This window comes from Streptomyces sp. NPDC046977, assembly GCF_040644455.1.
GTDB lineage: Bacteria > Actinomycetota > Actinomycetes > Streptomycetales > Streptomycetaceae > Actinacidiphila.
Genome location: NZ_JBEYWO010000038.1, coordinates 1 through 57671, shown reverse-complemented (window position 1 = coordinate 57671; position 57671 = coordinate 1). Strand labels below are relative to the sequence as shown.

Here is a 57671-nt window from a genome sequence, read left to right as displayed (position 1 = left end):
GGACGCCCGTCCCCCGCCCCGCCGCTCAGTCCTCGGCGTTGTGGGCGAACAGCTTCAGGACCGGGACGCCGACCTTGTGGCGGGCCCGCGAGGTCCAGTCGCGGTGGAAGAACTCCTCGACCAGGTGCGGTGCGGTCAGGACGATCACCTCGTCGGCGTGGGTCTGCTCGACGACGGACCTCAGCAGCTCGATCGGGTGACGCTCGACGACCTCGCCGACCGCCTCCTTGCCGTGGTCCCGCAGCGCTTTGAGGCTGTGGTTCAGCGCTCGTTCGGCCGGCAGCAGGGCGTTCTCGCCCTCGGGCCGGTCGTGCTCGTGGACGGCCTTGTCGAGTTCACCGAGGACGACGTCGTCGATGGACCGCAGCAGCCGGTCCTGGTCCCCGCGGGGTTGCATCAGCACGACGAAGGAGACGGGCTCGTCGCCGTGCAGGGTGGTGACCAGCTCCACGTCGGCGGGGACGAGCGGCTGCTCGATCATGAGTACGGTCGTGAACACGGACGCGTCCTTCTTTCTCGCGGCCCCACGGGCCGGTGACGGGAACCATCCTGCCCCGTCCGGCTGTGGAGCACGCGGTGGAGTCCTCCCGCAGGGCAGCAGGCGGGTCGTGCGGGGCGGCGGACCGCCGCCGGTGCGTCATCCGCGCGTGTAGCGCGTGAAAAGGAACCCGTCCTCCTCGAGTATCGACACGGGAGAGAGGCGGACGGGCTCCGCGACACCGGGGCCGTTCATGATCCGCATCGCGTCCCCGGCGGTCAGCAGGGGGGCGACGGTCAGACAGAGCTCGTCGATCACTCCCGCCGCCGCGAACTGCGCGAGCAGCCGCGGGCCGCCCTCGGTGAGCATGCGCCGCAGTCCGAGCGCGGCGAGTTCCCGCTTGGCGCGGGCCGGGTCCACCCCGGCCCCGTCGCCCGCGACGACCACCCGTGCGCCGGCGGCCTGCGCCGCCGCCACCCGGTCGGCGGGGGCACCGGCACCGGTCAGCACCAGGGTCGGCACCAGCGGCGAGGTGAACAGCGGCAACGAGAAGTCCAGGTCCAGCCGGGCGCTCACCACGGCGATCACCGCGGCCGGCGGCTGTCCGGCCGCCGCCCGCTGCGCCACGAACGCCTCGCGGGCACGGGCCGGGCGGTAGCCCTCCTGGCGAACCGTTTCCGCCCCGACCACCACCACATCGGCCAGCGCCCGCAGCACCCCGAAGACCCGTTTGTCGGCCTCCGACGACAGGGGCTGGGACAGCCCGTCGTGCCGCGCCGCGCCGTCCAGCGACGCCACCATGTTCGCCCTCAGCCACGGAAGCCCGTCTGCCCCGGCCGGGTACGCGTACGCCTCGGCGAGCGACTCGGGTGTGTCCAGGTCCCCGCCGCGCGCGGCGGGGGTGTGCGGGTCCTCGGGCAGGGGGAACAGGCGGCGCATGGCAGCAGTCTTCCACGTGCCCCCGACGGCGTGGGCTGGACCACACGGGACCGGGGACCCCGCCGGGAGGCACTAGGCTGGAGAGCTGTGTCCTCGTCCTACACCGCAGCGCCCGAAACCGCCCCGATACCCGGTGGTGAGCCCCCCGTGTCGCTGAGCGGCCGCGAGCCGCGGGTGCCGGCCGACCGGCTGGTGGCCGAGATGGTGCCGCCCCCCAGGTTCGACTCCGTACGGTTCGAGAACTACATCCCGGACCCGGGGCAGCCCAGCCAGGCGGAGGCCGTGCGCGCGCTCGCCTCCTTCGCCGCGGCGACGGGCGCGCCCGCCGGCCCCGCGCCCCGGCGCTGGTTCCGCCGCTCGGCGGCCCCCGCCGCGCCCGCCGGTCCCGGCGGGGTCTACCTCGACGGCGGCTTCGGCGTCGGCAAGACCCATCTGCTGGCCTCGCTCTGGCACGCCACCGACGCGCCGCGCGAGCAGAAGGCCTTCGGCACCTTCGTGGAACTGACCAATCTCGTCGGCGCCCTCGGGTTCCAGCAGGCCGTTCAGGCCCTGAGCGGGCACCGGCTGGTCTGCATCGACGAGTTCGAGCTCGACGACCCCGGCGACACGGTGCTGGTCTCGACGCTGCTCGGCAAGCTCGCGGACGCCGGCGTGCGGCTCGCCGCCACCTCCAACACCCTGCCCGGCAAGCTCGGCGAGGGCCGCTTCGCCGCCGCGGACTTCCTGCGCGAGATCCAGGGCCTGTCCGCCCGGTTCCGCTCGCTGCGCATCGACGGCCAGGACTACCGCCACCGCGGGCTGCCCGAGGCCCCGGCCCCGTTCTCCGAGGACGCGGTCACCGCCGCCGCGGGCCGCACCGCCGGTTCCTCCCTCGACGACTTCGCCACCCTGCTGGCGCACCTCGCCCGGGTCCACCCCAGCCGCTACGGGGCCCTGTGCGACGGCGTGGAGGCGGTCTTCCTGCGCGGCGTCGCACCCGTTGAGGACCAGGCCACCGCGCTGCGCCTGGTCGTCCTGGCCGACCGGCTCTACGACCGCGAGGTCCCGGTCATGGCCTCCGGCCTGCCCTTCGACCGCATCTTCAGCGAGGAGATGCTCGCCGGCGGCTACCGCAAGAAGTACTTCCGGGCGATCTCCCGGCTCACCGCCCTGGCCCGCGACGCCGCACGCCTGGCGGACTGACCGGACCGGGTGAGGGAACGGCGCAGCCGTTCGGGCCGGGGGTGGTTGCCGCCGGCCCGGCGGCGCGAGCCGCGGCTTGCCGGTTCTGTCTGCCGGTATCCGGCGGGTCGGTGTGCCGGTGCGGGGAGTCCTTCGGGCTGCGGGTCCGGCGGGGCGACCGGTTCGGGTGAACTCCGTTGCGCGGAGCGGTGGGGCCGTTCGGACAGGCCCGGCGCCGCGGTCCCGCGACGGGGACCGCGCCTCCCGGCGGAGCGCACCGGGGATGCGGGACGCGTCCGTTGGCGGGCGTCGCGGATCCGTCGGACCATCGGAGAAATCATCCGATGCCAGGGAGGGCGCCGTGCCGCACCACCGACCGGCGGAAACGAAGGCGAAGGGACTGCGCTCGCTGCTGCGGGTCCCCCCGGGCGGGGGTGCCGTGCGGCTGCGCGCGTACGACACCCGCGCCACACCGGGCGGCCCGGCCGGCAAGCGGGAGGCGCGGGAGGCCGTGCCCTGCACCCGGGAGCGCCTGACCGTGCTGCAGGAACGCCTCTTCGCGCAGGCCACCGCGGGGGACCCGCGGTCCGTCCTCGTCGTCCTCCAGGGCACCGACACCTCCGGCAAGGGCGGTGCCGTCCGCCACCTCGCGGGACTGCTGAACCCCGCCGGGTGCCGCATCACCGCCTTCAAGTCGCCCACGGCCGAGGAGAAGGCGCACCCGTTCCTCTGGCGCATCAAGCGCGCCCTCCCGCACGCCGGGCAGATCGGCATCTTCGACCGCTCCCACTACGAGGACGTGCTCGCCGCCCGGGTCCGCGGTCTGGCGCCGCGGGAGGTCTGGGAGGAGCGCTTCGAGACCATCAACTCCTTCGAGGCCTCCCTCGCCGACGACGGAGTCAGCGTCGTCAAGATCTTCCTCCACATCGGCTACGACGAGCAGCGCGCCCGCCTGCTCTCACGTCTCGACAACCCGTGCAAGCACTGGAAGTTCACCCCCGACGACCTCGACGACCGCGCCCTGTGGCCCGCCTTCCAGAAGGCGTACGAGGCGGTGCTGAACCGCTGCTCCACCGAGGCCGCCCCCTGGTACGTCGTGCCCGCGGACCGCAAGTGGTACCGCGACTGGGCGGTGGGCCGGCTGCTGACGGAGCACCTGGAGCTCATCGACCCCGAGTGCCCGCCCGCGACCTTCGACGTGGAGCACGCCCGCAAGCGGCTGCTCGGGGACTGAACGGCGGCCGGCCCCGGCCCGGTCAGGCCGCGGGCCGCCGCTCGCGCAGGACCGCGACGGAGTGGCCCGGCAGCCGCAGCAGCCGGGAACCCGCGGGCAGGGCGCAGGGATGCCATGAGGCGAGTACCTCGTAGCCCTCAGGGCCCCCTTGGCCCGGGGTTCCGGGCCGGGCCGCGTCGTGCAGGGGTACCTCCGCCTCCTCGGGGGAGAGGTTCACCGCGACACGGAACGGGCCGCGTTCCAGGCACAGGGTGTGCTCCGCGGTGACGACCCGCACCGCGTCCAGCGCCGGATCGGTCAGCGCCGGCTCGGCGTGCCGCAGGGCGATCAGTCGGCGGTACCAGGACAGCAGGCCGGCGTGCGGGTCCCCGTGCGGCTCGGCCCAGTCCAGGCAGGAGCGCAGCCGGGTCGCCGGGTCCTGGGGGTCCGGGATGTCCTCGGCGTTCCAGCCGTGCGAGGCGAACTCGCGGCGCCGGCCGCGGGTGATGGCGGCCGCGAGCTCGGGGTCGCTGTGGTCGGTGAAGAACTGCCAGGGCGTGCGGGCGCCCCACTCCTCGCCCATGAAGAGCATCGGGGTGTACGGCGAGGTGAGCACGAGCGCGGCCGCGGCGGCCAGCAGGCCCGGGGGCACGGTGGCGCCGAGCCGGTCGCCGGTGGCCCGGTTGCCGATCTGGTCGTGGGTCTGGGTGTACGCCAGGAAGCGGTGTCCGGGCACGGTCGACCGGTCGACCGGTCGACCGTGCCGGCGGCCGCGGAAGCCGGAGTACGTGCCGTCGTGGAAGAAGACGCCCTTCAGCACCTTGGCCAGGGCCGTGACCGGCGAGACGGCGAAGTCCGCGTAGTATCCGGCGGATTCCCCGGTGACGGCCGCGTGCAGGCTGTGGTGGAAGTCGTCGTTCCACTGGGCGTGCACACCGAGCCCGCCCGCGTCGCGGGGGGTGGTGGTGAGCGGGTCGTTGCGGTCGGACTCGGCGACCAGGAACAGCGGCCGGCCCAGCGACGCCGACAGCGCGTCGACGGCCGTGGACAGCTCCTCCAGCAGGTGCACGGCGCGGGTGTCGACCAGCGCGTGCACGGCGTCGAGCCGCAGCCCGTCGAGGCGGTAGTCGCGCAGCCAGGCCAGGGCGCTGCCGACGAGGAAGTCGCGGACCTCGTCGGAGCCGGGGGCGTCCAGGTTGACGGCGTCGCCCCAGGGGGTGTGGTGGCGGTCGGTGAAGTACGGCCCGAACCGCGGGAGGTAATTGCCGGACGGGCCCAAGTGGTTGTGGACGACGTCCAACACCACCCCGAGTCCGTGGCCGTGCGCGGCGTCCACGAACCGCTTGAGGCCGTCCGGGCCGCCGTAGGGCTCGTGGACCGCCCACAGGGACACGCCCTCGTAGCCCCAGCCGTGCGTGCCGGGGAACGGGCACACCGGCATCAGCTCGATGTGCGTGATCCCCAACCCGGCCAGATACGGCAGGTGTTCGACGGCCGCGTCGAAGGTGCCCGCGGTGGTGAAGGTGCCGACGTGCAGTTCGTACAGGACCGCGCCGGGCAGTGGGCGGCCCGGCCAGTCGTGGGCCCAGCCGAAGACGCCGTGGTCGACGACCGCGCTCGGACCGTCCGGTCCGTCCGGCTGGCGGCGGGAGCGGGGGTCGGGCAACGGCGGGCCCTCGTCGAGCGCGAACGCGTACCGCGCACCGTGCACGGCGGGCACCTCGGCGCACCACCAGCCCGTGCGCACGGGGTCGCGCTCCATGTCGTGGGCCCGTCCGTCGACCCGTACCTCCACCTCACCGGCGTCCGGTGCCCACACGTCGAAGCGCATGGGCACCATGCTGCCCGCCGGCCGGGGGATCACACCAGGTTGACGCGCTCCTGGGTGACCGGATATCCCGCCTTGGCGAAGTGCGCCGCCATCGGCAGATTGGTTCGGTCGGTGGCGGCGGCGATCAGCTCGGCGCCGTGTCCGACCAGGTCGTGCGTGCACTCCACCAGCAGGTCGTACGCGTAGCCGTGGCCGCGCCGCTCCGGCAGGACCCCCACGAAACCGACGCAGTACGCGTTCGGGTTGCGCGCCGGCACCTGGATGCCCACGAGCTCGCCCTCGGGCGTCCACGCCAGCCGCCACCATTCGCGCGGCGACGGGAACCAGTTGAGGACGTCCAGCTCCTCACGGGCCGCGGCGTCGGCGCCGTGCAGCTCGACGGCGCGCCGGGTGTGCGCGTCGAGGCTGCCGGCCCCGATGCGCTTGAGGACGTCCAGGATCACGGCGTCGTCCGGCTCCGGCCGGTACTCCAGCCGTCCGGTGCGCGCGGGAATCCCGCACTCGGGCGTCCACGTGTAGCGGTAGCGCTCGACCAGCGGCTCCATGCCGGAGACGATCGCCGCGTCGATGCGGGTCTGGGCGGCCTCGCGGACCTCCCGCCGCTCCCGCCAGCCCGGCGGCAGCAGCAGTTCGTACTCGGCCTTGAGCGTCGCCGTCCGCAGCAGCCGCACGGCGGCGTCGGCGTCGGTGAAGTCGAACCAGTCCAGCGCCACCGGCTTGTCGTCGGTGGGGGCGCCCCACCAGGCCGCGCGGGCGACGACCGTGCCGCCGCGCAGGGCCACCCAGGTCCAGTCGGGGCGGTACTCGCCGCCCTCGTCGGTCATGGCGTACGTGTGGCCCAGCAGGGACCGGCCGACCAGGCCGTTGTCCTCGGGTACCAGGGAGTGGAACAGATGGGTCTCGCCTGCGACGAGCGGGCGGATCACCAGATCAGTCATGAAAGGAGAAGTCCTCACGGGAGAATGGAGCGCTCCCGGTCAGACGGAGATCGCCCTGCGGACAACGGGGCGGGAGCGCGGTGCGGTGAACAGGTGCATGGCTTCCGCCTCCTTCCTCGGTCCAGGGCGTGCGAGCACCGTAACCGCGCCGACTCCGCGACGTCCACCGTATTTTGGGCCCGGACCGGCGGGGCCGGAGGGCCGGAACGACCGTCAACGGCGCGTCGGCGGCGGGCTTCTGGACACCCCGGGGCATTCGGCCCGACAATCACGCACGTGAGCCACGAGTTCCCGACCTATTCCGCGCCGCCCGCGCCACGGCCCACCGAGGCGGAGCGCGAGCGTGTCATCGAGGTGCTGCGCGGGGGTGCCGTGGACGGCCGGCTCTCGCACGACACCTTCCTGCACCGGGTGGAACTCGCCCTCACGACGGGCCGCTCCGACGAGCTGGACGCCCTCGTCGCCGATCTCCCGGCCGCCGAGGGGCGGATGGCACGGCTGGGGCGGTGGCTGGAGCGCGGCGTCGCGAAGGTCTCCGCCCTGCAGGTCCGCGTCCGCGACGCCTGGCAGGCCGAGAAACTGCCACCGCTGCTCTTCCCCGCGCCCGGGCCGGTCCCGCTGCGCATAGGCCGCGACCTGTCCTGCGGCTTCCGCCTCAGCCACTCCTCCGCCTCCCGCATGCACGCCGAACTGCGTCACGAGCACGGGATCTGGGTGCTGCGCGACCTCGGCTCCATGAACGGGACCTGGGTGAACGGCCGCCGGGTCATGGGCGCGACCGTCGTCCGCCCCGGCGACCGGGTCACCTTCGGCGCCATGCATTTCCGCCTGGCCGGGGCCTGACAGCACGGCACGGAGCGGCACGGAGCGGCACGGACCGCGGGTGTCGGTGTCCGCGGTGCTACCCCTCGATCAGCAGCTCGTAGGGCCCGTAGTCCTCGTGGTCCACGTACGGCAGGAAGTCCGGCACGGTGCGCGCGGCGGTCGTCCGCAGGCGGGCCACCACCTCGTCCGCGGGCGGCGGCGTCAGCCCGAGGGCGGCGACCACCTCCGCCCGCACCCGGTCGAAGTCCGGCATGTCGGCGCGGATCTGCTCCTCCAGCTCGGGCAGCGGGAAGCCGGATGCCGCGTCCCGCCACAGCGGGCACACGACCACCAGCTCGACCGCCTCCTCCAGGCTCGCCCCCACCAGCGCCGCCTGGCCCTCGGAGTCCGCGTAGAGCACCGGCCGGACTGCCGCGCCCTCCTTGCCCACCAGGAAGTACGTGCCTCCCGCGCCGTCCCCGGCTATCGGCCGCAGCGGATCGCCCGAGGGCAGGGTCAGTTCCTCCACCGGCGTGCGCCGGCCGAGGTCGAAGTCGCCCGGCCACGCCAGGTACGCGACCACGGCCGGGTCGTTCTCGATGCGGGCGAGCAGGGTCTGCGATGCGTCCATGGGCAGAACGCTAGCGGCGGGGTCCGACATCCCCGCGCGGCAGGCTCCCGCCCTCAGCTGTCGATGTCGCGCACCAGCAGTCCCACGGGCAGCCGGTCCAGCAGCGTCTCCAGCGGCAGCACGCCCTCGAACCGGCGGTCCGTCAGCACCTCGGTCCACACCCCGTCGGGCAGGACCAGTTCGGTGCCGCGCCAGCCGCCGGCATCGGCCAGGCGCCGCGAGAGCCGGGTGACCACCGTCAGCGAGCGGCCGCCCCGGACGAAGGCGACGCAGTGCGCGCCGGCCGCGCCCCGTGCGTAGAGCGGCTCGTAGCCGGCCTCGGGGCCGGTGAACCACTGGGGCCGGGCCCGGCGCAGCCGCAGCGCGGCAACCGTGACGCGGCGCTTCTCGCTCGGCGGGCCGCCCGCCGTGCCCGGGTCGTAGGGTGCGCGGTTGGCCGGGTCGACCAGCAGCAGCTGCCGTTCCTCGTCGCCCTGGTACACGTCCGGCACGCCGGGCATGGTCAGGTGCGCCAGGTGCGCGCCGAGGGCGTTGACCCGCTCCGGGGCCGCCAGTTCGTCCGCGATGCGCGCGGTGGCGAACGCGGACGGGCCGCCGACCAGCTCCCGTACGAAGTCCGTCAGTTCCTGCTCGTACTCCGGGCGCTGGTCGGTCCACGCGGTGCGCAGGCCCGCCTCCCGCTCGGACTTGAGCATGGTGGCGGCGACCAGGTCCGCCGCGGCCGGGTCGCAGAAGACCGCGGCGTACTGCCACGCCTGGTACTCCACGTGCCGTTCGGGCAGCGGCACCCCGCGGCCGGTCAGGTACGCGCGCAGCTGCTCCGACGTCTCCGTCAGCCACCGCTCCCAGGTGCCGGGCAGCTCCGTGAGGGCGGCCAGGCGGGCGCGGACGTCGGCGCCGCGCTTGGTGTCGTGGGTGGAGCGCACGGTGCCGGTCAGCGGCCAGTCGGAGCGCAGCCGTTCGCAGAAGGCGTGGAACTCCTCGGGCGAGGTGGCGGGCCGGGCGGGGTCGCGGCCCACCTCGTTGAGGCACAGCAGCGGGTAGTAGCGGTAGAAGGCGGTGTCCTCGGCGGACTTGGCGCGCAGCGCGGAGGAGACCTGGGCGAAGCGCACGGCGAAGTCGGCCGCGTCCTCGCCACCGCTCCCGCTGCCGCCGCCGTCCTCGGCGCCCGCCTCCCCGGCGGCCCCGTCGCCGTCGCCGCTCCCGAACCGTCCGAGGGCCAGGTCGCGGATCGTCTCCGCGGCCGGCAGCCCCGTGGCCTCGGCCGCCGCCTCCAGCAGCGCGACGTCCTCCTCGGGCGCCGGCTCGCCGGGCACGACGTACGGACGGTAGCGCGGCAGCCGTACGAGGACCTCCCGGAGCGCCTCGCGCAGCACCCGCTCGTCGCCGCCGGTGGCCCGGACGGCGGCCCGGGTCAGCCGGTCCACCTCGGCGGCCAGGTCGTGGACGACGATCCGGTGCGCGGCGGCCCGCACGGTCGGCTCCCACAGGCCGCCCCGGTCGGCTGCGGCGCCGGTGAACGTGCGGTAGAAGCCGGTGATCTCCTCGGCCCCGGCGGGGTCGGTGAACAGCCCGTCCAGGCGGTCGAGGGCGTCGTAGCCGGTGGTGCCGGCGCAGGCCCAGCCGGCCGGGAGGCGTTCGTCGCCGGTGAGGATCTTCTCCACCACCGTCCAGCGGCCGGCGGAGGCCTCGGCGAGCCGCCGCAGATAGCCGGCCGGGTCGGCGAGCCCGTCGGGGTGGTCGATGCGCAGGCCGTCGGCCACGCCCTCGTCCAGCAGCCGCAGCAGGGTCGCGTGGGTGGCGGCGAAGACCTCGGGGTCCTCGACGCGGACGGCGATGAGCTCGGAGATGGTGAAGAAGCGCCGGTAGTTCAGCTCGGAGCGGGCCTGCCGCCACCACGCCAGCCGGTACCACTGGGCGTCCAGCAGGCGCCGCAGCGGCAGTTCCTCGCTGCCGGCCCGCAGCGGGAACGCGTGGTCGTGGTAGCGCAGGACGCGTTCGCCGGCGTCCCGGTCCCGCTCGACGCGCAGGTCGTCGAGGACGTCCTCCAGGGGCGCGCCGAGCACGGGCAGCAGCAGCCGGTCGCCCTGGGCGGCCCAGTCGATGTCGAACCAGCGCGCGTACGGGGACTGCGGGCCCTCCCGGAGCACCTCCCACAGCGGCCGCGCCAGGTACTCCGGCGCGGGCACCGCCATGTGGTTGGGCACGACGTCCAGCACCAGGCCGAGGCCGTGCGACCGGGCGGTGCGGGCCAGCGACCGCAGACCCTTCTCGCCGCCCAGTTCCTCGCGCACCTGGGTGTGGTCCACGACGTCGTAGCCGTGGGTGGAGCCGGGCACGGCCTGCAGCACGGGGGAGAGGTGGAGGTGGGAGACACCGAGCGCGGCCAGATGGGGGACGACGGCCTCGGCGGCGGCGAAGGGGAAGTCCGGCTGGAGCTGCAGCCGGTAGGTGGCCGTCGGCACGGCGGGGGCGACAGCGGTCGGCGGGGTCGCGGCGCTTTCTGTCATAGCTTTCTGCCTACCCCGCCGACCGGTGTGCCCATCACACCGGGACGCCGGTTACGCCGGGCGTTGCAGCACCACCATGCTCCGGTCGGCCAGCCGCAGCCGGTCGCCCTGGGTCACCTTGCGCCCGGTGCCCGCCGGCACGCCCTCCGGCCGCTGGGTGTCCACGACGACCTGCCACTCCTTGCCGTGGTTGACCGGCACCACGAAGTCCAGCGGCTCGTGCCAGGCGTTGCACATCAGCAGGAACGAGTCGTCGGCGATGCGCTCCCCGCGGTCGCCCGGTTCGGAGATCGCGCTGCCGTTGAGGAAGACCACCAGGGCGTTGGCCTGGGCTTCCTGCCAGTCGTCCTGGGTCATCTCCTCACCCTCAGGGGTGAACCACGCGATGTCCGAGAGCTCGTCGTGCGTGCCCTCCATGGGCCGCCCGTGGAAGAAGCGGCGGCGCCGGAAGACCGGGTGGTCGCGGCGGAGCCACACCATCTGGCGGGTGAACTCGTGCAGCCGCTCGGTCGTGACGTCGCCCTCCTTGGGCCAGGGCACCCAGGCCAGTTCGTTGTCCTGGCAGTAGGCGTTGTTGTTGCCCTGCTGGCTGCGGCCGAACTCGTCGCCGTGGGAGATCATCGGCACACCCTGGGAGAGCATCAGGGTGGCGATGAAATTGCGCATCTGGCGCTCGCGCAGCGCGAGCACGCCCTCGTCGTCGGTGTCGCCCTCGGCGCCGCAGTTCCAGGAGCGGTTGTGGCTCTCGCCGTCCCGGTTGCTCTCGCCGTTGGCCTCGTTGTGCTTCTCGTTGTACGACACCAGGTCGCGCAGGGTGAAGCCGTCGTGGCAGGTGACGAAGTTGATGGAGGCGAGCGGGCGGCGGCCGTCGTCCTGGTAGAGGTCGGAGGAGCCGGTCAGCCGGGAGCCGAACTCGGCGAGCGTGGCGGGTTCGCCGCGCCACAGATCGCGCACCGTGTCGCGGAACTTGCCGTTCCACTCGGTCCACAGCGGCGGGAAGTTGCCCACCTGGTAGCCGCCCTCGCCGACGTCCCACGGCTCGGCGATCAGCTTCACCTGGCTGACCACCGGGTCCTGCTGCACCAGGTCGAAGAACGACGACAGCCGGTCGACCTCGTGGAACTGCCGGGCGAGTGTCGCGGCGAGGTCGAAGCGGAAGCCGTCGACGTGCATCTCGGTGACCCAGTAGCGCAGCGAGTCCATGATCAGCTGGAGCACGTGGGGGCTGCGCATCAGCAGCGAGTTCCCGGTGCCCGTGGTGTCCGTGTAGTAGCGCGGGTCGTCGGCCAGCCGGTAGTAGGAGGCGTTGTCGATGCCCCGGAAGCACAAGGTGGGTCCCAGGTGGCTCCCCTCGGCGGTGTGGTTGTAGACCACGTCGAGGATCACCTCGATGCCCGCCTTGTGCAGCGCCCGCACCGCGGTCTTGAACTCCAGCACCTGCTGCCCGCGGTCGCCCATCGAGGAGTACGCATTGTGCGGGGCGAAGAAGCCGAGTGTGTTGTAGCCCCAGTAATTGTGCAGGCCCTCGTCCACCAGACGGTGGTCGTGGACGAACTGGTGCACCGGCATCAGTTCCAGCGTGGTGACGCCGAGCTCCACCAGGTGCGAGATGACCGCCGGATGGGCGAGCGCCGCATAGGTGCCGCGGATCTCCTCCGGCAGCTCGGGGTGGAGCATCGTCAGGCCGCGCACATGCGCCTCGTAGATGACGGTGCGGTGGTAGTCGATGCGCGGGCTGCGGTCGTCGGTCCAGTCGAAGTACGGGTTCACCACGACGGAGGACATCGTGTGCGGCGCCGAGTCCAGGTCGTTGCGGGACTCGGGCTGGCCGAACCGGTAGCCGTACACCGCCTCGTCCCAGTCGATCGAGCCGCTTATCGCCTTCGCGTACGGGTCCAGGAGCAGCTTGGCCGAGTTGCAGCGGTGGCCCTGGGTCGGCTCGTGGGGCCCGTGGACCCGGAAGCCGTACCGCTGCCCGGGCATGATGCCCGGCACATAGGCGTGGCGGACGAAGGCGTCGGCTTCACGCAGCTCGACGGCGGTCTCCGACCCGTCGTCGTGCAGCAGACACAGCTCGATCCGCTCCGCCGCCTCCGAGAAGACCGCGAAATTGGTGCCGGCGCCGTCGTACGTGGCGCCGAGGGGGTATGCCTGACCCGGCCAGACCTGCATGTCGTCGACTCTTCCACTTCACTGCCGGGCGCCGGTAGGCCGCACCCCCGGTCACAACGTGCCGAAAGGGCATCGTCACGCACCCGCACCCGCGATGGCACGCTATTGCCGAGATCTTCCCCGGTACGAGTGTTCCAATTCCCCTGCCTGCCGCAAGAATCCGCTCGGTGCGGGCAACCTGGGTCGTCTTTGCGTCATCTGAACAGGTGACAGTACGACACAGGAGGGACCTACGTGACAGATCAGGGGGAAAGCCGCTCCACGGGGACAGTGGGAGCGGCCGGACGCGGCGTCAGGCGCGTCTTATGGGGCGCCGGCATCGCGGTCGCCGCCACCGCCGTCATGGTCGGCATGACCCTGCCACGCTCCGCGTCCGCGGGCGAGGGCCACTCCACGACGGCCGGCTCCGCCGCCCCGTCGCAGGGGCCCGGGCAGCAGGACGGCGGCAGCGGCAAAGGCACCGGCGGCGCCCATGACGGCGTGACGGAGATCCAGGCGCCCCAGGGCGGACAGCAGACCGGACGAGGGCCCCTGACCAAGGCCGAGGTCGACCGGGCGAAGTCCATGGCCCTGGGGCGCGACGGTCTGCGCAGCGCGCAGGACGTCGACGGCGGGCGGGGGCCCGAGTACCTCGACACCGACCTCGCGGACCCGGCCGGCACGGACTCGGCCGGGGACCCGGGCGACGGCGCCGCGCCGCCCGGCGAGGACCGCCGGGTCGAGGTGCTGTTCTACGACTACGGGCACGACCGGCTCGTGAAGAAGACCGTCAACCTCACCACCGGCACCGTCGAGCACACCGACACCGCCACCGGCATGCAGCCGCCTCCCTCGGCCGACGAGACCGCCGAGGCGGCCGCGCTGCTCATCAAGGACCCGCTCGGCGCGGGACTGCGGACCGACTTCGCAGCGGCGACCCGGGGGACCGCACTCGCCTCGCCCGGCCAGCTGCGGCTGCGCGGCATCTCCTTCAACACCGCGGAGCAGTCCGCACCGGCCGCTTTGGGCAAGTGCGGCCGGCACCGGTGCGTACGCCTGTTCACGCAGGTGAAGGACGGGCCGTGGATCGACACGACCAGGTTCGTCGTCGACCTCAGCGACCGCACCGTCGGCCGGATCCACTAAGAGCGGAGACCCAGCAACCATGCGCACCTCCCCCGTGCGCCGGGCCCTCGGTACGGCCTCGGCGCTCCTGCTCCTGCCCGCACTCGTCGCGGCGACGACCCCTGGCACGGCCACCGCGGCGGCCCCCCGGGCCGACCGGGCGGCCGCCGGCTGCGGCACGGCCACCGCCATCACCAAGAAGCTGCCGGGCGGCACCACCTGGACCATGTGCTGGCGCATCAGCGGCACCAAGGGACTGGTCCTGGAGAAGATCGCCTACCAGCCGCGCAGGGAACCGCATCCGATCACGGTGCTGAACTCCGCGGCACTCGCCCAGGTCAACGTGCCCTACGACTCCGGCCTGACCGAGTACAACGACCTGTCGGACATCGGCTTCGGCAACACCGCCGTCGACATCGGCCCCGAGGAGTGCCCCGGCGGCACCATCTCCTCCGCGTACGTCCCGCAGCAGGAACGCACCGTCAAGGCGCTGTGCACCACCACCGCGCCGCGCGGCTACGCCTACCGCAGCGACATCTTCGACGAACGGGGCACCGCAAAGAAATACACCGAGCAGGGCAGCGACCTGGTGGTGTTCTCCGTCTCGCAGCTCGGCTGGTACGAGTACGTCACCCAGTGGAACTTCTCCGACGACGGCACCGTCACCGCCAAGGTCGGCGCCACCGGCGACCTGTCCCCCTCGGACTACAGCGGCGAGGGCACCGGCTGGCCCATCGGCAAGGGCGGCCACGACCACGCCACCAGCCACTACCACTCCGTCTTCTGGCGGCTGGACTTCGCCCCCGACGGCTCGACCCGCTCCACGGTCGAGCAGTACGACACCAAGAAGGCCGGACGCGGCAGCGGCTCCGCCGTCCTGAGGACCACCAGGACCCCGGTCGCCAAGGAACTCGCCGCCACCTCGGCGCTGCGCCGCTGGTGGCGCGTGGTCTCCACGGCCGGCAGGAACGCCGACGGGCACCCGCGCTCCTGGGAACTGGTCCAGCAGCACTCCGACCACTACGACGCGCACCCCTACACCTCCAAGGACGTGTACGTCACCCAGTACCGCGCCTGCGAGCAACTGGCCAGCGGCAACAGCGACCCGGCCTGCAACGGCCGGGGCACCTCGGTGGACACATGGACGAACGGCGAGACCCTCACGCACCCGGTGATGTGGGTCAACGTCGGCTTCCACCACATCCCGCGCGACGAGGACCAGACGCCCATGCCGATCCACTGGCAGGGCTTCCAGCTCGTCCCCCGGGACGTCACCGCCATGAGCCCGCTCACGCCGGACGACCTCACCGGTCACAACGGCCAGGCGCACTAGGGGCATTGGCCGGTGAAGCGAGTAAGCATGTGGTGAAGTAGCGTCGTTACGGCTGCACCGCCCCCCGCCCCGCAGTACCCTTCCTTGATCGTGTACGGGGGCGGGAAGGCGGGTGCAGTCGTGATGTCGGGAGGTCTGGTGCTCCCTGGTGGTGGTGATCAGGGGGACCAGGGCGGCATCGGCGAGGGGAACGGCACCGGAACCGCGTCCCTGGCACTGCCGCTGGAGATCGGAGCGGAACTGGACTGGGGCGCCGACGAGTGGGCCGAGGTGCGCACCCGCGCCCGCCGCGCCGGGCGCGCCTATGTGTGGCTGAATCTGGTCGAGCAGCGGCTCCGGGCCGTGGTGAACGCCGTCCTGCGCCCCATCTACGAGCCCGTCCACGGCGAGGAGTGGGTGGTCGCCGCCGCGGGCCCCGCCGGCCACGAATGGGTCCAGCGCGCCGCCGCCGTGCGCGAGGTCAGCCGCCGCAAGGGCTTCCTGCTCGACCCCGCCGACGACAACATCCTCAGCTTCCTGACCCTGCCGCAACTGCGCGAGCTGGTCGTCCAGCACTGGCCGTGCTTCGAGCCCTACCTCGACGACCGCCGGGAACTCGAACTCGCCCTGGACGAGCTGGAGGTGGCCCGGCACGTCGTCTCGCGCAACCGCGCGCTGTCCCGGACCGTCCTGGACCAGGCCGAACGGGCCGCCGCCCGGCTGCTCGACGTGCTCGGCTCCGGCCCCGGCTACCCGTCCGCCGACCGGCTGCCGGTGGACGCCGTCGAGGAACTGGTCGCCGACCGCTACGCCGATGTCGTCGGGGTCTACCCGGACCGGGTCCGCCTTCAGCGCCAGCTGCCGGCCGAGGACCTGTTCGGGGCCGCCCGGCGGCTGGACGCCGTCGGCATCGGCCTGAACCTGCTCGTGCAGAACTACTCCGGCAAGCGGCTGGTGCGGCTGGCGGAGTCCGGCTGCCGCATGCGGCTGCTCTTCCTGAACCCGGCCAGCAGCTCGGTCCGCCGGCGCGAGCGCGAACTCGGCCTCGGCCGGGGGGAGCTGAGCCGCTCCGTCGAGATGAACATCATGCACATGCGCCGGGTCCGGGCCCGGCTGCGCGACCCCGGCGCCTTCGAGATCCGGGTCTTCGACGAGACCCCCCGCTTCACCGCCTACCTGGTGGACGGCGACACCGCGAACGGCGTCGCGGTGGTCCAGTCGTACCTGCGCAAGGCCCGGGGCATGGAGTCCCCGGTGATCATCCTGCGCGGTGGCCCCCGCGACCTCGTGCAGACCAAGGACGGCGAGGCGGCCGAGGTGGAACAGGGACTCTTCGGCATCTACCGCGAGGAGTTCGAGGGCGTGTGGGGGGACTCCCGGCCGGTCTCCTGAGGCCCCGCTCCCGACGCCCGGCGGCGGGACTGTCAGTGGCGCACGGGATGATGGCACAGCACACGGGGGAACCGCGGGAAGGACGTACGCCAATGGCCATGGGATGGCACCGGGAACTGCTGGTCGGCTTCGACCTGGAGACGACGGGCACGGACCCGCTCGGATCGAGGATCGTCACGGCGGCCGTCACCGAGGTCAGGGACGGGGAGCCGATACGCCACCTGGGCTGGCTCGTCGACCCCGGCGTCCCCATCCCCGCCGAGGCCACCGCCGTCCACGGCATCAGCAGCGAGCACGCCGCCGCGCAGGGCCGGCCGGCGGCCGAGGCGGTGGACGAGATCGCCGACGCCCTCGTCGCGCACTGGGCGGCCGGTGTGCCCGTCGTCGTCTACAACGCGCCCTTCGATCTCAGTCTGCTCGCGGCGGAGCTGCGCAGGCACCAGCTGCCCTCCCTGGAGGAACGGCTGGGCGGCGAGGTCGGCCCCGTCGTCGACCCGCTGGTCATGGACCGCACGCTCGACCGCTACCGCAAGGGCAAGCGGAATCTGGAGGCCGCCTGCCGCGAGTACGGCGTCACCCTCGACGACGCGCACGAGGCGAGCGCGGACGCGCTGGCGGCCGTCCGGGTCGCCTGCGCCATCGCCGAGCGCTATCCGACGGCCGCGAGCGGCCTGCGCGAACTGCACCGGTCCCAGATCGGCTGGTACGCCGACTGGGCCGAGGGTTACCAGCGCTGGCTGGTCCGCCAGGGCGGCGCACCCGAGGTCGAGATCGACACGCGCTGGCCGTTGCGCGAGCCTGCCTGACGGAGCATCGGGTGCCCGGCGTCGGCTAGAAGGCGTGCCAGCGCACTGCCGGGTCGTCGTCGCGCAGGGACGCGACGCGGCGCTCGAACTCGGCCAGAGCCGCCGGGTTGCCGGGCGCGTGCTGGGCGACCCAGGCGCAGCTGGCGGTCTCACGGGCGCCGCGCAGCACGGCGCAGCCCTCCCAGGTGCGGACGTCCCAGCCGTAGGCGGCGGTGAAGGCGTCGTAGGCGGCCGGGTCGAGGCCGTAGCGGTCCCGGCTGAGCGCCATGACGACCAGGTCGTGCTCGCGCAGATCGCTGGAGACGGTCTCCAGGTCGACCAGCACCGGCCCCCGCGGGCCGACGTGGACATTGCGGGGCAGCGCGTCGCCGTGGATCGGGCCCGGCGCGATGTGCGGCGTCAGGGCGGCGGCCGCGGCGGCGAACCCGTCGCGCCGCTCGCGCAGATATGCGGCGTCGGCCGGGTCGATCGCCGTGCCCGCGAGGCGCAGCCAGCGCTCCACCCCGTCCAGCAGATCGCGGCGGGGCAGGGCGAAGTCCGGTTCCGGCAGGGCGTGCACGAGCCGCAGCAGTGCGGCCAGGTCGGCGGGCTCCGCGGGGCGCACGCTGTCCGGCAGCCGCTCCCAGTACGTCACCGGGTGGCCGTCCACGAGCCGGGCCTCCGGGTCCGCCGCGCGCACCGCGGGCACCCCGTGGGCGGCGAGCCAGGTCGCCGTCCGCAGTTCGCGGGCGGCCCGCTCCAGCAGTTCGGGACCGCGGCCGACCTTCGCGACGGCGGCGCCGCCCGCGAGTTCGAAGACCGCGTTCTCGCCGAGCGCGATCAGCCTCGCCTCATGGTGCCCGTCCGCCGCGAGCACCGCCCGCGCGAGCTCTTCGGTGAACGCCATACGGCAATGATCGCAGATCAGTACCCTGGGCCGGTGGACGAGGCCACAGTGATGACGTTCTGTGAGGCGCTGCCGGAGCTGCGGCGCACCGCGCTCGCCGACCCCGACGAGGCGGCCGAGGTCGAGGCGGTGGCGGAGGCCGTCCGCGAGGGCCGCGGCGATCCCGTCGTCGTGGGCGACCTGGCCACACGGCTCGGTGTCCGCCTGGACGGAGGGCGCGGCGACAGCGGGTCGTACGTCACCGTGCCGGGGCTCGCCGGCGGGGGCGGCGGCATCGTCCGCTACCGCTGCCCGCGCGGGACGTGCTCGCGGAGCGAGGACCCCACGGCGTCCGTCTCCGCACCGCGCTGCGCGGTCTGGGGCGCCGAACTCCGACGCGTGCGGTACTAGCGGTGTCCGGCCTGCTGGACGCGATCGGCGGCAAGCTCGCCGAGCGCTGGGTCGCCCTGCTCGCCCTGCCCGGCATCCTCTTCCTCGGCACCGCCTGGGCCGCCCATGTGCTGGGCGCCGGACGGCCGTTCGACGCCGCGCGGCTGCTGCGGGAGGTGGAACGCCTGGCCGGCTGGACCGACGGCCACGGCGCGGCCGGGGTCCTCCTCGTGCTGGTCGCCCTGCTGCTGCTCGCCGTCGTCCCCGGGCTCGTCGTGCAACTGCTCGCGCACGGCGTCCGGCTGCTGTGGCTCGGGCCGTGGCCGGGCGGCACCGGCGAGCGCCTGGTCCGCCGGCGGCGTGTCCGGCGTGCCCGTGCCGACGAGCGGGTCGCGGAGCACATCCGGCGCTACGAGGCCGGCGGCGACCCGGCCGAACTCGCCGCCGCCCACGCGGCGGAGGCCCGCCGGGACGGCATCTCCTTGGTGCCGCCGGCCCGGCCGACCCGCATGGGGGACCGCATCCACGCCCTGGAGCACCGCGTCGGGGAGTACTACGGCGTGCCCTTCGTGACGCTGTGGCCGAGGCTGTGGCTCGCCGCGCCCGAGCCGGACCGCGCGGAGATCCGCGCGGCCGCCGCCTCCTTCGACGCGGCGGCCCGGCTGTCCGCGTGGGGCCAGCTCTACGTCCTGCTCGCGGCGGCGACCTGGTGGTGGCCCGCGCTGATCGCCGGAGCGGTCGTCATGGCCGCGGCGTGGCGGACCGGGCGCGAGCGCCTCTTCGTCCTGGCCGACCTGGCCGACGCGCTCGTCGACCTCCGCATGCGGTCCGTCGCCCGCGCGGCCGGCCTCCCCGTACCGCCGGGACCGGTGGCGCCGGTGACCTGGGAGGAACTCGACCTGCTGCTGCGCCGCCGGCGGTGACGGCGCGTTACGCGTGCCGGTTCGGGCCTCACCGGCCGATGTGGACGAAGCCGGCCCAGGCCTCGGGCGAGCGGGCGTACCGGGTGCGCAGCGCGCGGGTGAGGTGGCTGAGCGCGCGGCCGGTGTCGAGGGAGGCGACGGCACCCGCGACGGGCGCCCGCAGCGCCGCGTAGAGGCGGCCGGCCAGCACGGCGGAGGCGGCGTCGGCGGCCTCCCAGAGGGCGCCGACGACCTGGGGGTATCCCGCGACCTGGAAGGCGGAGGCCAGATGGACCGCCTCGTCGGGCAGCGGGCCGGAATGGGCGGTGTGGCAGGCCAGGAGCACCGCGAGCTCGGCGTAGCGCAGCTCCTGCCGGGAGACGTCGCCGACGCTGAGCGTCCCGCCGTGCAGCGCGAGGTGGCTGGCGGAGGGGTCGGCAGCGTCGCTGACGCCGTGGCAGGCGAAGTGCACCCAGCGCGCGGTGCGCAGTGCCTCCAGCACCCGTCCGGGCGTCGCGGACTCGCCCTCCAGGGCCCGTACGCCGCCCAGGGCGTCGGAGATCGCGGCGATCTCGTGACCGGAGGCGCCCGCCGAACCTCCCCGCCCGGTCGGCCGGCCGACCGCGAGCAGCCGGCCCCCTGTACGGCCCGAAGGGGCCCGGCGGGCGTGCCGCAGGGCGCGCAGCGTGGGGGTGTACGAGGACGCGACGCGGTCGAGGACGGTACGGCGCTCCGCGAGCTCGTGCTTGCGCTGCAACCCGGCCGCGTGCAGCGGCAGATACGCGAGCGGACCGGAGGCGGACCACCACAGCCGCGGCAGGTCCGCCGCGGGCGCGTCCGGTGGCAGCGGCCGTGTGCGGCCGAGCGCGCGCAGCACCGGCTCGGCGGTCGTGTGCCAGAGCCACGCGAGAGTGTCCAGGACGGTCTCGCGCGCGCGTTCCCGCTCCGCGCGGGGCGCGTCATGGCGCAGGTTCACCGCGGCCAGGAACTTCTGCGCCCGCAGGGCCAGCTGACCTTCCGTCAGATCGCGGAGCGGTACGGCGGTGATCCCCTCCGGTGTGACGACGAGCGCGTCGCAGCGCAACCGGTCGACATTGACCACGACGACCGGGCCCTCCGCGGCGACGGCCCGCATCTCCTCCTCGCTCGGCGGCAGCAGGAAGCGCTCGAATCCCGGACGGGCACGCACCCGCATCAGCAGCGCCTCCCACTGGGCCGCCGCGACGTGCCGTTCCAGGTATCCAGGGGTCCCGGTGCCCGCCGGGTCCACGGTGTTCGCCGGGTCCGGCTCGTCGGGCGTCTCGGACCGCCGCAGCCGCGCCGCGAGCGTGCGGAACTCCGCGGCCAGCGCCGGGTGCGCCGCGGCGAGGGCGCCGAGGTCGGCGCGGCCCTCCAGGTCCTGGTTCATCAGGACCGCGCGGCCCTGTTCCAGCAGGGCGAGCCCCTGCGCGGGACGCCCCGCGGCGACGGCCGCCGCGCAGCCCGTACGGCTGAGACTGGTGCCGGTCAGCGGGTCCGGGCGTCCCGCGGCGCCCGGTTCGGCGGCGCCGTCCGCGGCCAGGTGGGCGACCGGGTAGCGGCCGCCCAGCAGCGCCCGGTCGAGCAGGGTCCTGCGGTCGTCCCGGCCCAGCGCGCGCGAGGCCATCAGGGGCAGCACCTCCAAGGCGCGTTCCGCCGCGTCGGCGGCGTCGCCCCAGGCTTGGCGCTCCAGAGCGTCGCCCATCGCGATCCGCGCCGACTCGAAGCGCACCGCCGGCACTTCACCGCCGAACACCTCCACGAGCCCGGCCTCCGCCGCCCGCGCCTGCTCGGCGTCGCCGCGCACGGTCGCGTCGGTGAAGTCCGCCCACTGGCTGTAGGACGTCACCACGCCGCCCAGCAGGTCCGCCAGGCCCGGGGTCTCCCGGATCTGCCGGTCGGCCCGTGCGATCAGCCGCCGCGACTCGGCGGCCCGGGCGGGATCCTGCGTCAGGCCCGCGAGGTTGGTCAGCGCGTTGGCGTACTCGACCTCGCCGGCGAGGCGGGCCGGGCTGTCCTCGGGCAGCCGGTCGAGCGCGGCGCGCAGATCCTCGCAGCAGACGCGCAGCGCGGCCGCGTCCATCGAGATCAGGGCACGCAGGTGCTGCCAGGGCGCGGCGGCCAGGACGAGGTCGGTGTGGGCGCGGGACCCGTACGGCACTTCGCCGAGGAGGCGGTCCCCGAGGGCCGCGGCCTCCTCGATGACGGCGGGGTCCTGGTCCGTCGACCACCGCATGGCGATGACGGCCATCAGCACGCCCGCGGCCTGGGCGCGTTCGGGGCTGCCGGGCGCCGCCTCGTCCACGATCGCCCGCAGTTTCCGTTCGGCGTCGGCCACGAAGGCCGGGTCGAAGGCCGTCCCCGTGCCGGGGCCCTGTGCCAGCGCCTCCACCAGGGGGGCGAGTTCGGGCGGTACGGGAACCGCGAAGGGCGGGGCCGCGGCCGGCTGCCGGGGGCCCGGTCCCGCGTCCGGTCCGGGCGGGTCCGGCGGAGCGTCGGTGCGTGCGCCGGGCGGCGGCAGCGGTGTCCGCACCTGCATCGGCGGCAGCGCGGGCGCGACCCGCATCATCGTCGGGAGGAACTTCGCCGCCACCGCGCCCACCGAGCGGGGGAACAGCCTGATCGCGGAGTGCAGTTGGCCCACCCGGGCCGCCTTGTCCGCGACGTGCGGCAGCAGCGGGTGCCCCGGCGGCAGCCGCCGCAGGACCTCCCCGAGCATCCGCCCGGCCGCCTCGGCGTCGGCCGCTTCCCACGCCACGACGGCGCGGGCGGCGAGCAGCGAGGCCATGTTGATCTCGTAGGCCGCGTTGTCGTCCGGCAGGCCCTCGGCGCGGTAGGCCTCCAGATGCTCCATGGCCTCGTCGACGGTCGCCCGTTCCGGCGCCCACGGCAGGGAGCACATCAGGGCGACGGCCAGGGCGAAGTGCACGGTGCGGACCTCGTGCCGGTCGCGCACACCGCCCTCGGCCGTCTGCCCCCGCATCGCGGCCAGGGCCAGCCGGCCGCCCCGCACGGCCACGTCCACGGCGGCCCGGTCCCGCGGACGGGCCCGCACCCAGGCGACGCCCGCGAGCACCGCGACCCGGCCCGCGTCGGCGGCGTCGACATGCTCCGGCGACGCCGCCTCGAACGCGGCACGGGCCCGCGGCCAGAGCGCGGGCAACTCGTCGGTGGCGCCGCACTCGTACCGGATCAGCGCCGCGTGCGCGAGTCCGGCCAGCAGCCCCGGGCGGCTGAGGTCGTCCGCCGGCAGCGTCGCGAGCAGCGCGTCCACCCGCGCCTCGATCGGGTCCGCCGGAGCGAACGGCCGCTGCGCCGGCCGGCCCGGAAAGCGGGCGGCGACCGCCACCAGGTCGCCGGGAGCACGGTGCTGGGCCTGCGCGGCAAGGTGGTGGCGTACCTCGGCGGCCGTCCGGAAGTCCCCGTACATCGCCAAAGTACGCTGGGCCAGCTGCAGATGGAGCACCAGCCGCGCGCGCTGCGGGTGGTCCGGGGGCGCGGTGTCCAGCGCCAGCACGGTCAGCGCGAGCGCGGCGGCGGCCGCGGCCCGGCGCTCACCGCCCCAGGCGGCGCGCAGCAGTTCACCGGCCGCCCGCAGCAGGCTGCCGGGGGTCGTCCCGGCACCGGCGACGATGCGGTCGGTGCGCGGCGGCGCGGACACCCCGAAGCGCGTCAGCATCCGGTCCACCGCCGCGCGCGCGTCGCTCATGCACCGTCCCCCCGGTCCGCCGCATGTGCGTGGGCGTCACACACGTCCCCGGGACGATACCGCTCCGCGCGTGCGCGCGGTGACCGACCGATCACGCCCGGATGCGGCTGCTGCCGCGTGCGCGGGCTTTGCGTTGCTGACGTGCCCCGTTGCCTGGGGCGTGAGCCGGTCGACGCCCGTGCGCCGTCGGGTCCATGGGGCCGGCCCGCCGGGATGTCAGCGGGCGGCACGTCGACGACCGGGTTCCGCGAGGTGCGTGGTCAGGCTCGGGTGCGCGTGACCTCGACCTGGGAGACCAGGACCCCGATCATGTCGTGCGTGCTCGCGGGTCGGCCCGCCGGGACGCCGGCGGCGGCGTCACTGGGCGTGGCCCGGGAGGGAGGCCGAGGTGTCCCGGCCGGCCTTCGTGCGGCGTCCGGCGGTGGAACTCGGCGATCTGACGGGGACTCCGGGACCGGGGTCAGGTGGCTGTACACGCATTCGGGGGCCGCGTGGTGTGCGGTCAGGCCCGAGTGGGGCGAACGCTGCCGGGCGCATCGTTGGCTGGGCGTAGGCGCCCCGGGGATGTGAGCTGGTCGACGCCGGCGGGCTGTCGGTTCCGTGGGGCCGGCCCGCTGGGCGTCAACGCCGGGGTCGGGACCGCGTGGTCAGCACGGGTGCGGGTGACGGCCTCGCGGGCGAACGCCGCTGGGTTGCCGTGGCGCAGGTCTGGTGTTGTCGACAGGCATCTGTGCCTTGGGTCGTGGGCAAGTCGCCGCCTGTGTGCTGTCGGGCCTCGTGGGGTTGGGCTTGCCGGGATGTGCGGGGAGGGCGTCGATGCCGATGTCGGGCGGCCGGGGCCGCGTGGTGTGTGGGTCAGGCGCGGGTGCGGGCGACGGCCTCGCGGGCGACCGCGGTCGGGCCGCCGCGCGCGTATGTCGCGCGTTGGCGGCGGGCGCCGGTGCTCTGGGTCGTGAGCAGGGCGACGCCTGTGCCCTCTCGGGCCTCGTGGGGCTGGGTTGCCGGGATGCCTGGGGGAGTGCGGCGCTGTCCGTGCCAGGTGGGCGACTGCGGTCGGGCCGCCCAGTGTGCGGGGTTTGTGTCGCCCCGGGGCGTGGGCAAGTCGCCGCCCGTGGGCCCTGGCCGCCACGGGGAGCACGCCCACGCCGGGATCGGGCGCCGTGAGGCGCCTGCTCCGGCGGGGGTGCGGGTGCCCTGGATCATGAGCAGGGCCACGCCCGTGCCCTCTCGGGCCTCGTGGGGCTGGGATGCCTGGGAGAGCGTGTCGATGTCGGCGGCGCCGTCCTGCCCAGGTGGGCGACTGCGGTCGGGCCGCCCATGTGCGGGGTTTGTGTTGCCCCGGGGCGTGGGCACGTCGCCGCCCGTGGGTCTTGGCCGGCACGGGGAGCACGCCTACGCCGGGATCGGGCGCCGTGGGGCGCCTGCTCAGGCGCGGGTGCGGGTGACGGCCTCGCGGGCGACCGCCGCTGGGCTGCCGCGGCGCGGGTCTGGTGTTGCCGACAGGCATTTGTGCCTTGGCGGTGAGCACGTCGCAGCCCGTGCGCCGTCGGGTGCCGGGATGCCCGGTAGAGCGTGTCGATGTCGGCGGCGCCGTCCTGCCCAGGTGGGCGACTGCGGTCGGGCCGCCCATGTGCGGGGTTTGTGTTGCCCCGGGGCGTGGGCACGTCGCCGCCCGTGGGTCTTGGCCGGCACGGGGAGCACGCCTACGCCGGGATCGGGCGCCGTGGGGCGCCTGTTCAGGCGCGGGTCCTGGTGACGGCCTCGCGGACGACCGCCGCCGGGCCGCCCCGCGCGTACGTCTCGCGTTGCCGTCGGGCACCCGTGCCCTGGGTCGTGAGCCGGTCGACGCCGGCGCGGACGGCGTACAGGTCGCCGGAGTCCTTGAGCGCGCCCTCGACGTGGGAGACCAGGGCCTCGACCACGTCGTGCGCGCCGGCGGGGCGGTGCGTGCGGGGGTGGAGCAGGGCGCCGTCGAGGCCCGAGCGGCTGGCCCGCCAGGACGCCAGGCGGAGCACGTCGAGGCCGGGGTCGGGGGCCGGGCGGCCGTCCGCCCATTCGCGGGCCGCGGTCTCCACCAGGCCCCGCACCAGCGCGGCCAGCACCACGGCGTCCTGGTAGTCCACGCACACGTCGCAGATCCGGACCTCCACCGTCGGGAACTTCGCCGACAGGCGGACGTCGAAATAGACCATGCCCTGGTCGAGCAGGATGCCGGTGGCCAGCAGCCGGGACACCGCCCGGTGGTACTCCGCGGCCGACCCGAAGCCCGCGGTCGGGCCGGCCGTCGGCCAGCGGCCGAAGACCTGGTAGCGGTAGCTGGAGTAGCCCGTGTCGGTGCCCTGCCACAGCGGAGAGTTCGCGCTCAGCGCCAGCAGCGGCGGCAGCCAGGGCCGGATGCGGTCGATGACCGCGACGCCCTCCTCGTCCGAGGCGACGCCCACGTGGACGTGGCAACCGCAGGTCAGCGTCTCCTGGAGGGTGAGGCCGAAGCTCTGCGCCATCCTGCGGTAGCGCCCCTGCGGGGTCAGGCTCGGGGAGACCGGCAGGGGCGAGGTGCCGAGCGCGGCGATGTCCACGCCCTGCCCGGCGGCGAGCCGCGCCGCCCGGCGGCGCCACGTGCGCAGTTCCCCCCGCAGCTGGTCCAGCGTCACGCACGGTGACGTGTTGAGTTCGAGCTGCTGCTGCTGGAGTTCCACCACGAGTTCGCGGGCCCACGGCCCGCCCCCGTCCAGCACGGCGTCGGCGACGGCCCGCGGCTCTGCGGTCCGCGCGTCCACCAGGAGGAGTTCTTCCTCGACCCCGACGGTGCGTGCCACGAGTGACGGATACCCGCTGAGGGCGCCCGGTACCCGTGCCGGTCGTTCAGACCCCGTCGAGCAAGAGGTCCGTGGCCCGCCGGCACAGGTCCGCCGAGGCCTCCCCGTCGGTGGACGTCACGCTGCAGAACAGCCGCCCGCCGAAGCCGATCACGATGACGAGCGGGGCACCGGACAGGCTCGTGTGCGCGGCGCCGTGCACCGCGTACAGCCGCAGCGGCCCGTACTCCTCGGGGATGGGCAGCCTGGCGTTGCTGACGGAGACGTCGAAGCGGGGCCCGCGCTCCTCGCCGCGGCGCAGCAGCGCGCCGATCGCGCGGTGCGGGACGGCGGAGGTCAGCCGGAAGACGCGGACGAGGGGCCGCAGCGCGTCCGGGGTGAGCCGGGCGTGGATGTCGGTCCGCGCCTCCCTGGCCGCCGTCCACAGGTCGTCCCCGCCGTCCGCGGAGATCACGAAACTGGCGGCGTACAGGCCGACCGCCTCGCCCGGCGGAGGATCCAGCACCCGGCGCAGGTCGGCCGCCACCGCGATGCGGGCGGGGCGGCCCGGGGTCGCCGCCCGCGCGAACGCGGCGCACAGCGCGGACTGCAGCGTCGTCCCCTCGGAACGGCACCGCTTGAGCAGCAGCGCGGTCTCCTCCCGGTCCAGCGTCCACGGGTGGAACACCAGCGGCCCGCCGCGCGGGCGCGGCACGGGCACGGGCCCGCCCAGCGCGCGGGCGGTCCTCAGCAGGTCGGCGGGCCTGGTCCGCGGGCCGGGGACGAGCTGGTCGGCGGGCGGGGCCAGGACGGGGTCGGTGCCGGCGACCGGGGCGGCGGCCAGCCGCGTGAGCAGGTCGCGCACGACCACGCCCGCGGAGACCGCGTCGGCGACGAGGTGGTGGAAGACGGCGACCAGGTCGAACGCCTCACCGGCGTCCACCAGCACGAAGCGCGCCAGCGGCCCGGTGGACGTGTCGAACGGGCGCTGGAGCTCCTCCTCCACCACACGGGACCAGTCGCCGGGCCCCCCGTTCCCCGTCGCCCGCACCACACGCACCGGCGGGTCCCCGGTGCCCACGGTCGTCAGCCGTGCCTGCCACCACCCGGGGTCCGCCACGCGCACCCCGAGCAGCGGATGCCGCTCCCGCGCGAAGGCGACGGCCTCGCGCACGCGCGCGGCGGTCGTCCGGCCGGTCACCCGGGCCACGGCGGCGATGTTGACCGGGAGGCGTTCGCCCGCCGCCCAGACGACGCGTTCGTACGGAGACAGCCGACGGCGCATGGCGGTCCCCCCTTCCTCGGGGTGTGCGTGCGGAGAACGGATCAGCCCGTCAGTGAGGCGCGCAGCCCCTCGGCGAGCGGGGTGGCGGGGCCGAAGGGCAGCGTGTCGCTCGGGGCGCAGGTCCAGGCGGGGTGGCGGGCCTCGGCCACCTTGTCGGGGTTGAGCATCGACGAGCGGCCGGCCAGGCGCGCGGCGGCCGCGGCCAGCGGCGCGGGGACGTGGACGACGCGCGGGGCGCGGCGGCGCAGTACGGCGGCGACGGCGGCGCCGATGTCGTCCCAGCGGTGCTCGGTGCCGTCGCAGACGTGATGGGTGCCGGGGGCCGTCGCCGGGTCCGCCGCGGCGATCAGCGCGCGGCACAGGTCGTCGACGTGGATGAGGCAGTAGTGCCGCGGTCCGGGCCGTCCGACCGCGGGGAGCAGTCCGGTGCGCACCGCGCCCACCAGCCGGGGCAGGAACTCCCGGTCGCCGGGGCCGTAGACGATGGGCGGCCGGACGGTGACGGCGGGCACCCGGCCGGCCGCCTCGCGCAGCGCCAGTTCGCCGCCGAGCTTGCTGCGCCCGTACAGGGAGACGGGCGAGGGGAGTTGCTCGGCGCGGCGCCGTCGGCCGGGGCCGGACGCCGCCAGCGAGGAGCAGTAGACCAGCCGCGGCGGCACGGGGAGCGCGGCGACGGCGTCGCGCAGCCGCCGCGTGCCGTCGGTGTTGACGGCGGTGTAGGCGCGCGGGTCGGCGGACTTGGTGACCCCGGCGAGGTGGATGACCCGGTCGACGTCGCGCAGCGCGTCGTCGAGCCCCTCGCCGGTGCGCAGGTCGCCGGGGGCGAGCCGGGCGCCGGGCACGCGGCGGCCGTCGCGCACCAGGGCGGTGACCTGCTCGCCGCGTTCGGCGAGATGGCGGACGAGGTGACCGCCGACGAATCCGGTCGCGCCGGTGACCAGGTATCTCATCGGGGGCCGCCGTCGCGCACGTACAGCCGGTGGGTGCGGAAGTGGACGCCGCCCATGGCCTGCGCGTGCCGGTTGGAGCCGCGGTTGTCCTCCAGGATCCAGGACAGGTCGGTCTCGGTGTAGCCGAGCCGGTGCGCCGCGCGCTGCGCGTCCGCGAGCAGGACCGCCACCAGCCCGCGGCTGCGGTGCTCCTTGCGCACGCCCGAAGTCCCGCCGCGTACGCGGGTGATGCGGCCCATGCCGCGGGTGACGCGCAGCAGCCCCACTGGCAGCCCCCAGGTGGTGAGCCGGCCGCGTGCGGCGCGCAGCGCCTGGTTGACGTCGGGCAGCCACATCGTGAAGGCGGCGGGTTCGCCGTCCACCTCGGCGATCCGCACAAGTTCGGGCTTGAGCAGGGGCTTCAGCCGGTCGGCCATGTGCCGGAACTCACGGTCCGTCAGTGGGACGGACGCGTAGTTCTCGGCCCAGGCGTCGTTGTAGATGTCCTTGATGACGGCCATCTCCTCGTCCCAGCGGTCCGGGTCGAGGGGCCGCACCCGGACCGCGGGGTCGGACAGGGTGCGCTCGGCGACCCGGCGGATGCCGGCCGGCGGTTCGCCGTCGGCCGGCATCGGCACCAGCCACGACAGCAGGTCCTTGGCCTTGCCGAAGCCGCAGTCGGTCAGCAGCCGGGCGTAGTAGGGCGGGTTGTACGGGATGCCGACGCTGGGCGGCCCGTCGAAGCCGTCCACCAGCACTCCGCACTCGTCGTTCACCGAGAAGCTCAGCGGGCCGAGCATCCGGGACAGTCCGCGCTCGCCCAGCCAGGCGGCGGCCGCGTCGAACAGCGCGGCGGCGGCCTCGGTGTCGTCGGCGCACTCGAAGAGGCCGAAGTGGCCGCAGGTGAAGTCGTGCCGTTCCTGGTAGCGCGGTTCGGAGATCACCGCGATTCTGCCGACGACGGTCCGGCCGCGCCGGGCGAGCAGCAGCCGGATCTCGGCGGTGTCGAAGGTGGGGTTGCGGCGCGGGTCGAGGAAGGCGCGCATCTCCCGCTCCAGGGGGGCGACCCAGTGCGGGTCGTCGCGGTGGAGCGTGTACGGCAGGCGGATGAAGGCGGTGGTGTCCGCCCGGCCGTCGACGGGGGAGACGCGCACGGGTGCGCCGGTGGCGGCGTGCGGGGCGGCGGCGGGGGCGCTCATCGGGTGGCCGCCTGACGGGGGAGCGCGGGCAGCAGGCCGACGCGGCGGCCGGCCGCCTCGAAGGCGTCGAGGATCCGGCCGAGATGGCTGTCGGAGTGCGTGGCCTGCACGGTCACCCGGATGACGCAGCGTCCCTCCGGCACGGCGGGGGCGCCGACGGCGTTGGTGAACACGCCCTCGTCGAACAGCGCCTGCCACATCCGGGCGCAGTCGGCGGCGTCGCCGATCAGCACGGGCACGACGGGTGTGACGGAGTTCCCGGTGTCGTAGCCGAGGTCGCGGAGCCCCGCGCGGAGCCGGTCGGCGAGCGAGAGGACGCGCAGCCGGCGCCAGGGTTCGGCCTCGGCGATGTCGAACGCGGCCAGTCCCGCGGCCAGTGCGGACGGCGGCATGGAGGCGGAGAACAGCACGGAACGGGCGCTGTAGCGCAGGTAGTCGACGACGTGGGCGGGTCCGGCGAGGAAACCGCCCGTGGAGCCGAAGCACTTCGACAGCGTCCCGGTGAACAGGTCCACCCGGTCCAGCAGTCCGTAGTGCTCGGCGACACCGCGGCCGCCGGTGCCGAGCAGCCCGATGTCGTGGGCGCCGTCGACGATCAGCCGGGCGCGGTGCCGTGCGGCGAGCGCGGTGAGTTCGGGCAGCCGGCACAGGTCGCCGTCCATGGAGAACATGCCGTCCGTGACGAGGACCTTGCCCGCGGACGGGTCGGCGGCGGTGGCCTGTTCCAGCAGGGTGTCCAGGTGCCCGGTGTCGGAGTGCGGGTACAGGACGCGGCGGGCGGCGCCGAGCCGGATGCCGTCGACGAGCGAGGCGTGGTTGGCCATGTCGCTGAAGACGATGTCGCCCTTGCCGAGGAGGGCGGCGACGGCGAGGTTGGCCTGGAAACCGGTGGTGACGACGGCGGCCGCCTCGGTGCCGAGGAAGTCGGCGACGCGGCGCTCGAGTTCGCCGTGCAGCGGCAGGGTGCCGTTGAGGGTGCGGGCCCCGGAGCAGGAGGCGCCGTAGCGGGTCAGTGCCTGCGCGGCGGCCGCGGTGACCCGCGGGTCGGTGGACAGGCCCAGGTAGTCGTTGCAGCCGGCCATGACCACCGGGCGGCCCTCGACCAGGGCCTCGCCGTCGGCGGAGGCGTGCATCGGCCGGTAGAAGGGCCGGATACCGGTCGTCTCCATGGCCCGGACGAATGTGGACGAGGACAGGTCCTTGTCGAACACGTCGGTGGCGTCCTGGATGTCGGTCACCTGTCTTCTCCCGGGGTGCCGGCGCCGTCAGGACGGGGAGGAACGGGTCCCCCGGTCGGGGGCGTGAAGCGGCGGAGTTCTCTGCGCATCTGTTCTGACCTGCGCTCTCTTTCGTTGTCAGTGAGGGCGGCTGCGCCTGCACCGCGCGCGGAGCCGTGTCCCTGGGGGACGGGAACTCCGCCCGTGCGGTGCCGGTCCGGGCCGGTGCCGGCCCGGGCGGTGCCGATCGTGCAGGCGCCGGCGGACCGCTGGTCCCCAGCCCGCGTGAGCCGGGAATCCCGGCCCTTCAGGGCGGGGAGGAGGCCAACGGCTCCATCTCCGTTGCCGAGTGGACGGGAAGGCGGGCGATGTCGGCCATGCTCGGTCCGCGATGGCGCTCCGGCGGTGCCGCGGCCCGCGCTCCCGGCAGCGCGCGGGCGAAACACCGTGCGAAGGCGACCGCCTGAGTACGGGCCAGGTGGGACCCGAGGCAGTAGTGCAGGCCGGTGCCGAAGGCGAGCAGCCGCCGCGGGGGCCGGTCGGGGTCGAAGGCGTGCGGGTCGGGGAAGTGCAGCGGATCGCGGTGGGCGGCGCCGATGAGGGCGTGGACGACCTGCCCGGCGGGCAGGTCGCGGCCGGCGAGTCCGGTGCCGGCGGCGGCGACCCGGGTCACGACGCGCCCGGGCGGGTCCCAGCGCAGGACCTCGTCGGTGAGCCGTTCGGCGAATCCGGGGTCCTGGCGGATCCTTTCGGCAAGCAGCGGCCGGGTCGTCAGGGCCAGGGCCACCGAGGCCAGCAGGGCCGCCGTGGTCGGCACCCCCGCGGAGAACAGCGTGAGCAGCAGGTAGCGGGCCCCGTGCGGGTCCTCGGCCGCCCACCGGGACAGCAGGTCGCCCGCGGGGCGCCGGAGGCGTTCGGCCAGGACGCGGTCGTAGCAGGCGAGCAATGCCACAGCCGCGGCATCGGCGCGCCGCACCACGCTGGGGGGCGCGGCCAGTTCCTCCACGCGCACCATGGCGGCGCTCTCGGCGGCCAGCCAGGCCCGGTCGACCTCGGGCGGCAGCCCGGTCAGCCCCGCGAGCACCGCGGTGGGCAGCGGGCGGCACACCTCGGCGACCACGTCGGCGCTGCCGTCGCGCCGCACGGCCGCGGCGAACCGGCCGACGTACCGGGCGACGAGGGGTTCCACGAGGTGCTCCGCGGCCTCGCGCATCGCGCGGGGGGCCAGCGCGGTGTTCAGCGGGCGGCGACGCGCGGTGTGCTCGGGCGGGTCCTGCTGCAGCGGCGTCTCGCACAGCCCCACCGTGCCGGGGCTGCTCCGCCAACCGGGGCGGTGGGTGTCGCGCCAGCCGGCGCCGAGGGTGCGCCAGACCCGGTCGGCGAGCACCTGCCGGCAGTCCTCGTGGCCGGTGACCAGGAGGGCGCCCCAGGATGTCGGCACGAGCGGGCCGGCCTCGGCCAACGCGTCGTAGGCGCGGGCGAGTTCGTCCGGGTCCACCGCCTTGCGCCACCGCCGTACGAGACCCGCCGCGGAGCGCGCGTCAAGGGTGGTGAGGGGCGGGGGCGGGGTCAGCTGGGTCATGGAGGGGGTGGGGACTCCGGCATCGGGGGCGGGGGTGGGCGGGGCGCGCCGACGAGGACACCCCGGAAGGCGGGGCGATGGGCACGTGCCCAGCAGAGTGCTCCGCCGGACGGGTCCGGAGCCAGTCGAGTCGCCACATTTCACCCACCCGTGAACGTAATTGGCGCCGGTGCGGGACGTTCCGCTACGGTCGCCCGTTCACTTGCAACCCCCTCTGCGGTACTTCCACGCGGCCCACGTTTGTAGAACACGTACTGTTCACATTTTCATCACTTGTGAACGCCTCCGACGTCATGCACCCCCCATTGAATCTGCCGGGAACTACGCCCGTAGATGGCGTAATCGAGGGAGGGGCGCAGCAATGTCAACCGCAACGGCGGGAGTGGAGCCGGTCAGACCGGAGCCGGAGAGCGCTCCGCCGCGCCCGAAGGACTCGGCCCGCGGGACCGGTGACCGCGTCTTCCGCTGGCAGCTGACGGCGGCCGGCACGACCGTGCTCGCGATCATGGCCGCGGTCGGCCTCTTCCTGCTGCTGAGGGCCGGGTCGGCGCTCAAGGCGACCGGCCTGTCGTTCCTCACCACGGCCGCATGGCAGCCCGACGTCCACCACTTCGGCATCGCGGCGGTCCTCACCGGAACGCTGCTGATCGCCGTCGTGGCCGTGTTCTTCTCCCTGCCGCTGGCCCTCGGCACCGCGCTGTTCATCTCCGATGTCGCGCCGCGCCGGATGCGCCGCACGCTGATCGCGATGGTCGACCTGATGGCCGCCGTGCCGTCCGTGGTCTACGGCCTGTGGGGCCTGTTCTTCCTTCAGGGTCATGTCATCGGCGTGTCGCGCTGGCTGTCCGACTGGTTCGGCTGGATCCCGTTCCTGCACGTGGACGGCGTGCAGCCGGGCGAACCGCTCGCCTCCAGCAGCGTCTACACCGCCTCGTCCTTCGTGGCGGGGCTCGTGGTCGCGCTGATGGTGGCGCCGATCCAGTGCTCCGTGATGCGCGAGGTCTTCGCCCAGGCCCCGGCGGGTGAACGGGAGGGCGCGTACGCGCTCGGCGCGACGCGCTGGGGCGTGATCCGCACCGTCGTCCTGCCGTACGGGCGGGGCGGCATCATCGGCGGCACCATGCTCGGACTCGGCCGGGCGCTCGGCGAGACCATCGCGGTCTACCTGATCATCTCGCCGGTCTTCACCATTCAGCCACACGTTCTCCAGACCGGTGCCAACTCGGTCTCGTCGCTGATCGCACTCCACTACGGCGACGCCTCCGACTTCGGCATGTCCGCGCTGATGGCGGCAGGCCTGGCGCTGTTCCTGCTCACGCTGGTGGTCAACTTCACCGCCTCCTCCGTCGTGGCCCGTTCCCGTTCCGGCTCGCAGAGCGAGGCATGACATGACCGTCGTCGAAGAGACCCCCGCGGCCGCCGTGAAGGATGCCGCGACCGCGACCGCGACCGCGACCGCCACCGCCGCTGCCGCCGGTGCGGCCCCGGCCGGCGCCGCCGCGCCCGAACTCCCCGACCGGCCGCGCCGGATCGGCGGCGCCGATCGCAACGCGGTGCTGGCGCTCACCGGCGCCGCCGCGTCCGGCCTGTGCCTGGCGGTCCTGCTGTTCGGTGAACTCGCCCCGCTGTCCGGCGCGCTCGGCTTCACCGTGACCGCCTACCTGGCCTTCCTCGCCGCGTACGCCATCCTGACCGGCCTGGAGCACGACGGCCCCGCGATCCGCGACCGGGTGATGACGGTCGTGCTGTGGTCGGCCGCCACCGTGCTGTTCTCCGCGCTCGTCCTCGTCGTCGGCTTCACGCTGTGGCGCGGCCGCACGGCCCTGCCGCACGGCAACTTCTTCACCCAGGACATGCAGGCCGCGGGCCCCCTGGACCCGCTGAGCGCGGGCGGCATCGCACACGCCATGCTCGGCACCCTGATCATGATCAGCATCGCGCTGGCCATCACCGTGCCGCTCGGTCTGGCCTGCGCGGTCTACCTCAACCAGGTCCCCGGGCGCTTCTCCCGCTTCGTGCGCACCATCGTCGAGGCCATGACGGCGCTCCCGTCCATCGTGGCCGGCCTGATGGTCTACGCGACCTGGATCCTCGGCCTCGGCATGCAGAAGTCCGGCCTGGCGGCGGCCTTCGCCATCAGCGTGATGATGCTGCCGATCGTGATCCGCGCCTCCGACGTCGTGCTGCGACTGGTCCCCGGCACCCTGACCGAGGCCTCCGAGGCGCTGGGCGCGCCGCGCTGGCGCACCGTGTGGCACGTGGTGCTGCCCACCGCGCGGTCCGGACTCGCCACCGCCGTCATCCTCGGCACCGCCCGCGGTGTCGGCGAGACCTCGCCGGTGCTGCTCACCGCGGGCTTCACCGCGGCACTCAACACCGACCCGCTGCAGGGCCCGATGATCTCCCTGCCGCTGGCCGTCTTCAACTTCGTCAAGTCCCCGGAACCCACCATGATCGCCCGAGGTTTCGGCGCGGCCGCCGTGCTGATGGCCCTGGTCCTGGTGCTCTTCGCGATCGCCCGCGTACTGGGCGGCCGGGGACCGGGTCAGCAGACCAAGCGCCAGGCGCGCCGCACGGAGCGTGCCTCCCGCCGCGACGTCGAGCGCTTTGACCAGCTCCACGCCCCCGCCCTTTCCGTGCTCGGTGCAGCCACCGCCACCGCTTCTGGAGACAACGACTGATGCGCAATCCCCTCACCGGACGGCACACGGCCGTCCGGGCCAGATGGCGTGCCCTGAGCGCGCTGGCCGCGCTGTTCGGCGTGCTGGCCGCCGTGGTCGTGCCGGCCGCGCAGCCCGCCGTCGCCGACGCCGGCTACACCCCGATCGCCGGTGCCGGTTCCACCTGGGCCGAGAACGCGGTCGACGAGTGGCGCCGCGGTGTCAACCAGTACGGCATGCGGGTCAGCTACTCCGGTACGGGCAGCTCCGACGGCCGCCGCCAGTTCCTCAACGGCCAGGTCGACTTCGCGGTCTCCGACATCCCGTTCCAGACCAGGCCCACCGACGGCTCCGCGGCCGAGAACCCGGCCAAGGGCACGTACGCGTACATGCCGATCGTGGCCGGCGGCACCGTCTTCATGTACCACCTCACGATCAACGGCAAGCGGGTCGACAACCTGCGGCTGTCCGGCGACGTGGTCACCAGGATCTTCACCCGCGCCGTCAGTTACTGGGACGACAAGGCGATCGCCGCCGACAACCCGGGCGTGAAGCTGCCGCACCGCGCGATCATCCCGGTCGTGCGCTCCGACGGCTCCGGCTCCACCGCGCAGTTCACGATGTGGATGGCCGACCAGCACAAGTCGCTGTGGCAGGCCTACTGCGGCAAGGTCGGACGCTCCGGCGCCTGCGGCCAGACCTCGTACTTCCCGACCCTCCCCGGCATGATCGCCCAGTCCGGCGACCTCGGGGTGGCGGGCTACGTCGCCCAGGGCTACGGCGAGGGCGCGATCGGCTACGTCAACTACTCGTACGCGCTGAACGCGCACTTCCCGGTCGCGAAGGTCCTCAACCACGCGGGCTACTACACCGAGCCCACGGCGCAGAACGTCGCCGTGTCGCTGCTCAAGGCGCGGATCAACACCGACAAGGGCTCCGCCGACTACCTCACCCAGCAGCTCGAGGGCGTCTACAACGACAGCGACCGGCGCAACTACCCGCTGTCCAGCTACTCGTACATGATCCTGCCGCTCAAGGAGCAGGGCACCTTCACCAAGGCCAAGGGCCGGACGCTGGGCGCCTTCTCGTACTACTTCATGTGCCAGGGCCAGCAGCAGGCGCCCGAGCTCGGCTACTCGCCGCTCCCGATCAACCTGGTGCAGGCAGGCTTCGACCAGATCCGCCGCATCCCCGGCGTGAAGACCCAGTCCGTCAACATCAAGGGCTGCAACAACCCGACCTTCAGCGCGGACGGCCACAACCGCCTCGCCGAGACGGCCCCGTTCCCGAAGGCCTGTGACAAGAAGGGCGCACCGCCCTGCACCACGGGCAGCGGCGGCGCCAAGGGCGGCAGCACCTCCACCTCGTCCACCGGCGGCTCGGGCAGCTCCGGCGGTGCCACCGCGGGCGGTTCCACCGGCGGCACGGGAACCGGCGGCGCCACGGGCGGCACCGGCGGCACCCCCTCCGTCGACCCCGACACCGGCCAGAACGTCGCCGCCGACGGCGGTGCCACGGGCACCGGCACCTCCGGCGGCGCCACCGGCACGGTCGCGCTGGCGCAGCCGGTCACTGTCGCGGCCCAGAGCGGCTGGGGCGGCGCCCAGACGCTGATGCTGCTGGCCGTGATCACCCTGCTCGGCCTGGTGCTGCTCCCCGCCGCCGTCTCCCAGATCCTGCGAAGGAGAACCCGATGAAGCGCGGGAACACCCGGGGGAGCCGCGCACGGCGGCTCCTGGCGCGCCTCGCCGCCGGTGCGGCCGTCGGCGCCCTGCTGGGCGGCCTGGTCGCACAGGCCGCGCAGCCGGCCGTCGCCGCGGACCCCGGGAAGAACTCCGCCGTCAGCGCCAAGGGGCGCGGCGAGTTCAAGGACATGACGTTCACGGTCAGCCAGACCGAGCACCTCACCAGCCAGGCCGTCACGGTCTCCTGGAAGGGCGGCACGCCGACCACCTTCGCCGGCACGCAGTTCAACACCGACTTCGTGCAGATCATGCAGTGCTGGGGCGACGACGACGGCACCGTCCCCGGCAATCCCGGCCCGCCGCGTACCCAGTGCCAGTACGGCGCCTCGCCGACCACCGGCCGCGGCGCCTGGCCGGGCAACGACATCGACGACAGCCGCAAGGTCTTCTACAGCGCCGACCCCACCAACTACGGCCAGGACAGCCAGTACGGGGCGGACAACCCCAACGCCCCCGGCGAGGTGCCCTTCAAGGCGGTCGACGGCACGCTGGTCACCAGCAATCTGCAGAACAACAGGCTGTACAACTACAACACCACGAACGAGATCGACTTCGCCCGCACCAGCGCGGACGGCTCCGGCAAGGAGTTCTTCGAGGTCCAGACCGCCTACGAGGCCCCGCACCTGGGCTGCGGGGTGCCCGTGACCAGGGACGGGCGGAGCGTGCCGCGGTCCTGCTGGCTCGTCATCGTCCCGCAGGGCCACCTCGACCTGGACGGCAAGCCGTACGCCGACCACACCCAGGTCAACGCCGGTTCCCCGGTCTCCTCCACCAACTGGAAGAACCGCGTCGCCATCAAGCTCGACTTCAACAAGGTGGGCACCACCTGTCCGCTGGGCTCCGACGAGCGGCCCACCAGCGGCAGCGAGCTGGCGGCCGACGCCATCACCAGCTGGCAGACCGCGCTCTGCCCCTCCGGCACCGTGTACGGCTACACCGAACTCGGTGAGCCCGACGCCCGCGCCCGCCTGGAGAACAACGGCGCGGCCGGCCTGGTCTTCACCACCCGCGGGCTGAACGCCACCGACGACGCGTCGTACGCGCCCGTGGCGCTCTCCGGCGTGGTCATCGGCTTCACCATCGAACGCCGTGCCCGGGCCGGCGCTCCCGAATCGGTGCGCAGACTCACCGGCACCAAGGTGCAGTCCATCGACCTCACCCCGCGCCTGGTGGCGAAGCTGCTCACCGAGTCCTACGGGAACTCGCCCTGGGGGGCGGTCACTTCATCGACCGCCGCGAAGGGGTACCAGTGGGCCGCGAAGAACCCGCCCGGTCTGGTCAGCGACCCGGAGTTCCTCAAGTACAACCCGGAGTTCGCGTACCTGTCGGTCTCCGAGACCCCGGCCACCGACACGGACCTGATGACCGCCATCGGTCACTCCGACTCCGCCCGCTCGGTGTGGAAGTGGATCGACGCGGACCGGGACGCACGGCGCTTCCTCGCGGGCATCCCCGATGAGTGGGGCATGACCGTCAACCCCGGCTACAGCACCAACGCGGACCTCAACACCACGGGCACCTTCGACCCGAACCGCGACGACTACCCGAAGAGCGACCCCTGGTGCGCGGTGCCGCCGGGCGCCGAGACCGATCAGAAGCAGTGCATGACCGACTTCCACCCCTATGTGGACGACATGCACGCCGGCGCCCTGCACGCCCGCCGCGCCGACACCCTGTGGAAGTCCACCTGGGACGCGCTGTCCAGTCCGCCCGCCTACAAGAGCCCCGGCCCGCAGACCGTCGGCTCGCGTTTCGTGCTGACCATCACCGACGCCGCGTCGGCCGAGCGGTACAGCCTGCAGACCGCGCACCTCCTGAACGCGGCGGGGAAGTTCGCCGCTCCGACGGCCCAGGCGCTGACCGCGGCCGCCGCGAGTGCGTCCGGTACCCCCGTCCGCGAGGTCGACCCGGCCGCGGCCAGGGCGAAGGACGCCTACCCGCTGACCCAGCTCGTCCACGCCGCCGTGCGCCCGGCATCGCTCGACGCCGCCGCCCGCCGGGACTACGCCGGACTGCTGCGGTACGCCGCCGGCTCCGGGCAGGCCACGGGCACCGGTCCCGGTGAACTGCCGCCCGGCTACGCGCCGCTGACCCCCGCCCTGCGCCGCCAGGCCGACAAGGCCGCCGACGCGCTCGCCGCCTTCGAACCCGCCCACTCGGCGGGTGGCGGCAACCACGGGTCGGGCGACATCGACGGTGGCTCGGGCACGGCCGCGGGCGACCCGCCCGGCCTGACCGGCGGCGCCGGAGACCCGTCCGCCCCGCCGTCGGCGAGCCCCGTGGCGAGCGCCGAGCCGTCCTTCGACGGAGGCGACGCGGTCCAGGTCACCGCGAACGGCACCACCCCGGCGGACCCGGCCAACACCTTGCGCTGGGCCGTCCCGGTGGGAGCCGCGCTCGGCGCCGTCGCCGCGGTGGGCGCCCCCTTCACGGGCGGGGTCAAGCCCCGGCTGCCGCTGCGCGTCCCGCTCCCCGGCGGCCGGGCCTTCACGCTGCTGCCGGAAGAGGCGGTCCTGAGGGAGAGGTTCGAGCGGCTGCGGCGCCGCGTGGGCCTGTGACCCGCACCGGCGGCTGAGCCGCCCCCACGAACGGCCGTCCGCCCCGAAAGGCAGTCGGGGCGGACGGCTGGCACCACCCTGCCAGATTTCTGGCAACCACCGGTTTCACCGTTCATGAGCAGGAGACCTTTCATGCGCTCTACGCGCCTTACGGCGGTGGCCCTCGTGTCCGCCGTCGTCGCCGGCGGCCTGGCCCTCGCGAGCCCGGCCCAGGCCGACCCCGACCTCGGTGCCTTCCGCAAGCTGGTCGGCGTCGGCTCCGACACCACGCAGGACGTGATGAACGCCCTGGCCGGTGACGTCGTCAACGGCAAGAGCTACGCGGGCTCGGCGGTTTCCGCCGGCAGCGTCCGCGTCGCGTCGTACGACGCGATCGACCCGCACACCGGCTCGGTCACCTCCACGGTCGTCACGCGTTCGGGCGGCGCCCCGTTCTGGCGCCCCAACGGCTCGGGTGCGGGCCGCAGCGCGCTGAGCGCCTCGCTCAGCGGCAACAAGTTCAACTCGCCCAACAGCGGTTCCTTCACCATCAAGGGCCAGGTGGACTTCGCCCGTTCGTCGGGTGGCCCCAGCGCCAGCGGTACCGCCCTGACCTACATCCCGATGGCCCGGGACGCGGTGGGCGTCGCCGTCCGCGGCGCGGCGCTGCAGAACCTGACCGTCGACCAGCTGCACGACATCTACAACGGCACACTGGACGAGGTGGACGGCCGGCCCGTCACCCCGTTCATCCCGCAGACCGGCTCGGGCACCCGGAAGTTCTTCCTCGCCGCGATCGGCCTCAACGACGGCGACCTGGCGAAGACGGTCACGACCGTTCAGGAGAACCAGGCCAACGACGCCCTCAAGGCGGACGGCGCGCTGGTGCCGTTCTCCGTGGCGAGCTGGATCGCCCAGAACAACGGCATCGCGCCCGACCACAGCAAGGACGCGGTCGCCGCCGGCGCCTACATGGCCAACATCCAGCTGCCGGGCGACACGGACGGCACCACCTCGCCGGTGACGAAGGTCAACGGCAAGCTCGCCCCGGTCGCGGGCTACTACGAGAACGCGACCTTCGGCCGCGACGTGTACAACGTCGTGCCGACCCGCGCGATCGACCCGACCAGCGTCTTCTTCGACAAGGCGCTGTACGACATCTTCGTCACCAGCGGCAGCCACGTCGCCGCTCTGGCGTCGGACAAGTCCGAGGACGTCATCGACGACTTCGGCTTCCTGAACGAGTCCTACAACGGCTCGATCAGCCTGGCCAGGCACGCCAAGCAGGGCGGCCTCGAGGACGGCACGACCGCCGCCGTCCCGGCGGCCCCGGCGCTCAAGGCCGCCGTCAGCAACGGCAGCCTGAAGCTCAGCTGGACGGCCTCCTCCACCGGCGCCGCGGCGACCGACTACCGCGTCCTGATCACCCGCGCCGACGGCTCGGTCGTGGTCAACAAGGACCTGCCGGCGACGACCACTTCGTACACCGCGAGCGGACTGACCGCCGGCACGTACTCCGCCAAGGTCGTGGCGAACAACCTCGTCGGTGCGGGCGACAAGCCGGCCACCTGGACCGGTGCGGTCAAGTACTCGAGCAAGACCACCGCCACGGTCGCCACGACCGCCTACGGCCACACGCCGAAGGTCGCGGTCGCCGTCGTCGGCGGCGGCTCGGTCAAGCCGACCGGCAAGGTCACGGTCAAGGAGGGCACCACCACCCGCGGTACCGCCACCCTGGACAGCCACGGCAAGGCCACGGTCTCGCTCTCCAGCCACCTGTCGGTCGGCAGCCACACCCTGACGGTGGTCTACGGCGGCAACAGCGGCCTGAACACCTCCGGCGTCACGGTGAAGCTGTCCGTCACCAAGGCCGCCTCCTGGGTGGCCGCCTCGCACCCCACCTCGGTCAGCCACACCAAGCAGGCCAAGGTCTCGGTCAACGTGACCTCTTCCGGCACCACCCCGACCGGCAAGGTGCAGATCGTCGACGGCGCCAAGGTGCTGGCCACGGGCACCCTGAGCAACGGCAAGGTGACCGTCACCCTGCCGAAGCTCAGCAAGGGCACGCACAAGCTCCACGCGCACTACCTGGGCTCCTCGACGGTGAACGCCGGCAACGGCTCCACCTTCACCATCAAGTCCACCTGATCCACCTGCCGGGGAGGCCGCGTCCGCGCGGCCTCCCCGGCGCCCCCCGACCGCATCCGCAGGAGGCAGACCGCCGTGACGGTCGTCGCACCGAACCCGCCCCGTATCCGTGAACGGGGCGCCACCGTAACGCTGTCCCTCGCACGGATACCCACCGCACAGCACCTCGCCCGGGGAGCGCTGCTGACCCTGGCCGCGCTGCTCCTCGGGCTGACCGCGCAGCTGCTGGTCGTGAGCCACCTGGAGTACCGGGCCGCGCAGCACGGGGCGTTCGACGCGCTGCGAGCGAACCTGGCGCTGGGCACCGCGCCCGTCGCGCAGACCGGCCAGGACGGCAAACTGCTCGCCCCGGGGACCCCGCTGGCCCTCATCGACATCCCGTCCCTGGACGTGCGCGAGGTGGTCCTGGAGGGGACCGACTCCCACGTGCTCGCCGACGGCCCCGGCCACCGCCGCGACACCCCGATGCCCGGGCAGGCCGGCACGAGCGTGGTGCTGGGCCGCGCCGCCGCGTACTCGGGTCCCTTCGGGCACCTGGCGCGGCTGCGGGCCGGCGACCCGCTCACGGTCACCACCGGTCAGGGCAAGGTCTCCTACCGCGTCATCGACGTCCGCCGGGCCGGCGACCCCGCGCCCGCACCGCCCGCCGCCGGCAAGGGCCGGCTCGTGCTGGTGACCGCCACCGGCCCGTCCTATCTGCCGGCCGGTGTACTGCGTGTCGACGCCGAGCAGGTGTCCGCCACCGCCGAGAGCCCGGCCGCCGTCATCCAGCCCGGCACCCTGCCCGGCTCCGAGCAGCCGATGGCCGCCGGCACGGGCGTGCCGTGGCCGCTGGTGATGTGGCTCCAGGCGCTCGCCCTCGTCTCCATCGCCGCGGTGTGGGCCTGGCACCGCTGGGGCCGCCACCAGACCTGGATCGTCTTCCTGCCGGTGGTGGCCGTCGTCGGCCTGAAGGTCGCCGGTCAGGTCACCCAGCTGCTCCCGAACCTGCTGTAGAGGAAACCCACCATGACCGACATCGCCGCGTCCGCGGGGCCCGTCCCCGCCTCCGACGCCTCCGCTGCTCCCGTGGAGCTCGTGAAGACCGCCGCGCCCGCCGAGGGCGCCGGGGTGACCGACACCGCCGTCCTGCCGGCTGTGACCGCAGTGACCGCAGTGAACGGAGTGACCGGCGCGGCCGGCGCCGCCCCGGCCCCGGCCGAGCTGGAGGCGCGGGCCGTCTCCGCCTGGTTCGGCGACCACAAGGTGCTGGAGCGGGTCTCGCTGACCATGCCCGCCGGCGAGGTCACCGCCCTCATCGGCCCGTCCGGCTGCGGCAAGTCGACCTTCCTGCGCACCCTCAACCGGATGCACGAGATGATCCCGTCCGCCGCCCTGTCCGGCGAGGTGCTCTTCGAGGGCGAGGACATCTACTCGCCCGGCCGCCGCCTCACCGACGCCCGCCGCCGGATCGGCATGGTCTTCCAGAAGCCGAACCCGTTCCCGGCGATGTCGATCTACGACAACGTCGTGGCGGGCCTGAAGCTCACCGGCTCCCGCGCCACCCGCCGGGAGAAGGACGAGCTGGTGGAGGAGTGCCTGAGCCGCGCCGGCCTGTGGAAGGAGGTCCGGGACCGGCTGCGCAAGCCCGGTGGCGCCCTGTCCGGCGGTCAGCAGCAGCGTCTGTGCATCGCCCGCTCGCTGGCGGTGCGGCCGCGCGTGCTGCTGATGGACGAGCCGTGCTCCGCCCTGGACCCGACCTCGACCCGGCGCGTCGAGGAGACGATCATGGAGCTGTCCGGCGAGGTGACCGTCGTCATCGTCACGCACAACATGCAGCAGGCCGCGCGTGTCTCCGCACAGTGCGCGTTCTTCCTCGCCGAGCAGGGCACGCCCGGCCGGATCGTCGAGCACGGTGCCACCGAGGAGATCTTCGGCAACCCCTCCGACCAGCGCACGGCCGATTACGTGGCGGGCCGCTTCGGGTGATCCCCGCCACGCTGCCGCCGCGGAATAGGGGGGTGGGTGGACTCGTTGGCAGGGGTGGTTGAATAATCAACCAACTGGATCGAAGCGACGGAGGAGGACGAGGCCGGTGCAGTTCGGGATTTTCTCAGTGGGTGACGTCACCGCCGACCCCACCACGGGCAGGACGCCGAGCGAGCACGAGCGGATCAAGGCGATGACCGCGATCGCGCTCAAGGCCGAGGAGGTGGGGCTGGACGTCTTCGCGACCGGCGAGCACCACAACCCGCCCTTCGTGCCCTCGTCGCCGACGACGATGCTGGGCTGGATCGCGGCCCGCACCGAACGGCTCATCCTGTCCACCGCCACCACGCTGATCACCACGAACGACCCGGTGAAGATCGCCGAGGACTTCGCGATGCTCCAGCACCTGGCGGGCGGCCGCGTCGACGTGATGATGGGCCGCGGCAACACCGGACCGGTCTACCCCTGGTTCGGCCAGGACATCCGGCAGGGCATCCCGCTCGCGGTCGAGCACTACGCGCTGCTGCACCGGCTGTGGCGCGAGGACGTGGTGGACTGGGAGGGCCGCCTGCGCACCCCGCTGCAGGGCTTCACCTCCACGCCGCGGCCGCTGGACGGCGTCCCGCCGTTCGTCTGGCACGGCTCCATCCGCTCGCCGGAGATCGCCGAGCAGGCCGCGTACTACGGTGACGGCTTCTTCCACAACAACATCTTCTGGCCCTCCACCCACACCAAGCGGATGGTGGAGCTGTACCGGACGCGGTTCGCGCACTACGGGCACGGCACGCCGGAGCAGGCGATCGTCGGGCTCGGCGGCCAGGTGTTCATGCGGAAGAACTCGCAGGACGCCGTGCGCGAGTTCCGCCCGTACTTCGACAACGCCCCGGTGTACGGCCACGGCCCGTCACTGGAGGAGTTCACCGAGCAGACCCCGCTGACCGTCGGCTCGCCCCAGCAGGTCATCGAGAAGACGCTGTCCTTCCGCGAGTACGCGGGCGACTACCAGCGCCAGCTGTTCCTGATGGACCACGCGGGACTGCCGCTGAAGACGGTCCTGGAGCAGCTCGACATGCTCGGCGAGCAGGTCGTGCCGGTCCTGCGCGAGGAGTTCGCCAAGGGCCGCCCGGCCGGTGTGCCGGACGCGCCCGACCACGCCTCGCTGGTCGCCCGGCGTGACGCGCAGTCCACTGCGGCCGCCACCGTGGCCGAGAAGGAGACGGAGGACGTCCGATGAACCGTGAACCGGTCAGGCTCGTGGTGGTCTCCGCCGGGCTGAGCGTCCCGTCGTCCACCCGGCTGCTCGGCGACCGGCTCGCCGAGGCCGTGCGGCTGTCCGCCGCCGACGCCGGCCGCCCGGTCGAGGTACGCGTGGTCGAACTGCGCGACCTGGCCGTGGACATCGCCAACAACCTCGTCACCGGCTTCGCCGGGCGCGCGCTGGCCGAGGCGATCACCGCGGTCACCGAGGCCGACGGGCTGATCGCCGTCACGCCGGTGTTCAGCGCCTCGTACAGCGGGCTGTTCAAGTCCTTCTTCGACGTGATCGACAACGACGCGCTCGCCGGCAAGCCCGTGCTGATCGCCGCCACCGGCGGCACCGCGCGGCACTCGCTGTCCTTGGAACACGCCCTGCGCCCGCTCTTCGCCTATCTGCGCGCGGTGGTCGTGCCGACCGCCGTCTACGCCGCCTCCGAGGACTGGGGCGGCAGCGGCGACCCGCTGACCGACACCCTGCCGACCCGGATCGCGCGCGCCGCGGGCGAGCTGACCGGGCTGCTGGCGGCGCGGCCGCCCGCGCCCCGTTCCGCGGCCGATACGGTCGTCCCGTTCGAACAGCAACTGGCCGCCCTGCGGCCCGAGTAGGAAGAAGGGCCGCACCATGGCAGCACGTGTCGCGGACAACCCGGCCATGTCACGCTTCGAGCTTTTCGACGCGGTGGACGAGAGCGGTGAGGAGGAGCTCGCCGGCTTCGCCGAGTACCACCTGTACGGCAACGAGATGGCGTTCATCCACACCGAGGTGGACCCCCGCTTCGGCGGCCGGGGCCTGGGCGGGGTGCTCGCCCGCGCCGGGCTGGACGCGGCCCGCGACCGGGAGCTGCGGGTCCTGCCGTTCTGCCCCTTCATCCGGGGCTGGATCGGCAAGCACCCGGAGTACGTGGAGCTGGTGCCCGAGGGGCAGCGCGCGCGCTTCGGCTTCTGAGCCGCGGTCCCGGGCGGGGAGCCGGGCGGGCAGGGGAGGGAAGGAATGAAGCGGGTTGGTTGAATGTTAAATCAGCCAACGGAGGTCCGGCCCCGGACCCCGCACCGTTCCAACGAGCGAGGAGCGTCCCATGCCCGCCGTGACCGTGGAGAACACGCTGCTCCTGCCCCGCGTCGCCGAACCCGACCCGGCGGCCGCCGAGCAGCGCCCCGTACGCACCGTCACCACCGCCCCGCGCGGTTACGAGGGCGAGGGCTTCCCCGTGCACCGGGCCTTCGCCGAGGTCTCCCCGCGCATCCTCGACCCGTTCGTCCACATGGACCAGATGGGCGAGGTGGAGTACGCACCGGGCGAGCCCAGGGGCACCGCCTGGCACCCGCACCGGGGCTTCGAGACCGTCACGTACATGATCGACGGCCGCATGGAGCACCAGGACTCGCACGGCGGCGGGGGCACCATCACCGACGGCGCCACGCAGTGGATGACGGCCGGCAGCGGCATCCTCCACATCGAGACGCCGCCGGAGGAACTGGTCGTCTCCGGCGGGCTGTTCCACGGCATTCAGCTGTGGGTCAACCTGCCGCGCGCCCACAAGTGGAACCCGCCGCGCTACCAGAGCATCGAGGGACCCGAGGCCGCGCTGCTGTCGTCCCCGGACGGCGGCGCGCTGGTCCGCGTCATCGCCGGCGACGTCGCCGGGCACCACGGACCGGGCAGCACCTTCACCCCGATCACCCTGGTGCACGCGACCCTGAGCCCCGGGGCCCGGCTGGTCCTGCCCTGGCGGCGCGACTTCAACGCCCTGGCGTACGCGCTGTCGGGGCGCGGCACGGCCGGCGCCGAGCGGCGCCCGCTGGACGCGCACCAGCTCGCGGTCTTCGGGGCGGGCGACACCCTGACGCTGGAGGCCGCCGCCCATCCGGACAGCCGCACGCCCGACCTGGACGTGCTGCTCCTCGGAGGCCGTCCGATCCGCGAACCGGTCGCGCACTTCGGGCCGTTCGTGATGAACACCAAGGCCGAGGTCCTGCAGGCGATCGAGGACTTCAACAAGGGCCGGCTCGGCTTCGAGCAGGCACCCCGTATGCCGCACACCGCACCCGGAGAGGAGCTCACGTGAACCCCGTTCGTTTCGAGACCTTCAAGTCCCCCGAGCCCTTCAAGTCCTTCGAGTCCTTCGCGGATGCCGAGGAGACCACGGCGGAGCGCTGGGAGCGCGCCGGGCTCTTCTTCGAGGCCAAGGAGTACACGGAGGCCGCCCGCCTGCTGACGGACGTGGTCGAGGAGGTCCCGGAGCAGGTCGCCCCCCGCCTGCTGCTGGCCCGGGCCTACTACCACTCGGCCCAGCTCGGCCGCGCCGAGCAGCAGTTGCGGGCGGTGATCGAGCGCGACCCCGTCGAGCACTACGCGCACCTGATGCTGGGCCGCACCCTCCAGCGGCAGGGGCGCGGCGACGAGGCGACCCCCTGGCTGCGGCTGGCCGCGGCCTTCTCCGGGGAACTGCCGCCGGAGGACTGACGCCGTCCCGGCAACGCCGCGCCACCGCATGAAGGCCGGGCAAAATGCCCGGCCCCGGCGGTGGCGCGGCACCTACGTTCCCCCGGACATCGGTCGGCAACGGGGGAAACCATGTCGCGGAGGCGGGAGGCGGGGCGGCCGCACCGGCCGGGCCGGGGACGACCTGACCGCGCCCGGCGGGGGCGGGGCGTTCGGCAGTCCGGGGGTCTTCAGGACCCTCCGGATGCGCCACGGGGACCCCCGGCGCGCGCCCGTCAGGGCGGGAGGGTAGACCAGCAGTCATGGATACCACGCACGAACAGCGCAGGCCGGTGGTGGTCACGGAGAGCGGCTCCGTGCGCGGGGTGGTCGAGGAGGGCGGGGTGACCGCCTTCCGCGGGATCCCGTACGCGGCGTCGCCGGTGGGCGACCTGCGGTTCGGCGCGCCGCGCCCGCACCCGGGCTGGAACGGCGTGCGGGACGCGGCACGCTCCGGACCCGACGCCCCGCAGCGGCGCAGCAGGATGGAAGTGGCCCTGGGCCCGCACGAACCCCGGGGCGACGAGGCCGGCTGCCTCAATCTCAACGTCTGGGTGCCCGACGGCGCCCTGGACGCCGGCGCGCCGCCCCGCCCGGTGCTGTTCTGGATCCACGGCGGCGGCTTCACCAGCGGCGGGGGCGGCTGGGACCTCTACGACGGCGGCCGGCTGGCGGCGCTCGGCGGGATCGTGGTCGTCACCGTCAACTACCGCCTCGGCCCGCTGGGTTATCTGCACCTGCCGGACATCGGGGCCGACAACCTCGGCAGCCAGGACCAGGCCGCCGCGCTGCGCTGGGTGCGGGACTCCGTCGCGGCCTTCGGCGGCGACCCCGGCCGGATCACCGTCGGCGGCCAGTCCGCCGGCGCGTACTCCGCGCTCGGCCTCGCGCTCGACCCGGGGACGCGCGGGCTGGTCCGGGGGGTGATCGGCGAGAGCGGCCCGTGGGCGCTGGAGCCGCAGGACCCCGCGGAGGCCGCCGACGCCGCCGCGCACTACCTGCGCCTGGCCGGGGTGGCCGCGGCGGCCGAGCTGCGCGCGCTGCCCGTCGAGCGCCTGCTGGAGGCGTACGCGCGGCTCGTGGTGGAACGCGCCCGGCCGGGCAGCACCGCTCCGCCGACCTACCCGGTGCGCGGCGGGGCGCTCGCGGCGACGGGATGGCGGGAGGCGGTCGCAGGCGGCGCCCTGCGCGGCACGAACGTCCTGCTGGGGCGTACGCAGGACGAGATGACGGCCTTCCTGGCCATCACGTCCTTCGACGCGCCCCTCGACCTCGTCGCGGATCAGGTCTTCGGCGCGGGCATCGCCGAGATCGCCGGGCAGTGCGCCCGCGACGGGTCCCCCGCGTACGTGTACCGCTTCACCCGGCGGACGCCCGGGGACGGCAACGTCGAGGGCATCCCTCTGGGCGCCATGCACTGTGCGGAACTGCCCTTCCTCTTCAACAACTTCGACAGTTTCCGGGACGCGCCCACGCTGGGGCGGGTGAACGCGGCCGACCTCGACCTCGGACGCGCCTTCGCGGGTGCCCTCGCCGCTTTCACGGCGACGGGCAGCCCCAACGGGCCGGGGCTGGAGCCGTGGGGGCCGTGGCTGCCCTCTTCGGCCGGAGAGGGACCGGAGCCGGAGGTCAAGCGGTTCGGGCTCGCTCCCCGATAACCCTTTCGGGGGATCGCACAGATATTCGAACACGGGATACGCTGCTCTGCATGTCGACCTCACACGACGAGCCAGCGCTCTTCTCCGACCCCGACCTCGCGGCTCCCGCCCCGGTCCGGGGACCCGCGCCCTCCCTCGACCCGTTCCACGCCCCCGCCCCCGCCGGTCCCGCGGCCGGCCGGGCGACGGGGGAGGGGCGGGAGCCCATACGCCCGCGCGCCGCGGTGTCCGGCTGACGGGCCGTCCGCGGTTCAGGCGCCGGCGCTCCTGGCGTGCTCATCGGGCCGGCCCGGCCCCCGCTGTTGCGGGGACCGGGCCGGGAGCGCCGGTCGCGGGCTTCGGGCTCAGCGGGCCACGCCGGAGGGTTCCACGGGGACCGGCACGCCCTCCGGGCGGGCCGGCGGCGGGGCGATCGCCGTCTCGTCGTGGGTCATGTCGGGCAGCCAGTCGAGCCACGAGGGGAGGTACCAGTTGCGCTCGCCCAGCAGCGCCATCACGGCGGGGAGCAGGATGCCGCGGATGACGGTGGCGTCGATCAGCACCGCGAAGGCCAGGCCCACGCCCATCTGCTTCATGCTCTGCATGGACAGCGTTCCGAAGATCGCGAACACCGCGACCATGATGAGCGCCGCACTGGTCACCACGCCCGCCGTGGTGGTGATGCCGTGCCGGATCGCCTCCTGGGTGCTCAGACCGCGCATACGGGCCTCGCGGATCCGGGAGACCACGAACACGTGGTAGTCCATGCTCAGCCCGAAGAGGATCACGAACAGGAACAGCGGCAGCCAGGCCACGATCGCGCCGACCCCCTCGGCGCCCACCAGGCCCGCGCCCCAGCCGTGCTGGAAGACCACGGTGAGGATGCCGTAGGCGGCGCCCACCGAGAGCAGGTTGAGCACGATCGAGGTCAGGGCGATGGTCAGCGACCGGAAGGAGAGCAGCATCAGGAGGAAGGCGAAGACGACGACGAAGGCGAACACCGGGGGCACGGCGGCCCCGATCTTGTCGGTGAAGTCCATCGACGCGGCCGTCGACCCGGCCATGGGCGCGGTGACTCCGGCGACCTTGCCGAGGGTGTCGGGACGGACCTGGTCCCGCAGGATCCGCAGTGATGCCTCCGCCCGGGTCTCGTCCGTGCCGCCGGTCAGCGGCACCTTGAGGACGGCGACGTTCTCCTTCGGGTGCGTCTCGGTCTCCACCGGGCCGGGGCTGGCGCCCTTGGCCACCGCCTCATGGCTGAAGGCGTCGATGGCCCGGCGCACCTCGGGCGCGGAGATGTCGGAGGCCTTGACGACGACCTGCGCCGGCTCGGGACCGCCGGGGAACGCCGTGGAGATGTCCTCGTAGGCGCGGACGACCGGCAGCTTGTCGCCGAGTTCCTGGCTGAGTGTCAGGTTGGAGGTGTTCAGGCCCACCGCCGGCAGCGCGATGGCGATCAGCGCTCCGCCGGCGATCGCGGCGGACACACCGGGGCGGCGCAGGACACCGCCGAGCACGGTGCCCCAGAAGCGGGACTCGCCGCTGCGGGCCCGGCCGCGCCGCCGCAGGAAGGGCACCCGGCCCTTCTCGACCCGCTCGCCCAGCAGGGACAGCAGCGCCGGGAGCACCGTGACCGAACCGAACATCGCCACGGCCACCACCATCATCGTGGCCAGGCCCATCGCCTTGAAGTCGCCGATACCGGTGAAGAGGAGGCCCGCCATCGCCACGATCACCGTCACGCCGGAGACCAGGATCGCCCGTCCGCTGGTCGCGGCCGCGATGCGCAGCGCGGTCTGCGGATCGTGCCCGGCCTCCCGCTCCTCCCGTTCACGGCGCAGGTAGAACAGGCAGTAGTCGACGCCGACGGCCAGACCGACCAGCAGCATCACGGAGTTGGCGGTGTCGCTCATGTGCACCGCGTGGCTCACGACCGCGACCAGGCCGGTCGTCGCCAGGAAGGCCGTCATGGCGAGCGCGACCGGCAGCAGTGCGGCCACCAGGGCGCCGAAGGCGATCAGCAGGATGCCGAGCGCGACGGGGAGGGCCGAGTACTCGGCCCGCTGGAAGTCGCTGCCGAAGGCGTCGTCGAACACCTTCTGCGAGCTGGCCTCGCCGAACTGCTCGACGGTGAAGTCCGCGTGCCGGTCCTGGACGCCGTGCACGGCGTCGACCACCGGCTGCACGCGGTCGGGCGCGGTGTCCGGGTCGCCGCGCATGTCGAACTTCACCAGGGCCGAACGGCCGTCCTCGGAGACGGCCTTGATGTCGTACGGCGACTGGACGGCGGTGACCTCGCCGGTGCCCTTCACGGCCGTGATGACGTCGTCGACAGTGGCCCGGAAGGCCGGGTCGGTCGCCTTCACGGCCGCCGCCCCCGATGCCGCTCGGACGAGCACCATCTCGCCGGCCGGTCCGTTGCTGAGGCCGGCGTCGTCCAGGATCCGTACGGCCTGGCCGAATTCCCCCGGGACCTCCTCGCTGTCCGTCACGTCGACCCGGCCGGCCATCGAGCCGATGGTCAGCGCGAGGACGACGAAGAGCAGCCAGCCGCCCACCGCCGTCCACCGGTGCCGGGCGCTCCAGCCGCCCATGGCGGCGGCGATCCCTTGCTTGCCGTGTGCCGTACTCGCGGTACGGACGCGGCCGTGTGCGCTTGCCACGGTGTCGAACCCCCTCGGAGCCGGGCCGTGGCACCTCACCACCGCCTCGACCACGACGTTATGGGCCCCAGGACCGACGCCCCATCCGGCTGACCGGTGACTCCGCGGCGGGTTTCTCCTCCCCGGGACGTGGGGTAAACCCCCGCCCTCACGTGCCAGTGGCCCCTACACGCACCGCCTGTCCACGGGCCTTCCGGCACGTGGTGGCGGTGGGGGTCACCCCCGGTCGCCCCCCGCCCGGCGGGCCCGGGTCACTGGCGGTAGCCGGCGAGGAAGCGGCCGATGCGGCTGATCGCCGCGTCGAGGTCGTCGGCGCGGGGGAGGGTGAGGATGCGGAAGTGGTCGGGGCGCGGCCAGCTGAAGCCGGTGCCCTGGACCACCTGGATCTTCTCGCGCAGCAGCAGGTCCAGCACGAACTTCTCGTCGTCGTGGATGCGGTGCACCTTCGGGTCCAGACGCGGGAAGGCGTAGAGGGCGCCCTTGGGCTTCACGCACGAGACGCCGGGGATCTCGTTGAGTTTCTCCCACGCCCGGTCGCGCTGCTCGTGCAGCCGTCCGCCGGGCAGTACCAGGTCCTTGATGCTCTGCCGACCGCCGAGGGCGGCCTGGATCGCCTGCTGGGCGGGCACGTTGGGGCACAGCCGCATGGAGGCCAGCATCGTCAGGCCCTCCAGATAACTTTTGGCGTGCTGCCGCGGTCCGGTGACGACCAGCCAGCCCGAGCGGAAGCCGGCGACGCGGTAGGCCTTGGACAGCCCGCTGAAGGTCAGGCAGAGCACGTCGGGGGCGAGCTGTGCGGCCGTGTGGTGCACGGCGTCGTCGTAGAGGATCTTGTCGTAGACCTCGTCGGCGAAGACGACCAGGTGGTGCCGGCGGGCCAGGTCGAGCATGCCTTCCAGCAGCTCGCGCGGATACACCGCGCCCGTGGGGTTGTTGGGGTTGATGATCACCAGCGCCCGGGTGCGGCCGGTGATCTTCGAGGCGATGTCGTCGAGGTCGGGGAACCAGTCGGCGGACTCGTCGCAGACGTAGTGCACGGCCTTCCCGCCCGCGAGATTGGTCACGGCCGTCCACAGCGGGAAGTCGGGTGCCGGGATCAGCACCTCGTCGCCGTCGTCCACCAGGGCCTGCACGGCCATCTGCACCAGTTCGGAGACGCCGTTGCCGAGGAAGACGTCGTCCACGCCCACCTCGGCGAGGCCGCGCTCCTGGTAGTGCTGGGCGACCGCGCGGCGTGCCGAGAGGATGCCGCGGGAGTCGCTGTAGCCGTGCGAGGTGGGGAGGGTGCGGATGATGTCCTGGAGCAGTTCCTCGGGGGCCTCGAAGCCGAACAGCGCCGGGTTGCCGGTGTTGAGCCGCAGGACGCTGTGCCCGGCCTCCTCCAGTGCGTTGGCGTGCTCGATGACCGGACCGCGGATCTCGTAGCAGACCTCGGCCAGCTTGCTCGACTGCTTGTACTCCATGCGACGGCCTCCCGGTCCGGTCCCGCACCCCGCTGTATCAGGCACAGGCTACTGCTTGGTTTTACCAAGTGCGAGCTTGGAAAGTCCAACTCTTTGTCTACACTGGGACCATGCCGCGCCGAAGTTACGACCAGTACTGCGCCGTCGCCCGTGCCCTCGACACGGTCGGCGAGCGCTGGACGCTCCTGATCGTCCGTGAGCTGCTCGCGGGCCCCCGCCGGTACACCGATCTCCACGCCGACCTGCCCGGCGTGAGCACCGACGTCCTCGCCTCCCGCCTGAAGGAGATGGAGCGCGACGGCCTGGCCACCCGCCGCCGCCTGCCGCCCCCCGGCGCCGCGTACGTCTACGAACTCACCCCGCGCGGCCGGGACCTGCTGACCGTGCTCGGCGCGCTCGCCGGCTGGGGCGCCGCCGACCTGGGCGAGCCCCGCCCCACCGACGCCGTCCGCGCGCACTGGGCCGCCGTCCCCCTGATGCGCCGGCTGGCCGCGCTCCCCGGACTGCCCGGCGGAGTGGTCGAGGTCCGCCTCGACGAGGGCGCCTTCCACATCGAACTCGGCGGCCTCACCCCGTCGTACGCGGACGGACCCGCCAAGAGCCCCGACGCCGTCCTCGCCCTGCCGGCCGGCGCCCGCGCCCTGCCCGACGCGCTGGGGGACGGAGCCGCCGAGGTGACCGGGGAGGGCCCCCTCGCGGAGGCCCTGCGCGGGGCCGGGGCCTGAGACCCCGGGGTACCGTGCTCCCATGGGACGCCGCAGTGTGGAACTCGGCCGGGTCCAGGAGACCCTGCTCATACCGCTGTTCGCCCGCGCGGCCGAGACGGCCCGGCGGCGGCCGCTGACGCGCGACCCGAAGGCCGTGGAGCTGGTGGAGTCCTTGGACTACGACTTCTCGCGGATCGGAGGCGGCTTGAGGCTCCTCGGGGCGGTGTTCCGCGGCGTCATCCTCGACGCCTGGGTCCGCGAGTTCCTGGACGCCCACCCCGCGGGGACGGTCGTCGAGCTCGGCTGCGGCCTCGGCACCCGGTACGAGCGGCTGGACAACGGCACCGCCACCTGGGTCGAACTCGACCTGCCCGACGTCATCACGCTCCGCCGCGAGCTGCTGGAGGAGAGCGGACGGCGGCGCATGGTGGCCGGCTCCGTCACCGAACCCGGCTGGACCGCCGCCGTCGGGGCCGCCCCCGGCCCGTACCTCTTCGTCTCCGAGGCCGTGCTCGTCTACCTCACCGAGGCGGCGGTCAGGACCGCGATCGGGCTGCTCACGAAACATTTCCCGGGCTCCGTCCTGCTCATGGACACCGTCCCCGCTGCCGTCGCCCGCCGTGAGCGTGCCGTCAATGTCGCCTGGAGCTGCGAGGACCCGCGGGAACTCGCCGACTGGGGACTGCGGTTGCGCGACTCGCGCGCCCTGTGGGAGCTGCCGCCGGAGGCCCGCGCCCGCCTCACCCCGGGACGCCGGGTGCTCACCGGTCTCCTCAACCGCGCTTCCGGAAAGGGCGGTTCACGCTTCAGCCGGTTCGACATCGGCTGAGCGAAGACCCTTGGCCCCCGTCGCGGTGCCCCGGTACCGTCGGCGCCGGGGGTGGGGGGATGACGTCGACGGCTGGGCGGCCGGCAGTGGTGGCGTACGCCACGCGACCGGTCGCGCTGGTGGCCCTGGTGCTCGCGGCGGTCCTGACCGCGCTGTCGGGGCGGTACGGCTTCCACCGCGACGAGCTGTACTTCCTGGTCGCAGGCGATCACCCCGCCTGGGGGTATGTGGACCAGCCCCCGCTGACCCCGCTCGTCGCACGGCTGTCGACGTCCGTCTTCGGCGACAGCCCGGCCGGGCTGCGCGTCGCGGCGACCGCCGCGTGCGCCGCGACCGTCTTCCTGGCCGCCGCGCTCTGCCGCGAAATGGGCGGGAGCCGCAGGGCGCAGGTGCTCGCCGCCGTCTTCACGGGCGTCTCCGGATTCGTCCTGGCCGTCGGCCACATGGTCTCCACGGCCACCTTCGACGTGCTCGCCTGGCTCGGGGTCTGCTGGTTCGTGCTCCGGCTGCTGCGCACCGGGGACGGCCGGTGGTGGCTCGGGGTCGGCGCGGCCGTCGGCGTGGGCCTGGAGAACAAGTACCTGGTGGTGCTGCTCGTCCTCGCCCTGCTCGGCGGACTGCTGCTCACGGGTCCGCGCCGGGTGCTGCGCGGCTGGTGGCCGGTCGCCGGCGCCGTACTCGCGCTCGCGCTGGCCCTGCCCAACCTGTGGTGGCAGGCCCGTAACGGCTGGCCGCAGCTCACCGTCGCGGGCGGTATCAGCGCCGACGACGGCACGGAGAACCGCCTGCTGTTCGTGCCCGAGCAACTCCTCTACCTCTCCCCGGTGTTCGTCCCCGTCTGGATCTCCGGCGGCCTGCGGCTGTGGCGCGATCCGGAGCTGCGCTGGGCCCGCTCCTTCGCCCCGGCCTACCTGATTCTGTGCGTCCTGGTGCTCGCGAGCGGCGGCAAGCCCTACTACGCGCTTCCGCTGCTGGTCGTCCTGCTCGCCGCGGGCTGCGAGCGCTACGCCGCGAAACCGCGGGACACGGTCCTGCCGGTCGCGTTGACGGCCGTGCTGACCGCGCTGCTGTCGCTGCCCGTACTGCCCGCGGGAGCGGTCTCCGTCGTGAACGCCGTCAACGCAGAGCAGGGCGAGCAGATCGGCTGGCCCCGCCTTGCGGACGCCACCGCCGAGGCGTGGGCCCGCATCCCCGAGGCGGACCGCGGCCGCGCCGTCCTCCTCGCCCAGAACTACGGCGAGGCAGGCGCCCTCGCCCACTACGGCCCCGCGCGCGGCCTGCCCGCCCCGTACTCCGGCCACATGAGCTTCTACGCCTGGGGCCCGCCCCCGGACTCCGCCGACGGCCCCGTCCTGCTGGTCCGCCGGCGCGACGCCGACGGCATCGAAGCCCACTTCACGGGCTGCCGCCAGGTCGGCACGGTCGACAACGGCCACGGCGTCGACAACGAGGAACAGCAGGCCGCCATCGTCCTCTGCGACGGCCCCGCCGCCCCCTGGTCGACCCTCTGGCCGTCGCTGCGGCACTTCTACTGAGCCCCGGGGCGGCCAAAAAGGTGTGACCTGAAACGTCGCGCACCGTGCCTCAATACGGCCGTTCCCATGTCCCGGCCGCTTCTTCACGATCGCCGGTGGCCCGGATCGCCCCCCACCGGCACGCCGCATACCCGCGGAGCGCAATAGAATTTCGGTGCCGAATTCCGAAAGGTATTGGCGCGGATATCCATCGGGAAATCGTGAAGGTTGGCCCGGCCGGATCCTCATTGTCCGCGGATCGTAACTGCTCATCAGTGGTGCTGTCACGACGCTATTTCTGGCTGGCGTTGTGCCGGAACGCATTGTCAAAGTGGAGGCCGTAGCGGGGAAAAGCCCCGGCACGAAAAGGAAAGCAGGCAAGGCATGAAGGTCTCCACCGCACTCCGCGCCGTACCCGTTCTCGCTGTGGCGCTCGCCGCCCTCACCGCGTGCGGGCCGGAGACCGGCACGGCCGCCGGAAGCGCTTCGGATGCCTCGTCGGGGGCGACGGCCCCGGGATCGTCGTCGGGCGGGGCTTCTTCGCCGGCCTCCCGGGGCGATCTCAGCGGGGAGGACTCAGCCTCCGACGGGGCGGTGACGAGGGACCGTTCGGGCGCGCAGGACGCGGACTCCGGGCCGGCCCGCGACGGTGGGCCCCAGCGGTGCACCTCGGAACACCTGCGGGTCTCCGTTGAGAACCAGGACAGCGGTGCGGGCACCACGCACTTCCAGTTGGTGTTCCAGAACACGGGCACCGCACCGTGCACCCTGGCGGGATTCCCCGGGGTGTCCTTCCGCGGCCGTGACGGAGCCCAGATCGGCGCGGCCGCCGACCGTGCGACGGGAACGCGTGCCACGGGTGTCACCTTGATCCCCCACGCCCACGCGGCCGTCGACGCACAGGCGCTGAACGGTCAGGCCGGACTCTCCGACGCGGAGTGCCAGTTGACGAGCGTGTCCTTCCTGGCCGTCTTCCCGCCGGAGTCGCGGGAGCAGATCGACGTGCCGTGGACGACGTCCGAGTGCAGCGTCCGCGGCGTCCACGGCCTCCGGATCGGCCCGGTCCACCCCGTCCGCTGACCCCCGATACGGGAGCCGGCGGGACGTCCCGGCGCCCGGACCCCGCCACCTGTTCGCGGATGTGGGCACCGCCCGCCTGTCACCTTCCTGACAGGCGGGCGTTGGGCTGGGCTCAGGCGGCCGACCAGGTGCGGAACACGGCGGCCTGCCCGTGATGGGTTCCGTCGGCGTCCGTGAGATTCCACATGCAGACGTCCTCGATCCGGAAGATCCGGCCGTCCTTGCGCAGCCGCAGCCCCCGGTATCCGTCGGCGTAGCCGAGGGCGTTCACCGACGCGAGCAACGCGTCCCGGTCCGGCTGCGCCTCGGGCGCGGCCGAGCGGCGCGAGGGGAGGCCGATGAACTCCTCCCAGGTGTAGCCGAAGGACCGTTGCGCCGTGCGGTTGGCGTAGACGAACAGCGGGTCGGCCGACGCATCGTGCGCCAGCAGGCCGAAGGGCGCGTTCTCGTACAGCCACCGGGCCGCCTCGGCGTCCGACGCCCACACCGGCGGGCCCAGGCTGACCCCCACCAGGCGGCGGTAGCTGCCCAGGAGGAGGCTGGCGAAGCACGGATCCCCGCGCCGGTCGGCCGGCGCGGGGATCCGCGGGGAGGGGTCAGTCACCGTTCTCCACCCAGCTCATGAGCTTGCGGAGCTTCTTGCCGGTGGTCTCCAGCAGGTGGCTCTCGTCGGCCTTCTTGTACTCGTTGTACTTCGGCAGGCTGGCGTTGTACTCGGCGATCCAGTTGTTGGCGAAGGAGCCGTCCTGGATCTCGCCGAGGATCTTCTTCATCTCGGCCTTGGTGGCGTCGGTGATGA

At 73.7% G+C, this 57671-nt stretch carries 45 protein-coding genes and 1 pseudogene; 27 read left to right on the top strand and 19 right to left on the bottom strand.

Going from position 1 to position 57671, the window contains the following annotated elements; all coding sequences use genetic code 11:
- Positions 1-25 precede the first annotated feature (25 nt).
- Positions 26-499: an indole-3-glycerol phosphate synthase gene (locus tag ABZ883_RS37455; RefSeq protein WP_360914689.1), complete on the bottom strand. Its 474-nt coding sequence runs from the start codon at positions 497-499 to the stop codon at positions 26-28.
- Positions 500-637: 138 nt separating this feature from the next.
- Positions 638-1417, bottom strand: coding sequence for a pyrimidine reductase family protein (locus tag ABZ883_RS37450; protein ID WP_360914686.1), 780 nt, complete (start codon positions 1415-1417; stop codon positions 638-640).
- 147 nt (positions 1418-1564) lie between these two features.
- Between ABZ883_RS37450 and zapE the strand changes: the two genes are divergently transcribed.
- Together zapE and ABZ883_RS37440 are read left to right on the top strand one after the other, a co-directional pair.
- Positions 1565-2599 carry a cell division protein ZapE gene (zapE, locus tag ABZ883_RS37445; protein ID WP_360914683.1) on the top strand — a complete coding sequence of 345 codons (1035 nt, stop codon included), beginning with the start codon at positions 1565-1567 and terminating at the stop codon, positions 2597-2599.
- 340 nt (positions 2600-2939) lie between these two features.
- Positions 2940-3812, top strand: coding sequence for a PPK2 family polyphosphate kinase (locus tag ABZ883_RS37440; RefSeq protein WP_360914680.1), 873 nt, complete (start codon positions 2940-2942; stop codon positions 3810-3812).
- A 22-nt stretch (positions 3813-3834) separates the two neighbouring features.
- Here the strand turns inward: ABZ883_RS37440 and treZ are convergent, their stop codons facing one another.
- Both treZ and ABZ883_RS37430 read right to left on the bottom strand, forming a co-directional pair.
- Complete coding sequence (treZ, locus tag ABZ883_RS37435) at positions 3835-5622, bottom strand: malto-oligosyltrehalose trehalohydrolase (protein WP_360914677.1); 1788 nt, start codon at positions 5620-5622, stop codon at positions 3835-3837.
- A 29-nt stretch (positions 5623-5651) separates the two neighbouring features.
- Positions 5652-6560, bottom strand: a complete 909-nt coding sequence (locus ABZ883_RS37430; RefSeq protein ID WP_360914674.1) for a GNAT family N-acetyltransferase — start codon at positions 6558-6560, stop codon at positions 5652-5654.
- A gap of 276 nt (positions 6561-6836) precedes the next feature.
- Here ABZ883_RS37430 and ABZ883_RS37425 point away from each other — a divergent pair, with 276 nt between their 5' ends.
- The gene (locus ABZ883_RS37425; protein WP_360914671.1) at positions 6837-7403 is read left to right on the top strand and encodes a DUF1707 and FHA domain-containing protein; all 567 of its coding nucleotides are present in this window, start codon (positions 6837-6839) and stop codon (positions 7401-7403) included.
- A gap of 58 nt (positions 7404-7461) precedes the next feature.
- Here the strand turns inward: ABZ883_RS37425 and ABZ883_RS37420 are convergent, their stop codons facing one another.
- The 3 genes from ABZ883_RS37420 to glgX are packed head-to-tail and all read right to left on the bottom strand — an operon-like array spanning position 7462 to position 12677.
- Positions 7462-7995 carry a hypothetical protein gene (locus ABZ883_RS37420; protein WP_360914668.1) on the bottom strand — a complete coding sequence of 178 codons (534 nt, stop codon included), beginning with the start codon at positions 7993-7995 and terminating at the stop codon, positions 7462-7464.
- A gap of 53 nt (positions 7996-8048) precedes the next feature.
- Complete coding sequence (treY, locus tag ABZ883_RS37415; RefSeq protein ID WP_360914665.1) at positions 8049-10505, bottom strand: malto-oligosyltrehalose synthase; 2457 nt, start codon at positions 10503-10505, stop codon at positions 8049-8051.
- A gap of 51 nt (positions 10506-10556) precedes the next feature.
- A complete protein-coding gene (gene glgX, locus ABZ883_RS37410) occupies positions 10557-12677 on the bottom strand; it encodes a glycogen debranching protein GlgX (RefSeq protein ID WP_360914662.1) in 2121 nt (706 codons plus the stop codon).
- A 351-nt stretch (positions 12678-13028) separates the two neighbouring features.
- Here glgX and ABZ883_RS37405 point away from each other — a divergent pair, with 351 nt between their 5' ends.
- From ABZ883_RS37405 to ABZ883_RS37390, 4 genes are all read left to right on the top strand, one after another.
- The gene (locus ABZ883_RS37405; protein WP_360914659.1) at positions 13029-13802 is read left to right on the top strand and encodes a Tat pathway signal sequence domain protein; all 774 of its coding nucleotides are present in this window, start codon (positions 13029-13031) and stop codon (positions 13800-13802) included.
- 19 nt (positions 13803-13821) lie between these two features.
- Positions 13822-15114 carry a copper amine oxidase gene (locus ABZ883_RS37400; RefSeq protein WP_360914657.1) on the top strand — a complete coding sequence of 431 codons (1293 nt, stop codon included), beginning with the start codon at positions 13822-13824 and terminating at the stop codon, positions 15112-15114.
- A gap of 123 nt (positions 15115-15237) precedes the next feature.
- Positions 15238-16485: an SAV2148 family HEPN domain-containing protein gene (locus tag ABZ883_RS37395; RefSeq protein WP_360914654.1), complete on the top strand. Its 1248-nt coding sequence runs from the start codon at positions 15238-15240 to the stop codon at positions 16483-16485.
- 98 nt (positions 16486-16583) lie between these two features.
- On the top strand, positions 16584-17291 hold the full coding sequence (locus ABZ883_RS37390; protein WP_360914746.1) for a 3'-5' exonuclease: 708 nt from the start codon (positions 16584-16586) through the stop codon (positions 17289-17291).
- 25 nt (positions 17292-17316) lie between these two features.
- Here the strand turns inward: ABZ883_RS37390 and ABZ883_RS37385 are convergent, their stop codons facing one another.
- The gene (locus ABZ883_RS37385) at positions 17317-18177 is read right to left on the bottom strand and encodes an aminoglycoside phosphotransferase family protein (RefSeq protein ID WP_360914651.1); all 861 of its coding nucleotides are present in this window, start codon (positions 18175-18177) and stop codon (positions 17317-17319) included.
- A gap of 33 nt (positions 18178-18210) precedes the next feature.
- Between ABZ883_RS37385 and ABZ883_RS37380 the strand changes: the two genes are divergently transcribed.
- Together ABZ883_RS37380 and ABZ883_RS37375 are read left to right on the top strand one after the other, a co-directional pair.
- Positions 18211-18567 carry a hypothetical protein gene (locus ABZ883_RS37380; RefSeq protein WP_360914648.1) on the top strand — a complete coding sequence of 119 codons (357 nt, stop codon included), beginning with the start codon at positions 18211-18213 and terminating at the stop codon, positions 18565-18567.
- A 2-nt stretch (positions 18568-18569) separates the two neighbouring features.
- Positions 18570-19469: a hypothetical protein gene (locus ABZ883_RS37375; RefSeq protein WP_360914645.1), complete on the top strand. Its 900-nt coding sequence runs from the start codon at positions 18570-18572 to the stop codon at positions 19467-19469.
- A 28-nt stretch (positions 19470-19497) separates the two neighbouring features.
- Here ABZ883_RS37375 and ABZ883_RS37370 read toward each other — a convergent pair whose 3' ends face one another.
- The 7 genes from ABZ883_RS37370 to ABZ883_RS37340 form a co-directional block, all read right to left on the bottom strand.
- The gene (locus ABZ883_RS37370; protein WP_360914642.1) at positions 19498-23175 is read right to left on the bottom strand and encodes a CHAT domain-containing protein; all 3678 of its coding nucleotides are present in this window, start codon (positions 23173-23175) and stop codon (positions 19498-19500) included.
- Between the two features lie 1736 nt (positions 23176-24911).
- Positions 24912-25991: a glutamate--cysteine ligase gene (locus tag ABZ883_RS37365; RefSeq protein ID WP_360914639.1), complete on the bottom strand. Its 1080-nt coding sequence runs from the start codon at positions 25989-25991 to the stop codon at positions 24912-24914.
- Positions 25992-26037: 46 nt separating this feature from the next.
- On the bottom strand, positions 26038-27255 hold the full coding sequence (locus tag ABZ883_RS37360; protein ID WP_360914636.1) for a condensation domain-containing protein: 1218 nt from the start codon (positions 27253-27255) through the stop codon (positions 26038-26040).
- 41 nt (positions 27256-27296) lie between these two features.
- On the bottom strand, positions 27297-28205 hold the full coding sequence (locus ABZ883_RS37355) for an NAD(P)-dependent oxidoreductase (RefSeq protein WP_360914633.1): 909 nt from the start codon (positions 28203-28205) through the stop codon (positions 27297-27299).
- Positions 28202-29383 (bottom strand): N-acetyltransferase, encoded by a 1182-nt coding sequence (locus tag ABZ883_RS37350; RefSeq protein WP_360914630.1) that lies wholly within the window; start codon positions 29381-29383, stop codon positions 28202-28204. The genes ABZ883_RS37355 and ABZ883_RS37350 overlap by 4 nt, the downstream gene beginning before the upstream one ends.
- A complete protein-coding gene (locus ABZ883_RS37345; protein WP_360914627.1) occupies positions 29380-30621 on the bottom strand; it encodes an aminotransferase class I/II-fold pyridoxal phosphate-dependent enzyme in 1242 nt (413 codons plus the stop codon). Before ABZ883_RS37345 ends, ABZ883_RS37350 begins: the two co-directional genes overlap by 4 nt.
- 286 nt (positions 30622-30907) lie before the next feature.
- Positions 30908-32182 carry a cytochrome P450 gene (locus ABZ883_RS37340; RefSeq protein ID WP_360914624.1) on the bottom strand — a complete coding sequence of 425 codons (1275 nt, stop codon included), beginning with the start codon at positions 32180-32182 and terminating at the stop codon, positions 30908-30910.
- Positions 32183-32543: 361 nt separating this feature from the next.
- Here ABZ883_RS37340 and pstC point away from each other — a divergent pair, with 361 nt between their 5' ends.
- The 14 genes from pstC to ABZ883_RS37270 all read left to right on the top strand — a co-directional run bounded on the left by pstC (position 32544) and on the right by ABZ883_RS37270 (position 48873).
- Positions 32544-33569, top strand: a complete 1026-nt coding sequence (gene pstC / locus ABZ883_RS37335) for a phosphate ABC transporter permease subunit PstC (RefSeq protein WP_360914621.1) — start codon at positions 32544-32546, stop codon at positions 33567-33569.
- A 1-nt stretch (position 33570) separates the two neighbouring features.
- Positions 33571-34863, top strand: coding sequence for a phosphate ABC transporter permease PstA (gene pstA, locus ABZ883_RS37330; protein WP_360914618.1), 1293 nt, complete (start codon positions 33571-33573; stop codon positions 34861-34863).
- Entirely contained in the window at positions 34863-36539 is a 1677-nt protein-coding gene (locus tag ABZ883_RS37325) for a phosphate ABC transporter substrate-binding protein PstS (RefSeq protein ID WP_360914615.1), read from the top strand. The genes pstA and ABZ883_RS37325 overlap by 1 nt, the downstream gene beginning before the upstream one ends.
- Positions 36536-39145 carry a hypothetical protein gene (locus tag ABZ883_RS37320; RefSeq protein ID WP_360914612.1) on the top strand — a complete coding sequence of 870 codons (2610 nt, stop codon included), beginning with the start codon at positions 36536-36538 and terminating at the stop codon, positions 39143-39145. The genes ABZ883_RS37325 and ABZ883_RS37320 overlap by 4 nt, the downstream gene beginning before the upstream one ends.
- 132 nt (positions 39146-39277) lie before the next feature.
- On the top strand, positions 39278-41272 hold the full coding sequence (locus tag ABZ883_RS37315; protein WP_360914609.1) for an Ig-like domain repeat protein: 1995 nt from the start codon (positions 39278-39280) through the stop codon (positions 41270-41272).
- 75 nt (positions 41273-41347) lie between these two features.
- On the top strand, positions 41348-42268 hold the full coding sequence (locus tag ABZ883_RS37310; RefSeq protein WP_360914606.1) for a sortase: 921 nt from the start codon (positions 41348-41350) through the stop codon (positions 42266-42268).
- 12 nt (positions 42269-42280) lie between these two features.
- Entirely contained in the window at positions 42281-43240 is a 960-nt protein-coding gene (locus ABZ883_RS37305; protein WP_360914603.1) for a phosphate ABC transporter ATP-binding protein, read from the top strand.
- Positions 43241-43346: 106 nt separating this feature from the next.
- Positions 43347-44474, top strand: a complete 1128-nt coding sequence (locus ABZ883_RS37300; protein WP_360914600.1) for an LLM class flavin-dependent oxidoreductase — start codon at positions 43347-43349, stop codon at positions 44472-44474.
- Entirely contained in the window at positions 44471-45103 is a 633-nt protein-coding gene (locus ABZ883_RS37295; RefSeq protein WP_360914597.1) for an FMN reductase, read from the top strand. The genes ABZ883_RS37300 and ABZ883_RS37295 overlap by 4 nt, the downstream gene beginning before the upstream one ends.
- 16 nt (positions 45104-45119) lie before the next feature.
- Complete coding sequence (locus ABZ883_RS37290; protein ID WP_360914594.1) at positions 45120-45443, top strand: GNAT family N-acetyltransferase; 324 nt, start codon at positions 45120-45122, stop codon at positions 45441-45443.
- Positions 45444-45573: 130 nt separating this feature from the next.
- A complete protein-coding gene (locus ABZ883_RS37285) occupies positions 45574-46563 on the top strand; it encodes a pirin family protein (RefSeq protein WP_360914591.1) in 990 nt (329 codons plus the stop codon).
- The gene (locus ABZ883_RS37280) at positions 46560-46961 is read left to right on the top strand and encodes a tetratricopeptide repeat protein (RefSeq protein WP_360914588.1); all 402 of its coding nucleotides are present in this window, start codon (positions 46560-46562) and stop codon (positions 46959-46961) included. The genes ABZ883_RS37285 and ABZ883_RS37280 overlap by 4 nt, the downstream gene beginning before the upstream one ends.
- Before the next feature lie 281 nt (positions 46962-47242).
- On the top strand, positions 47243-48637 hold the full coding sequence (locus ABZ883_RS37275; RefSeq protein WP_360914585.1) for a carboxylesterase family protein: 1395 nt from the start codon (positions 47243-47245) through the stop codon (positions 48635-48637).
- Between the two features lie 50 nt (positions 48638-48687).
- Complete coding sequence (locus ABZ883_RS37270) at positions 48688-48873, top strand: hypothetical protein (protein WP_360914582.1); 186 nt, start codon at positions 48688-48690, stop codon at positions 48871-48873.
- 108 nt (positions 48874-48981) lie between these two features.
- Here the strand turns inward: ABZ883_RS37270 and ABZ883_RS37265 are convergent, their stop codons facing one another.
- Both ABZ883_RS37265 and ABZ883_RS37260 read right to left on the bottom strand, forming a co-directional pair.
- On the bottom strand, positions 48982-51210 hold the full coding sequence (locus ABZ883_RS37265) for an MMPL family transporter (protein ID WP_360914743.1): 2229 nt from the start codon (positions 51208-51210) through the stop codon (positions 48982-48984).
- Positions 51211-51530: 320 nt separating this feature from the next.
- On the bottom strand, positions 51531-52742 hold the full coding sequence (locus ABZ883_RS37260) for a pyridoxal phosphate-dependent aminotransferase (RefSeq protein ID WP_360914579.1): 1212 nt from the start codon (positions 52740-52742) through the stop codon (positions 51531-51533).
- Between the two features lie 110 nt (positions 52743-52852).
- Between ABZ883_RS37260 and ABZ883_RS37255 the strand changes: the two genes are divergently transcribed.
- From ABZ883_RS37255 to ABZ883_RS37240, 4 genes are all read left to right on the top strand, one after another.
- Positions 52853-53467 carry a helix-turn-helix domain-containing protein gene (locus ABZ883_RS37255; protein ID WP_360914576.1) on the top strand — a complete coding sequence of 205 codons (615 nt, stop codon included), beginning with the start codon at positions 52853-52855 and terminating at the stop codon, positions 53465-53467.
- Positions 53468-53489: 22 nt separating this feature from the next.
- Positions 53490-54278 carry a class I SAM-dependent methyltransferase gene (locus tag ABZ883_RS37250; RefSeq protein ID WP_360914573.1) on the top strand — a complete coding sequence of 263 codons (789 nt, stop codon included), beginning with the start codon at positions 53490-53492 and terminating at the stop codon, positions 54276-54278.
- Between the two features lie 59 nt (positions 54279-54337).
- Positions 54338-55813 (top strand): glycosyltransferase family 39 protein, encoded by a 1476-nt coding sequence (locus ABZ883_RS37245; RefSeq protein WP_360914570.1) that lies wholly within the window; start codon positions 54338-54340, stop codon positions 55811-55813.
- Positions 55814-56386: 573 nt separating this feature from the next.
- Positions 56387-56872, top strand: coding sequence for a DUF4232 domain-containing protein (locus ABZ883_RS37240; protein WP_360914567.1), 486 nt, complete (start codon positions 56387-56389; stop codon positions 56870-56872).
- 112 nt (positions 56873-56984) lie between these two features.
- Here the strand turns inward: ABZ883_RS37240 and ABZ883_RS37235 are convergent, their stop codons facing one another.
- The gene (locus ABZ883_RS37235) at positions 56985-57476 is read right to left on the bottom strand and encodes an MEKHLA domain-containing protein (RefSeq protein ID WP_360914562.1); all 492 of its coding nucleotides are present in this window, start codon (positions 57474-57476) and stop codon (positions 56985-56987) included.
- Positions 57469-57671, bottom strand: a pseudogene (locus tag ABZ883_RS37230) (ketol-acid reductoisomerase); the annotation flags it as partial. The gene ABZ883_RS37235 and the pseudogene ABZ883_RS37230, both read right to left, overlap by 8 nt.

Coding starts and splice junctions, on each gene's coding strand:
- ABZ883_RS37450 (WP_360914686.1), bottom strand. CDS start 1,417: ATGCGCCGCCTGTTCCCCCTGCCCGAGGACCCGCACACCCCCGCCGCG.
- treZ (WP_360914677.1), bottom strand. CDS start 5,622: ATGCGCTTCGACGTGTGGGCACCGGACGCCGGTGAGGTGGAGGTACGG.
- ABZ883_RS37430 (WP_360914674.1), bottom strand. CDS start 6,560: ATGACTGATCTGGTGATCCGCCCGCTCGTCGCAGGCGAGACCCATCTG.
- ABZ883_RS37420 (WP_360914668.1), bottom strand. CDS start 7,995: ATGGACGCATCGCAGACCCTGCTCGCCCGCATCGAGAACGACCCGGCC.
- treY (WP_360914665.1), bottom strand. CDS start 10,505: ATGACAGAAAGCGCCGCGACCCCGCCGACCGCTGTCGCCCCCGCCGTG.
- glgX (WP_360914662.1), bottom strand. CDS start 12,677: ATGCAGGTCTGGCCGGGTCAGGCATACCCCCTCGGCGCCACGTACGAC.
- ABZ883_RS37405 (WP_360914659.1), top strand. CDS start 13,029: ATGACCCTGCCACGCTCCGCGTCCGCGGGCGAGGGCCACTCCACGACG.
- ABZ883_RS37400 (WP_360914657.1), top strand. CDS start 13,822: ATGCGCACCTCCCCCGTGCGCCGGGCCCTCGGTACGGCCTCGGCGCTC.
- ABZ883_RS37395 (WP_360914654.1), top strand. CDS start 15,238: ATGTCGGGAGGTCTGGTGCTCCCTGGTGGTGGTGATCAGGGGGACCAG.
- ABZ883_RS37390 (WP_360914746.1), top strand. CDS start 16,584: ATGGGATGGCACCGGGAACTGCTGGTCGGCTTCGACCTGGAGACGACG.
- ABZ883_RS37385 (WP_360914651.1), bottom strand. CDS start 18,177: ATGGCGTTCACCGAAGAGCTCGCGCGGGCGGTGCTCGCGGCGGACGGG.
- ABZ883_RS37370 (WP_360914642.1), bottom strand. CDS start 23,175: ATGAGCGACGCGCGCGCGGCGGTGGACCGGATGCTGACGCGCTTCGGG.
- ABZ883_RS37360 (WP_360914636.1), bottom strand. CDS start 27,255: ATGCGCCGTCGGCTGTCTCCGTACGAACGCGTCGTCTGGGCGGCGGGC.
- ABZ883_RS37355 (WP_360914633.1), bottom strand. CDS start 28,205: ATGAGATACCTGGTCACCGGCGCGACCGGATTCGTCGGCGGTCACCTC.
- ABZ883_RS37350 (WP_360914630.1), bottom strand. CDS start 29,383: ATGAGCGCCCCCGCCGCCGCCCCGCACGCCGCCACCGGCGCACCCGTG.
- ABZ883_RS37340 (WP_360914624.1), bottom strand. CDS start 32,182: ATGACCCAGCTGACCCCGCCCCCGCCCCTCACCACCCTTGACGCGCGC.
- pstC (WP_360914621.1), top strand. CDS start 32,544: ATGTCAACCGCAACGGCGGGAGTGGAGCCGGTCAGACCGGAGCCGGAG.
- pstA (WP_360914618.1), top strand. CDS start 33,571: ATGACCGTCGTCGAAGAGACCCCCGCGGCCGCCGTGAAGGATGCCGCG.
- ABZ883_RS37325 (WP_360914615.1), top strand. CDS start 34,863: ATGCGCAATCCCCTCACCGGACGGCACACGGCCGTCCGGGCCAGATGG.
- ABZ883_RS37320 (WP_360914612.1), top strand. CDS start 36,536: ATGAAGCGCGGGAACACCCGGGGGAGCCGCGCACGGCGGCTCCTGGCG.
- ABZ883_RS37315 (WP_360914609.1), top strand. CDS start 39,278: ATGCGCTCTACGCGCCTTACGGCGGTGGCCCTCGTGTCCGCCGTCGTC.
- ABZ883_RS37305 (WP_360914603.1), top strand. CDS start 42,281: ATGACCGACATCGCCGCGTCCGCGGGGCCCGTCCCCGCCTCCGACGCC.
- ABZ883_RS37295 (WP_360914597.1), top strand. CDS start 44,471: ATGAACCGTGAACCGGTCAGGCTCGTGGTGGTCTCCGCCGGGCTGAGC.
- ABZ883_RS37290 (WP_360914594.1), top strand. CDS start 45,120: ATGGCAGCACGTGTCGCGGACAACCCGGCCATGTCACGCTTCGAGCTT.
- ABZ883_RS37285 (WP_360914591.1), top strand. CDS start 45,574: ATGCCCGCCGTGACCGTGGAGAACACGCTGCTCCTGCCCCGCGTCGCC.
- ABZ883_RS37275 (WP_360914585.1), top strand. CDS start 47,243: ATGGATACCACGCACGAACAGCGCAGGCCGGTGGTGGTCACGGAGAGC.
- ABZ883_RS37270 (WP_360914582.1), top strand. CDS start 48,688: ATGTCGACCTCACACGACGAGCCAGCGCTCTTCTCCGACCCCGACCTC.
- ABZ883_RS37265 (WP_360914743.1), bottom strand. CDS start 51,210: ATGGGCGGCTGGAGCGCCCGGCACCGGTGGACGGCGGTGGGCGGCTGG.
- ABZ883_RS37260 (WP_360914579.1), bottom strand. CDS start 52,742: ATGGAGTACAAGCAGTCGAGCAAGCTGGCCGAGGTCTGCTACGAGATC.
- ABZ883_RS37255 (WP_360914576.1), top strand. CDS start 52,853: ATGCCGCGCCGAAGTTACGACCAGTACTGCGCCGTCGCCCGTGCCCTC.
- ABZ883_RS37250 (WP_360914573.1), top strand. CDS start 53,490: ATGGGACGCCGCAGTGTGGAACTCGGCCGGGTCCAGGAGACCCTGCTC.
- ABZ883_RS37245 (WP_360914570.1), top strand. CDS start 54,338: ATGACGTCGACGGCTGGGCGGCCGGCAGTGGTGGCGTACGCCACGCGA.